Genomic DNA, 52,046 nt, shown 5'->3' on the forward strand with positions numbered 1-52,046 from the left:
GCTCCGATCGTATGCGCGAAGGTGTTAAGGGTAAGGATAGCTGCCAGCGGCCTGTCGATGTTTTGCTTGAAGTCCTCCAGGTCCTCTCCCAGAGAAGGGTTGTGTTTCCCCACCACACTCGCATGGGAAGGGGTAATGCTCAGTAGCGACGCCTCCAGCAGCGAGCAAAGGAAGGAAAAGAACAAGGCGATTGCCAGGTAAAGTATCAGTAAGCCCATTTGTATCAGTGTCGAAGGCCTTTCAGTTGCAAGGCTCTCATTTTACATCATGCGTTTACCTTTTTCTTACGTGCTAAAACAAGCGGAGGGTTTTGAGCTATGGTTTAGTCCCCTTAGAATTCCTTTTTGTAGGTCCTGACAATCTAAGGTTTTGCCGAAAGTATAGAAAACCAGGAACTACCGTATAGGGTTACAGTTGCCCTGCCACAGGAAGAAAAACTCAGCGAGGCACAGCCCCCCTTACAGGATGGGAAGCAAGACAAAAAGGCACTACTTATAATACATGGGGATACAAGCAAAGATGAAGACAGAGAACAGTATGAAACATTTACGGACAGGGCAATTTATCTTATACTTCCCCGATAACAAGAGAATACGACACTCCACTCAGTTGCTACTGGGTCTGTGGCGAGCCGGTAAGCAAACCCTTAACCAAAGCCTGCTGTCCCTATCCCGTTATTTCCGAAATCAGGGTGTGCCTGGCCAGGCCATGGTGATCGTTCTGGTTCTTGCATCCGTCACGCCAGCTTTTTCGCAAAAGGAAATAGCAGCGGCAAGTCGGGTCGAAGATAAGAAGAAAGGGAACACTCCTTTCCTGCAGGCGAACAGTGTCGGGGATGTGCTATGGACCTCCTCGCCAAACCCCGGTCCATTCCACCTGGATGGTGTCTTATCCTTGTGGACCTCAGACTATTTCCGCGCCCGCTATGGTGGTGTCCCGGCTGACCTGGATTACCTGTCTTACCGCCTGTCTCTTGGGGTAACCTATGAGTTGCTGAGGAACAATACAGACCAGGCCTCACTTAAAGCACTCGCGGTGAGCGTTGGTATTAACAACTACTTCACTGACAGTCCGGTACCGGATGAGGACAGTTGGTATACAAGTGACCGCTATGTGGGTCTTGCAGCAGCATTCAGTAATGCCTTCCATGCAGGCCTGACCTATACGGCCTACAAGAACCCTTACAGCCAGCCGGGCACACTGCAGGACATTGCCCTCCTCTTACTTTATGCGCCCAATAACCGCCTTGGCTCCATACAACCGCAGATCAAGCTGGTAAAGGCGGTCGGGCAGAGCACGGGCTCCCTCATTCAAACCCAGATTACGCCTGTCTTTAAGTTAGTTGACTCACTTTCCCTTACGCTTTCAGTACCGATTTCTCTTGGCGTGGGATTCAATGGGTATCACGGCAGCGGTGCCGCGGAAGGTTATTACGCTGAATTGGGCATACTCGGAAGCCTTCCGCTCGATCTTAAATTGCCTGGCCGATGGATACTGACGGCAGGTACCTTCGTCACATTGCGGGATGATTCAATTGTTAGTGCAACAGAGAAATATGATGATGCCGGACACATCGTCCCAACGGGTCTCGTTACGCTCTCCTTCGCCTATTAGCCAGACTAACCGATCATGCTGGGACGGTAATACCAGCACCTAACAGCGGAATAAGTACGGCGGGTATCTACAGTTTAGGTATTTAGGGAAGTAGTGTACTATAAGGGCACAGGCAGTACAGTTAAAGAAATTTTCAACTGTAGTGCCTGTGCAAATGAGTTCTTATACAAAAAGAGCCCTTACAGTTTAAGACTGTAAAGGCTCTTTTACAAGCAGTAACACGCTACCTGCTTTACAAGCTACTATGGAAATTTGTTATCTCCTATACTGCAATTTGCCCAGCTGCAATCACCAAAAAAGATGAGTAATAACGACACAAGCCCTTCCAGGCAAACCTTTTCATTTGGCTCTCACTCCTCCAGGATGCCTCGCTGCGTCACTTCAGACTTCTTCTGATAAGACCGGCGCTGTTGTTTGCTTTAATTGAGCAAGCTCTTCCGCTCACCTTGTCCTGGGTGAGCAGCAGTTTCGCCCTGTGCCTCTTCAGAGCTGTAATAACGTTCGCTTACCTTACCGTAATTAAAGTTCATGTAGGTATAGTAAGCATTGTTCTCCTCTGAGCGGTCTTTTTGGTCTTCCAGAAGCTCCACGTCTTTGTTCTTTGTATATATTCTTTTCTTTTTCATCACTTTCCCAATATAGCACAACAACTTGTTTTTTAAAAATATAAATCAACTTATTTGCGCTTGTACGCTTCGTACTAGTCTTGATTGTTGTGCGCTATTCCTGGCACCAGTGCCAGCTCACCATCTCCATTACCGCTTTAAAAGAAAGGGCCAGCGTACCAACTTTGCATTGTCAGTTCAACCGGCCCTCTTTTAAGGACAGATAGCCTATCCTCAGCACCCAAATTAGGTATAGGCTATCTTTGTCCTCACCTTTTCAACAGCAAAACACTTTGAGACAAAAATTTATCTTTCAGTAGATGCTCTGTCTTATTTTATACGTCTTCTGATGTCGTAAGAATGCTGCCATGTAGCACATTACGTACTTTTTCTGCTGATATACCACTTTATCACAAGCCCCTGCCGAGGCACCTCCGCCGGGCTACCTGACAAGCTCCTACCCTACAGCTACTTAGGCCAAGCCTTCTGCGCCTTCTCTTGTTACTTGTAGTGCCTGCTTCAAAAGGCAGCCATGCGCAAGCGATAAATACGTAGCACCCCGTATTTACACCCATTTTATCCTTATTTATTACTGCTATTATACCAATGAACAGACAGTTTGGAAAGAAGCACGTATACTGTAGCATAACAGCTTTAGCAACCCGGTTAATTTTGGTTGGTTATCTTCGGGTTATTCTACTTCAGGATCGCCTAAAGCAGGGAGTGAGTTAATTAAAAGGGTACCTCACGTCCCACTCAAGAGCGTGTCTTACTTCATAAGAGGTAAGACACGCTCTTTTTGGTAGTACACAAAAATGCCTTTCTACTGAACATAACGTACCTGGTTTACCAGGCAATCCCTACTGCCTTTCCCTGTTACACCCACCCTCCTAAAACATGAATACGTTCCTGATCCCTTTGGGCGAGGCTTTTAGGTACAGGGAAGGCCGAACCGGTACAAAAGAAAAATCCCTGCACCAGAAAGGAACAGGGGTTCAGCAGAAGATTTACGTTCTAAGTTTGCCTATTCGATGAGGCCCGTCTTTACGGCCATTTTTATTAAGCTGGCCGTGTTCTTGGCTTTGGTTTTCTCCAGGATGTTCTGGCGGTGCGTTTCGATTGTACGTTTGCTTGTAAAAAGCTTGTCGGCAATCTCGGCATTCGTAAAGCCTTCTGCTATCAGTCCGAGTACCTCCATCTCGCGTTTCGACAACACCACCTGGTTTTCGTTTGCTTCCTCCTGCTGTCCTGTAGGGCCAGCTGAGGCAGTGGCTTTGTGCAGCATGTTCATGGCGAGGTTAGAGCAGATATAGGGAGTACCCTGCATAACGAGCCGTATAGCGGACCGCAACTCTTCTTTGCCTGAATTTTTCAGCACATAGCCGTCGGCCCCACTAGCCAGCATCTTCTGCACGTGGGGTTCGCTATCCAGCATCGACAGGGCCACTACCTTCACATCCGGATAATGCTCCCGGATGTGCCGGGTTGTTTCAAACCCGTCTTTGCCCGGCATGTTGATATCCATCAGTACGATGTCTACCTCTGTCTGTGCTTCATCAAGAAGTTTAATCAGCTCATCACCACTGGCAGCCTCCCCAACAATGCTAATGTCGTCGCTGCCCTGCAGCAGCGATTTTATCCCTTGCCTGATCAGCGTGTGATCATCTGTTAAAACTAATTTTATCATATTCTTATGAATTTCGGACAGTCGTGCAGGCCTTTGCTACGTTAAAGTAGCTGACCTCAGTCTTAGAGGTAAAAAAACTACTTGCTTACCTCCAGGCACTAACTATGCTAAAAAAAGTACTTATACTTACATTCTTACGTGTTATCCGCAACAGTAACTGAGAAAGCACCCTTTATTTTTAGGTCTTCACTCTAAAGTTCGCAGTAGTTCATGTAAAACCAGCCAAAGCCGGTCTTATTTAAGTGTTTTACACTTGTTTTTACGTACTTTTTTTCACTCTTTTTAAAATACAATTCTATACATTTGTTTTACGGACATGTAGGAGAAGTTTCTTTTACAACGGAGAGAAAAAGAAACATGAAGGCCATTCAACAACAAATCTTACAGGGGAACTACATTATTGTTCCTCGTGGTGTTTTAGACGCAGCTGCCAGCGCAGAGTTGAAGCAGGCTGTAGAAACGGCCATTGCACAAAACGTGAAGCAAATATGGGTAGACTGTGAGTACCTGGAGCGGGTATCGGTAGAGGCTTTACGCACGATCCTTTACCTGAGCAGTATAACACAGGACGCAGGCACCAAAATGCTTCTCTACAACATCAATCCGGCTATAGAAGCTGCTATCAAAGCAGCAGGGCTGGATAAAATTCTCCACGTGGTACCTACCATGAAAGAAGCCTACCTTTATGGCAGGCGGCATTCCTAGTTCTTTTTCAGAATTAGGGCTAAAAGAAACAGGAAACCATAAGCAGCAGGACCGTTCTCGTGTTTGCACTCCGTGTTTTTAAAGAAGCAGAACGTCTGATTATTCGGCTTAGCGGCGACCTGGATGAAAGTAATGCGGACCTGATACTAAAGAAGCTGGAGGACCTGGCTAGTTCGGGGACAAAAGCGCTCCTGTTAGATTGTCAGGAGTTAGACTATGTTTCTGCTGCAGGCTTAGAAGCCTTAGAAAGGCTGTACCAGCACTGCGTTAGGGAAAAGATTCCCCTGGTGCTCTACCACCTGCAAGCCCGTATCCGAAACATTATAGAACTGGCCGGCCTGAGCCCCCACCTGCCCATAGCCAGGTCTAAGAAAGACGCCTGGGCATTTGCTGCTCTTCCTTAGCCTATCCATGCTGCCGCAGCTTACAATCAGCTATAAGCAGCGGCACAGCCTCCTGCACGTAAAGCTGTGCGGCCAGCGCAATGCGCCAGCATGGGAACACTGGAACAGGGGCTGCAAAAGCACAGGCAGCCGAGGTGCGCCAGGTATGGCTCAAGGCTTCCGATCTAAGTTCCATCACCCCAAAGCGATGGAACGACTGGTACGCTACTCCTACTGGCTACAACAAAAGGCCTTAACCTCCTCCTGCTAGCGCTTAACGCGCAGCCATCAGCCTGAGCTGTGCAGGGCTAATATAGGCACTTTCATCCTCCTGTGGGCACAAAAGCGTTTGCTTAGGAGTACAATAATTAACAATCAATACAAGGCTTTAAAGCTAGCAGACCCGCTACGCTCGCAGCGCTACAAAACAAAATACACCTCACCAACCCAGGGCCCGTGAGGTGTATTATAAGGATAGTTTTGCTATCTACTTATTCTTAAACTGCTTGATGAAGTTGCGGGTAAAGTCGGACAGTACCAGGGTACCACTGATCCCCGCCCGTTCTACCAGGAGTTGGTCCCAGTGCTCCGTGCCCTCCCAGAAGACCTGTTTCATGGCCTGCAGGGCCTCCGGATTGTACGTTGCCAGCTTAGCGGCAAATGCCTGCACAGCAGCGTCCAGTTCTTCTGTTGTTTCAAACACCGCTGCATACAGGCCCTTCTCCTTCGCCCACGCTGCCGACCGGAATTCCCCGGCGTCCAGCGAGAGCTGTGAAAAGGCGGAGAGCCCTATCTTCCGCTCCACGGCCGGCCCTACCACAAAAGGCCCAATGCCGATGGCCAGCTCGCTTAGCTTCACGGCGGCGTGCTTTGTGGCAAAACAATAGTCTGTAGCGGCGGCTACCCCTACGCCCCCTCCTACGGCTTTGCCCTGTACCCTTCCCAGGATAATTTTAGGGCTCTTGCGGCAGGCATTGATCACCTTGGCAAAGCCGGAGAAAAATGTCAGCCCCTGCTCTTTGTTCTCGATGGCCAGCAGTTCATCAAAGCTGGCGCCGGCACAGAAGGTCCGGTCACCCTCGCTCTGCAGTACCACCACCTTTACCTGCGCATCTTCCCCGACTTTTGTGATAGTATTGGCCAGGTCATTTAAAACAGCCCCGGGCAGGGAGTTGTGGTGCGGGTGAAAAAAGGTAATGGTGGCAATGCCCTGCTCGTCTTTAGTTACATCCACCTTACCGGCTTGTACTGTATTTGAAGTGCTCATAGTTTTTGTGTGATAGAAGCAAAAGGGCAGCTCTGTCTTATGCCTGGTTTCGCTTCGGTGTTTTATCGGTATCTTATTATTCAGGTTGTCTTATACCACTTTGCCTTAAAGTCTAGCTGCTAGAACCCACCCCTACCCCTCCCAGGAGGGGATTTTTTCCTGTGCGTAATTCCCCGCTTGGAAGGGCTAAGAGTGGATATAACTCCAATCTGGCTGGCAAGCTGCTTGCTAACTTTACTCCTGGTTCTTTTTCTTTACCATGGTCAGAATGGTCGCGATGGCAACGGTTTCGCCGGTTTCGTCAAACACGTCCACCAGCCACTTTACGATGCCTTTGGCTACGTCTTCCTCGCTGCGCTTCTCCTGGCCTATCTTTTCTTTGGCGGTCAGTTTCACGCCGATGGTCATGCCCGGGTACACAGGTTTGGTGAAGCGGCACTCTTCCAGGCCATAGTTGAGCAGCACCGGTCCCTTGCGCGGGTCCACGAACATGCCAGCCGCCTTGGATAAGATATAATAGCCGTGCGCTACCCGGCCCTCAAACAGGGTACCATCCAGCGAAGTGGCATCTACGTGGGCATAGAAATGATCACCCGACACATTGGCGAAATTGGCGATGTCTGCTTCGGTAACGGTGTGCTTGTGCGTGGTGTAGGTCTCCCCAATTTCAAGCTCCTCGAAGTATTTCTGGAAAGGATGCTTATCGTACTCTACCTGCTTCGCGCCTTTCTGGTATACGCCTGTGATGGCGGTGACCATGGTAGGGGATCCCTGGATCGCTACCCGCTGCATGAAGTGCTTTACGCCGCGGATACCGCCCATTTCCTCGCCGCCACCGGCTCTGCCCGGACCGCCGTGGATGAGCAGCGGCATTGGGGAACCGTGGCCGGTGCTTTCCTTGGCGCACTCCTGGTTCAGCACCAGGATACGGCCATGATGTGTGGCCGCCCCATACGTAAACTCCTGGGCTATACGCGCGTCGGCGGTGGCAATAGAGGACACCAGGGACCCTTTGCCCATCTTGGTAATTTCTACCGCCTCGTCCAGCGTTTTATAAGGCATAATGGTCGCCACCGGCCCGAAAGCCTCCACTTCGTGGGTATCGGTGCAGCGGAAAGGGTCCTGGTTAAGCATCACGATCGGTGAGATGAAAGCGCCTTTTTGCGGGTCTGCCCCAATCAGGTCTACCTTCTCCAGGTCACCGTACACGATGGGCGTTTGCTTGGCCAGCTCGCTTACCTGTTGCCGCAGTTTCTGGAGCTGTTCCCTTCCGACTATGGCCCCCATGCGCACACCTTCTGCCTGGGGGTCGCCGATCGCGGTCTTCGCAAGTTCACGCCCCAAGGCGATCTGCACGTCCTCGACCAGTTTCTCCGGTACTAGGGCCCGTCGGATAGCCGTACATTTTTGTCCTGCCTTCGAGGTAATTTCCTTGCGGATCTCTTTGATGAACAGGTCGAATTCAGGTGTACCTGGCACTGCGTCCTCGCCCAACACGGCGCTGTTCAAAGAGTCTGCTTCCATGGTAAAAGGCACAGCCTCTTGTATCAGCCTTGGATGCGCCTTCAGCATGCGGCCTGTTTTGGCGGAGCCCGTAAAGGTCACCACATCCTGCGAGGTCACATGGTCCAGGATGCCTTCGCCGGTGCCTGTTACCAATTGCAGGGCGCCTTCGGGCAGTATGCCGGAGGCGATTATCTCCCGCACCACCGCCTCCGTCAGGAAAGCCGTAATGGGAGCCGGTTTTACGATAGCCGGCACACCCGCCAGCAGATTCACCGCGATCTTCTCCAGCATACCCCATACCGGGAAGTTGTAGGCGTTGATGTGCACCGCCACCCCCTCTTTCGGTACCAGGATATGATGCCCTATAAAGGTCCCTCCCCTGGACAAGCCAATCGGTTCATCCTCTACAAAAAAAGGCTTGTCCGGAAACTTACGGCGCAGGGAAGCATAGGCAAACAGGTTCCCGATCCCCCCTTCGATATCTACCCAACTGTCGGCTCTGGTAGCCCCGGTGCGGTAGCTCAGCTTGTAGAATTCTTCCTTCTTCGAGGTCAGGTGCAGCGCCAGGGCCTTCAGCATCCGGCCCCGCTCCTGGAAGGTCATTTTACGCAGCGCCGGATTTCCCTTGCTACGACCGTACTGTAGCATCGCCTCAAAGTCCAGCCCTCCGCTAAAGGCCGTACAGATCAGTTCGCCTGTCACCGCATCCACGATTTCGGTCTCCTGCCCGGAGCCCGGCGTCCACTGGCCCAGGGCATAGTTTTGTAGTATCGTTGCCATAAGTTTCGTTGTCTGTTGTCTTTGTTTTGGTGTTAGTTTGTGTTGTTAGCGTTGTACATAATTAGCGTAGTGCATAAAAGGAACTTATCTACAGCCCCGGAGGGGCGAAAGGTTTGTAGAAAAAAGAATTACTTGCCATTAAGCTCCAGCGGAGCGACATGTTCCTCCTATTTAAACAGATACCTCTCATCATAGTCCACCTCATACTTCTGCAGAAATGCGAGATACTCTTCCTGAAACGACCGCTGCCTGTGATGTTCCTCCTGATTTTGTATGTACCTCCTGACCTCTGCTAGCTGTGATTGGGCATAGGAGAAAGCACCGAAGCCTTCCTGCCATTGAAAGCTCCCTTTAGTCCAGCTCTTTTCCTTTATGAACTTTGTGGAGTTGGCTTTCACATCTCTTATTAAATCTGATAGTGCTATGTCAGGTTTCAAACCAATCAGGATGTGACAATGGTCCGGCATATAATAAATGGCAAGCAGCTTACATCCTTTTTGCTGTACGATGCCTGCCATGTACTTCTGCAGCTCTTCCCTGTGTTGTTTGGCAATCAGGTTTTCTCTACCCCTTACTGCAAAACGACCTGAATATAAAGCTGCGTGTACGTGTTCGCCATAAGTACTCAGACATATCACTCCTACGGAGCTTAGTGCTTCTTTGGATTTTATGCTACAAACATTTCGCCCCTCCGGGGCTTATCAAACTTGTTCTTCAGAGAGCAGCCAAAAGGCTGCTCTCTTTCCATCTGTTTATGTATAATTCAACAGCCCTTAGAATACCTTACGAAGGTGCTCCATATAGCTACTCTCATTTTAATGCCCCTATCACTGCAGCCTCAGTGTAGTAGTAGTTTTGCAGATACATAAGCGCCATTATATTGCTATAGCTTTGCAGGCTTTTCAGGCATTTTTTATAAGCTCGTTACCTCAACGGTAGCCATAGGATCTCACTAACACATACACCCTACACCCGCTCAATGATGGCCGCGTAGCCCTGGCCTACGCCGACGCACATGGTTACGAGGGCGTAGCGTTTGTTTTGTTTCTGCAGTTCCAGGGCGGCGGTATTCAGAATACGGGCGCCGCTCATGCCGAGGGGGTGGCCCAGGGCGATGGCACCGCCATTCGGGTTAATGCGCGGATCCTGGTCCTCCAGGCCGAACGCGCGGATGCAGGCCAGGCTCTGGGCCGCGAAGGCTTCGTTCAGCTCAATGATGTCCATGTCGTCCAGCGTGAGGCCTGCTTTCTTTAGGGCGATCTGGCTGGCGGGGACAGGGCCGATGCCCATGACGCGGGGCTCTACACCTGCAACGCCCATGGAAACGATGCGGGCCCGGGGGCTGAGGCCATTCTTCTTGAGGCCCTCTTCAGAAGCGAAAAGTAAAGCTGCTGCCCCATCATTTAAGCCGGAAGCGTTTCCGGCTGTCACCGTCCCGTTCTTTTTAAAGGCCGGGCGTAACTTGCCTAGCACCTCTAAGCTAGTATTCGGGCGTACAAACTCATCTTCTTTGAAAAGGATCGGGTCGGCTTTGCGCTGCGGGATCTCCACCGGCACGATCTCTTCCGCCAGGCGGCCGTTCTGTTGCGCGGCCGTGGCTTTCTGCTGCGACCAAAGGGCAAAGGCGTCCTGGTCTTCCCGGCTGATGTTATCGCGCTCGGCCAGGTTCTCGGCGGTCTCACCCATCCCCTCTGTGCCGAACAACTCCTCCATTTTAGGATTTACGAAGCGCCAGCCAAAACTAGAGTCAAACATTTGGGCATCCCGTCCAAAGGCCGTGCTGGTCTTGGAGATCACCCAGGGGCCACGGGTCATATTCTCCACGCCACCGGCCACAAAGATGTCCCCGTCTCCGCACTGTATGGCACGGCTGGCTGCAATGGCCGCCGAAAGGCCAGAGGCGCACAGCCGGTTGATTGTCTCGCCAGGCACCGACCAGGGCAGACCGGCTAACAAGGCCGACATGCGAGCTACATTCCGGTTGTCTTCCCCTGCCTGGTTTGCACAACCCAGTATCACATCGGCAATGGCCTCGGGCTCTACCGAAGGATTACGCCTGAGCAGTTCTTTGATCACCAGGGCGGCCAGATCATCCGGTCTGACGGCAGCCAAAGTGCCCCCAAAATTACCAATGGGCGTCCGGATGCCATCTACTAAATATGCGTCTTTCATTTCTCTCTTTTCTCTGCTAAATCTCTTTGCTTGTTCGGTACGAAGTGCCTTTGAACAGGGCCACCAGTTTCTCCTCCTGGTTTGTGATTCGGATCAGGTAGACCCCCACTTTGTGCTTCAGGCTCTCTTCCTGTGCCTCTACGGTAAGGAGATCTCCGGTTTTACCCGCCTCCAGATATTCCATCGTTGTGCTCAGAGCCACACTTAATCGGCCATGGCTGTTGCAGGCGAAGGCAAAAGCACTGTCAGCGGCGGAGTACGTAACGCCCCCGTGCAAAATGCCGAAGCCATTGAGCATGTCTTCCCGCACACGAAAATGCAGCCGGCAATAGCCTTCCCGCACCTCCTCTACCTCCAGGCCCAGTAGCTTGCTAAAGGCATCGCGCGCCAGCATGCGCTGCGTAACCGCCTCGGCTCTACTTAACTCTTCTTCAGGCTTGTGCATGGGCAAAAAAGGTTTTACCGGACCTTACCATCTTGCGAAGCAGTGGGCTTGCCCGGTAACGGTCCTCGTGGTACTCTTCATAAAGGCCGTCCAGTGTCTGCAGCACACTTTTCAATCCCCACGCATCTGCCCAGGCTAGCAGGCCTTGAGGGTAATTCACTCCTTTGGTCATGGCCAATTCCAGGTCTTCTTTGGAAGCCACATTCAGGGCTAGTGCATCTACGGCCTCGTTGATCAGCATCGCCAGGATGCGGTGCAGGATGTACCTACCCAGCTCCTCATCCTGCTTAGGCGCTGGTTGTGCGATTCCTTCCCGGTAGTTATAAAATCCCCTCCCTGACTTACGGCCATAGTAACCGGCCTCGAACAGGCGCTTTTGCGTAAAGGAAGGCTTATAGCGCGGGTCGTAAAAGAAGGCCGCGAACACGGACTCCGTTACCCGGTAGTTCACGTCATGGCCAATGAAGTCCATCAAGGTAAAGGGGCCCATTTTAAAACCTCCTAGCTCCGTCATGGCCCAATCAATGGTGGCAGCATCGGCAATCCCCTCCTCCAGCAGGCGAATAGCCTCCCCATAAAAAGGACGCGCCACCCGGTTCACGATAAAGCCAGGAGTATCTTTGGCAATAACCGGGATTTTTCCCCAGGAGGTTGCTAAGGCTTTAATCTCTTCAGCCAGCCCTTCCCTGGTTTGTACAGCCGGAATAACCTCGACCAGTTTCATGATAGGAGCCGGGTTAAAAAAATGAATACCGATAAAACGCTCCGGTTTCTGGCAGGCTGCGGCAATAGAGGCAATGGAAAGGGAGGACGTATTGCTGGCCAGAATGCAGGTATCTGACACGATCATCTCCAGCTCCCGGAAAAGGTTCTGCTTTACCTCCAGGTCCTCAATCACGGCCTCCAGCACGAGTCCACAGGCGGCGAAGTCCTGGTGCTCTTCAGTGAAATTGATACGCCCATACGTTTCTGCTGCTTCTGCCTCCGTGATCTTTCCTTTTGCGGTGAGTTTATCCAGCGAGCCTTTGATGCTTTGCCTCGCACGCTCCAAGGCCTTTGCGTTTTTATCCAGTACATAAACCGAATGACCTGCCGAGGCCACTACTTGTGCTATGCCCGCGCCCATGGCCCCGCTGCCGATGATCCCGATCTTCATTGTCCTTTGAAGTTTGGTTTACGCTTTTCGATGAATGCCTGCACGCCCTCCTTAAAGTCTTCGGTCTGCCCGGCCTTGTGCTGGTGGGTCGCCTCGTTGTCCAGCTGACCTTTTAAGTCAAAGCTGAAGGTGCAGTTGAGTAACTGCTTCGTGTAGGCCAATCCTTTGGTAGGCATTTTCGCCATCCGCTGCACCAGCTCCGACACTTCCGCTTCAAAGCTTTCATCCGGGAAAGTCTTGTAGATCATCCCCATCTCCAAAGCCTCTTTCGCACTTACCTTGTCTCCTGTCATCATCAGGGCACTGGCACGCTGCAGCCCCACCAAACGTGGGAGAAAGAACGTACCGGCACTATCCGGGATAAGGCCGATCTTACTGAATGCCTGAATAAACGAAGCTGATTCTTTCGCCACTACGATATCGCAAGCGAGGGCAATATTAGCCCCCGCCCCCGCCGCTACGCCGTTCACGGCAGCAATTACGGGCTTTTCAAGCCCCCGGATCAGAGTGATAATCGGGTTGTAGTGCTTGACCACGATCTCCGAGATCTCCGGCCCATTTTCGTCAGTTGCCTCTGCCAGGTCCTGCCCCGCACAGAAGGCCTTGCCTTCCCCGGTTAATAGCACTGCCCTGACTTCCTCCTTTTGCTGGCAGGCCCGTAGGTGCTCCTGCAGGGCCATGGCCATCTCCCGGTTAAAACTATTAAAAACATCGGGACGGTTCAGGGTTAGCGTGGCAACGCCACCCTCCAGAGAAAATTTAATGTAAGTGCTTTCTTTCATGTTTTATTTCAGGCATTTGAAATAGTCGAAAGGCTCCAGACACTCCTGGCACTGGTACAGCGCCTTACAAGAGGTGGAGCCAAACTGACTGATTAGTTTTGTGTTTTCTGATTTACAGAGCGGACAGCGGACAGTAACATCTTTGCCAAACAGGGCATTTACATTACCGGTAGGCTCTACAGGAGGGGCAATACCATAGGCTTCCAGCTTCTCTTTTCCCGCTTCCGAAAGCCAGTCGGTCGTCCAGGCCGGGCTAAGCTGGGTATCTACCGCAACCTCTTTGAAGCCTTCACCCAGTAGTTTTAACCTGATCTCTGTAGCAATGGTGTTCATGGCAGGGCAGCCGGAGTAAGTCGGGGTAATGGTTACCAGCACCTTATCGTCCTGTAGCTGCACATTACGCACCACGCCCAGGTCCACGACACTCAGTACCGGTATCTCAGGATCGTACACATCCTCCAGGTATTGCCAGATCTTTTCTTCTTTGTTCAAGTTTCTGTTTAAAGGTACTATACTTACTACAGGTGCTTTACCCATCCCTACCCCTCCGAGGAGGGGAGTTAAAATTTCTTGTGCCGGAGCGCCATTTCTCCTTAGCCCCAGCGGGGCGATATGTTTGTAGCACCCGGTTTCAGTGCATTTCCAGCTCCGTAGGAGCGGCATGTAGTTTCATTTACAACATACCGCTCCTACGGAGCTTAGGGACGGTTTTTGATCTAACGCTACAACCATATCGCCCCGCTGGGGCTCTTTTAGAATATTTAAAAGCGCCCTTTTTTACCACTCCAAGCCGGGGTAGGCCCTTTGCAGGTACTGCAGTTCTGCGAGAACATAGCCCAGGTGCTCGGTGTGCCGCCCTTCTTTGCCTCCTTTTTGCATCCACACGTTTTGCGGCACGGTGAGCGTTGCCTCGTCGAATACTTTCGTTACATGCTCGTCCCACTGCTGCTTTATCGGTGCGTAGTCCGGAATGATCCCCTGTTCCAAAAGACGTTTTTCTGTTTCCGTTATTTGGAAGAACTCACCGGAGAAAGGCCAGAGGTTGTCGACTGCCTTCTCCATACGGCGTTTGCTCTCTTCGGTACCATCCCCCAGACGTATCACCCACTCGGAGCTCCACTTGATGTGGTAACTGGCTTCCTTCAGCGACTTCGCCGCTATGGCCGCCAGTCGCAGGTCGGAGCTATGTTGGAGCTGCTGCAGGAAGAAGTAGTGAAAGGTATCGAAGATGAACTGACGCAGTATCGTATCGGCAAAGTCTCCATTAGGTTGCTCCACCAGCAAAGGGTTCTTATACTCCACCGCATCGCGCAGGTAAGCCAGATCGTCTTCCGTGCGCCCCTTCCCTTCCAGTTCAGCGGCATACTGGTACAAGCTGCGGGTTTCCCCGATCAGGTCCAGGGCGATGTTGGATATGGCCAGGTCCTGCTCCAGGATAGGCCCGTGCCCACACCACTCTGACAGGCGATGCCCCAGTATAAAACTCGTGTCCGCCAGTTGCAGGGTATAGTCCAGCACCAACTGGCGCACTTCCGGGGCATAGTCCTGAAGCGGCGTGTTAAAATGTGGCTCCTGCAGGTGGTGCGTGTTCTCTGTGTTGTGCATCATCTTGCTTACATGTTCTTTATTTCCGCCGGCACCTCGTAGAAGGTCGGGTGGCGGTATACCTTGTCATTGGCCGGCTCAAAAAAGGAAGCCGCCTCATCAGGGTTGGAAGCATGGATGTGCTTCGACTCCACGACCCAGATACTCACACCTTCCATACGACGGGTGTACACGTCGCGGGCGTTCTGCACGGCCATCTCGGCGTCGGCCGCGTGCAGGCTGCCTACGTGTTTATGGTCGAGGCCCTGCTTGCTGCGGATAAAGACTTCCCAAAGGGGCCATTCTTTCTGATTCATATTTTACCTTGTTAATAGAGAACTCTACTTTTCTGCCAGTTTGTTTAAGCCTGTACTCAATTACTTGTTGCCAGCTTTCGCCTCGCCGGCTAGGCCCTACTTTTCTCCTTGATGAGAAAAAGAGAGGGCCCCTACCCCCGTAAGCAAAAGAATCAAGACGATTTTGAATCGAGGGCCCCTTCCCCCACTCGCTAAACGCTCAAACAAAAAATCGTCGTTTGTGCACCTAGACAAGCTTGCCTGAAAATCCTTTTGCGAAGATTTTCCTTTTTCTGCCGGACAGGGGCGAATCTCTTGCACACTACATAAAAGTCTAAGCTGCTTTTTCGCGCTGTGCTCTTTTCTCGGCGTGGGCCAGGGCGGCTTCCCGTACCCAGGCGCCTTCTTCATGCGCTTGCACACGGGTCTGGATGCGCTGCTTGTTGCAGGGGCCATTGCCTTTTACCACGTTCCAGAACTCCTCCCAGTCCACTTCGCCATAGTCGTAGCCCTGCTTTTCCTCGTTCCACTTCAGGTCTTTGTCCGGCACCGTCAGGCCCAGGAACTCGGCTTGTGGCACCATCATGTCTACGAAGCGCTGCCGCAGTTCGTCGTTGGTAAAGCGTTTGATCTTCCAGCGCATAGACTGCGCAGTGTTCGGCGACTCGTCGTCCTTCGGGCCGAACATCATCAGCGTGGGCCACCACCAGCGGTTAAAGGCCTCCTGCGCCATCTTCTTCTGCTCTGGTGCTCCATTGCACAGCGTCATCATGATCTCAAAGCCCTGGCGCTGGTGAAAGCTTTCCTCCTTACACACCCGCACCATGGCACGGGCGTACGGGCCGTAAGAGGTACGGCAGAGCGGCACCTGGTTCATGATGGCAGCCCCATCTACTAACCAGCCAATTGCCCCAATATCGGCCCAGGAAAGGGTTGGGTAATTAAAAATGCTCGAGTACTTGGCCTTCCCAGAATGAAGGTCCGCAATCATCTGATCACGTGAAGCACCCAGCGTTTCGGCAGCGCTGTACAGATACAGGCCATGGCCTGCCTCGTCCTGCACTTTGGCCAATAAAATGGCCTTCCGCTTGAGAGAAGGAGCCCGTGTGATCCAGTTGCCCTCCGGCAGCATGCCCACGATCTCGGAATGGGCGTGCTGCGAGATCTGGCGGATCAGGGTTTTGCGGTAAGCGTCCGGCATCCAATCCTTTGGCTCTATGCGTACCTCCCGCGCTATCTTCTCCTCAAACTGTTCCTCTAAATTTATGTCTACTGTATCCATGGTTTCTTCAAATAAAAAGTCTGTTTGTTTTCGAGAGGGATTACTGGTCAAAGTCCACCACCACCTTTTCGGTGAGTGGCCGCGACTGGCAGGTTAGCACGTAGCCCGCCTGCACTTCGTCCGGCTCCAGGGAATAGTTTACGTCCATTTCCACCTCACCCTCCGTCACCCGGGCACGGCAAGTACTGCACACCCCGCCTTTGCAGGAATAAGGGAGATCAGCCCCCCGGTCAATCGCCGCATCCAGGATGGTTTTACCATAGTAGGACATCTCCATGTTCAGCACAGCCCCATCCAGTTTTACGGTTACCTGGCTCATTTTGTCATCCTCCCCGGCCGGTCGCTCCTTCGCTGCTTTATTCTTCTGGCCGCTTTCGCCTGTCGTGAAAAGCTCGTAGTGGATCTTTCTGGTAGCTACCCCTGCTTCTGTCAGGGCGTCTTTCACCCCGAAAATCATTTCTTCCGGACCGCAGATAAAGCACTCATCTATTTCCTCCGGTTTGATAAGCTTTTGCAGGAAAAGCTGTGCTTTCTGCTTGTCGATACGGCCAAACAGGAGCTCTGCCTCCCCTTGTTCCCGGCTCAGCACGTGATACACGCTCAACCGGTCGAGGTACTTGTTCTTCAACCCCTCAATGGCCTCTTTAAAGATGATAGAATTGCGGCCCCGGTTGCCATAGATCAGGCTTACCTGGCTGTGGGGCTCCGTCATCAGAATGGTTTTGATGATAGAGAAAACAGGGGTAATACCGCTTCCTGCCGCAAAAGCAACGTACTGCTTCTGGTTAGCAGGGTTCAGTTCGGTGAAGAAGCGCCCCATCGGAGGCATTACTTCCAGCTCCTCCCCTACCTGAAGGCTTTCATTGGCATAGCCGGAAAAACGCCCTGCAGGTACCTTCTTAATAGCTACCCGCCACTCGTTTTCCAAAGGGCTCGAGCAAATGGAATAGGAACGCCTTAGTTCTTCTCCGTTAATATCTCTCCGGAAGGTCAGGTATTGCCCCTGGGTATAACGGAACGTGTCTTTCAGCTCCTCAGGCACATCGAGTGCCACCGTCACACAATCGTGCGTCTCTTTGTTAATGCTCTTGATCCTGACTTTATGAAACCTGCTCATGTATGATATTCTGCTTTTGCCTTTGGTGTGATGTTTTACCTGCTTTCTGCAGCGGAGAGGGTTATACACAGGTACGCTGACCTGCGTTTAAAGAACTTCCACTCCATCATAAAGCAAAGGCAACACCTTCCAACCTTCTACCAATATAAGAAATCCTAGTCTTACTAACAAACGTTAGGTAGGAAGAATTAATACAGCAGTTCGGGTGCAGGGGTTACAGGAGAGAGGGGAAGGCAAAAAATGCGACTACCGCTCCGAACTGCCCCGCTTTTAAGAGGCAGGCATTAAAGACGACACAAAAACCAGATCAAGCACGGGCGCTCCCGCATCGCCAAGGCCTCGAAAAGAAGCTTCCTTTTCTGGTTTGCTTTGGGAGGGACAAAGATTTTTTGGTGGGGATGTAAAAAACTTCCTACTCCTTGCCCTGTGGGCAACGTACATACCCTTGTTTCAGGTTGACCTCTTGGGATTTAACACAAGCGGAAACCCGTTTTTGGGCAGCAGAAACCAGCAAAAGAAGACTTCAGCAGCGGGAGTTTTACAGCGGCTCACTTTTATAAATTTGATAAAAATAAAGGAAAAACGAAGAAAATGTAGTATCTATAGGGTGAAACCCATGTTATAAATACACAAAAGAAGTAAAAATACAGCAAACACTATGGACGGTTCTGCGAACAGCATCCTACAAGTCTACGACAAACAGGTCGGTCTTAAATTCCAGTTATATAATAGCCTTTTCACGGCGCTTCCCTTCCACCGGGTGGAGCGGACAGGGGTACTCCTCTCTATCTTTCTCTTGCATTGCGAAGAGGGTTATGCCAAGAAGCAGAGCCCGGCCGAGATCATTGATTCCTTTATAAAACAATATACCTCCTACACCACTGAGCAGGAGAAAATGGACCTTTTGTTCCGCTTCGTACAGTATGCCGAGCGGCAGGTCGTATTGTTCGATGCGCTGGAAGACGCCGCCTACCGCGATATCAACGATATGCAGGGCCCTGGAACACTGAAGCACCTGCAGTCAGAAGTAGTACAGACGCAGAGCCAGGAGCAACTGGCGGAAAAACTGAAGGACTTCTCGGTTCGATTGGTATTAACAGCCCACCCTACCCAGTTCTACCCGGCCGAGGTACTGGGCATTATCAACGACTTATCCAAGGCGCTGTTAAAAGACAACGTAACGCAGATCAACAGCTACTTGCGGCAGCTGGGCAAGACCCCTTTCTTCCGGAATGAGAAACCAACGCCTTATGACGAAGCGGTGAACCTGATCTGGTACCTGGAGAACGTATTTTACCATGCCGCAGGGCAGATCCTGTCGTACCTCAAAACACAGTTCCCGGAGGAAGTAAGTCCTGAAAACCCTGTGATCCGTTTTGGTTTCTGGCCAGGCGGCGACAGAGACGGCAACCCCTTCGTGAATGCCAAAACAACAATAAAGGTGGCAGAGGCACTTCGGGGCGGCGCTCTCAAGTCCTATTACCTGGACGTACGGAAGCTAAGAAGACGCCTTACCTTTAAGGGCGTAGCCAACGTGGTGGTGGAACTGGAGCGAAAGCTTTACAACAACATTTTTGTGCCGGGGCACGGGCTCGACATTACGAAGGAGGAAATCCTCAGTACCCTTCAGCAGATGAGGCAGACCCTCATCGAGCAGCACAACGGCCTGTTCCAAAACCTGGTAGAGAACCTGCTGCGCAAAGTAGAACTGTTCGGGCTCTTTTTTGCCAGTCTCGACATCCGGCAGGACAGCTCCGCCCATGCCGAACTGTTGGAAACCATCGTAGAGACAACCTCTGCCCTGCCGAAAGACTTTTTAGAGCTTTCGGAAGCCGACAAGATAAAGGCCCTGGTACAGGTAAGCGAAGTGCTAGACCCTGCCCTTTTTGACAACGAGCTGCACCGGGACACCTTGGAGAGCATGGCGGCGATCCGGGAGATACAAAGAACGAACGGCGAGGAAGGCTGTAACCGCTACATCATCAGCCATAGCACCAGCGCCCTGGATGTGATGCAGGTGTATGGCCTGTTCCTGATGAGCGGCTGGCAAAAGGAAAACCTGACAGTAGACATTGTACCGCTCTTCGAAACCGTAGATGACCTGCGAAACGCAAGGGGCGTCATGCAGTCACTATACGAAAACGAGACTTACCGACAGCACCTCCTCCAGCGCGGCAATATCCAGACCATTATGCTGGGTTTCTCAGACGGCACCAAGGACGGGGGCTATTTGATGGCAAACTGGAGCATCTACAAAGCCAAGGAGGAGTTAACGGCGATCTCCAGGCAGTACGACATAGAAGTGATCTTCTTCGACGGCAGAGGCGGCCCACCGGCAAGAGGAGGTGGCAGAACACACCAGTTCTATGCTTCCATGGGGCCGAACATTTCCAACAAGGAAATACAGCTCACGATCCAGGGGCAAACGATCAGCTCTAACTTTGGCACTGAGGATGCTGCCAAGTACAACATAGAGCAGCTCATGCACGCAGGCATACGCAACACGCTTTTTGCCACCAAAGACGCTGCCCCTACCTCTCAGCAGGAAGAGCTGATGCAACAGTTATCAAACGAGAGCTTTGAGAAGTACACGGCCTTAAAGAACCACCCGAACTTTTTGGAGTACCTCAACAACGTAAGCCCGTTGCGCTATTACGGGGAGGCTAACATTGGCAGCCGCCCCTCAAAGCGAAAGCCCGGCAAGCTGAATCTGAACGATCTGCGCGCCGTGCCTTATGTGGGCTCCTGGAGCCAGCTGAAGCAGAACCTTCCCGGGTATTATGGTGTGGGTACGGCCCTGCAACGCCTGGATGAAGCCGGCAAATGGGAGGAGATCAGGCAGCTGTACAAGAACTCCCTGTTCTTTAAGACTCTGATGGACAACTGTGAGATGGCCATGACTAAGAGCTTCTTCCCGCTAACCGCGTTCCTGGCAGAGCACCCCAACTATGCGGAGCTGTGGAACATGATCCACGACGAGTTTGAGCTATCCAAGAGTTATATGCTGAAGCTGACCGGCGCTGAGGAGCTAATGGCCGACAAGCCTGTTAACAGACTTTCGATCCAGATGCGCCAGCGTATAGAGTTGCCGCTGCTCACAGTACAGCAGTACGGGCTCATCAAGCTACGCGAGATGGAAGAGAAGAACCAGCCGACGGATAACAAGTCTAAGTACGAGAAGCTCGTGGTACGCTGCTCGTTCGGCATCATCAACGCAGAGCGCAACTCAGCTTAAACGACCCAGCCACTTTTAAAGAAGAAAGCTGCCTCCAGAGAAGGGCAGCTTTCTTCTTTTTTAGGCAATTCTCCCTCTCCTGCATCTGCCCAGCCAATGCTATGCATTAGCTACCCTTAAAACGAAAGCGGTTGTTCTCTATGGTAAAACAGGGAAGCCGGAGAGGGTGCTGGGCATAGACCTGGATTTTTCTGAAAGAAAACACTTGGAAAAGGAAAACCTGCAGATGCGCCTGTACCAGCAGATAGCCTTGTTGCTGGCTATCCTGGATGCCCAGGAGGGAAAGTACGCGACGATGGCCGGGGCATTGGCCACAGTCCGCTTCCAACAAGAGGGATTGGAGTGCTATTATTTCCGCCCGGGTTAAGCTCCTCAGCGGCACGTTTGCCATCGCCACGGCCCCAACACTGGCGGTGGTTAAAATACCGCTCCAGCATGAACAGCTTTCTTAGCTTTTGCATTGGGGCCACGAAACCCAGTGCAGTACGTGTATTTACGGAGGCCGGTACTTAATGGTATTCTAGCCCATAAAGTACGTATTATGTCCCCAACAGGCATTCCAAAGAGACCGGAAAGCGTATATATGCACAAGTCTTAAGAGTTAAGACCGAGGTAGCCAGGAACAGACTTTGTTTTGTTGCATCGCTCTACCCTTTAAGACACTGGAAGGACCGCCTTTATTTTTTTGGGTGCTGAATTTAGGCAAAACTTCCTTTACAGAAGGGCCAGTGAGACTAACATGATCATGTTGGTACATTGGCCCTTTTTAATCCTAACCTGTTCTATGGAAGAGCGCGTTAGCTAGTGTACTAAATTATGTTGGAATACGTAAAGACCATCCTGCTGAAAGTAAGCTTCGACAAGATGCTGTTTGAGAAAGAGCTGCGAAAAGCCTTTAATTACTTAAAAAGAGAAGAACAGCAGCAGCTAAAGCAATGGTGCTACCAGAAGTTTTCAGGAGTTTACCTGTACATTGTGAAAAAAGCCTTTCTGAACGTGCAGGCATAAGCTGTCTCTCCCAGTTGCGTTACCTCTGTTTTTCTTTAAAAGTCTGCCCCTTTAGGTGCAGCCAGTGGCTAAGTACGCCCGCTGCTCCTGTAGCGGGCTCGGACTCACAACTAGCCTCCGTATAGCTGAAAGCAAAAAAGGGCGCTTGCCAGTTGAAGCGGCCGGAGCGGGCTCCGCTTTAGAAGCGCCTCCCTCCTGAGGTTTAATCCACCGAAGCTGACCTTACCTGTGGCAAGATCTTTTATCGGCCTTCAGCCTTTCTCCAGCTCTTCTTAACATAACATAAGCAATAAAAGCTACAACCAAACACCCTAAGGATAAGTTAAAGAAGCATTTAAAAGCGTACCCGGTATGAGGACAGCCAAAGTAAAGTACTCTTTAAAAAAAATGTTTGAACAGGTTACCACGAGTGTGGCTTTTTACCCTGCCATCACAGCCTTGGGGATGCTGGCAATTGCCTGGGGGGTTACTTACCTGGATAAGATTTCGATGGGGAAGTCTCTACTGGATGAGGCACCTTTTCTAAAAGTAGAAGACGCCAGTACAGCCCGTAGCCTGCTGTCCTCGCTTCTCACCGGTCTGATCAGCCTCGTGACCTTTACCTTTGCCATGATCATGATCGTGCTGACGCAGATTACCTCCAGTTTTTCACCCCGGCTCTTGCCGGACCTGCTCAGAAAAAAGCCGAATCAAGTGGTGATCGGGATTATTATTGGGACCATTCTCTTTACCATTGTGGCACTCAGCAACATTGGCACGCTGCCCGCTGGTCCAAAAGTCCCTTTGCTTTCCACAATACTGGCTACCTTTTTTGGCGTGGTCAGCCTCCTCACCTTTATCTACTTCATCCATAGAATTTCAAATGAAGTACAGATCGGGAACATCCTCAACAGCATTTACCGGGCCGCCAGAAACGTGATCGACACTGAGTTGAACAGTGGCAGCTACCACGAGAAGTGGGAAGAGCAGGAAGAATTCCACGTGGTAAAGTCCTGGGACTCGGGCTACTTCGATAAGATCACACACAACGAGATCATGAGCGCCTCCAGGAAAAGCGGCCTGAAGGTAAGGGTACTGAAAGACCAGGGTACTTACCTGCTGAAAGGAGAACCTTTTCTGGAGATAAACAGGCCCCTGGACGAGAAGACGCTGCAACTGCTACAAGAAAACGTACTGCTCCGGCATCAGGAGATGGTGCAGGAGAACTTCTTGTACGGCTTTAAGCACCTGACCGAGGTAGCCGTGAGGGGCCTAAGCCCCGGTGTTAACGACCCGGGCACGGCTATACAAGCCATCAATTACCTCATGGACCTGCTGTGCAGGCTACAACAGCTAAAGGGCCAGAAAGTGGTGAAGCACCGAGACGGCACCGCCTGTATCATTTACGCGCCGGTACCTTTTGAAACAATATTTTATATGTGCACCGCCAGCATCCGGGCCTACTCGTCGAAGGATGTAACGGTGCAGACAACGCTCGTAAACATGATCAGCAAAATAAAAGCGCGCGATGAGGAGAAAAAGCATACCTGCCTCCTGAAAAAAGAGCTGGCCTCTATCGAAGAGGCCTCGAAGCAGGAAATGAAAACCCAGGAAGACGTAGATTACATTCAGGCCTTGCTACAGCATGCCCGGGAAGAGCACCAGGGCTAACAACCTGTAGCGCAAAGACAGGGCTACTGCTCCGGCCATCTGCTTCTGTCCCATGCTCCCACAAACGCCGCTACCTCCCCTGGTGTTTTTTGAAGCTCGCCCCCTCCTACCCGCCCTGGTCCTGTGCCCGGGCTGCGTACATCTTTGTACTCCTTCCCGTCTTTATGCCTTACGTTTTCTAAAAAAAGTCACAAAACCTGATAATTGTGAAGCTTGCAAGATTGCTGGTACTCAATAAGTTTAAATTTACATTCCGTTAGTCTTACAGGAACTTTTTTACCGATTTATCAGCTTTAAATGGTCAACTAATACAATATCTGCAACACTTAATTTGTTTTTTAGCGATTTCAGTAGTAATTTATGGATTCCTTTACTCGGAAGAGTATCTCTTTAACCTCAGTTTCCATTCGATGAATCAAGTTAATACAATAAAAAATGGGCTCTACCGACCGGAGTTTGAGCATGATGCGTGTGGCGTAGGATGTGTGGTAAACCTGGATGGCAAGAAGTCTCACAGCGTAGTGAAAGACGCGCTTACCATGCTAACCAACATGGAACACCGTGGCGCAACAGGCAGCGACCCCGAAACTGGCGACGGTGCCGGGATTTTGGTGCAACTTCCCCACGATTTTTTCAAGAAGCAGCTAAAAGAGTTTGGCGTTACCCTGCCTGCCACCGGCAGCTACGGGGTGGGCATGATCTTTTTCCCGTCTGTTTACGAGGTACGGGACAAGTGCCGCCAAACCATCAACCAGTGCATCCGGAAGATGGGCTTTCGCCTGCTGGGCTATCGCCTGGTTCCGGTGAACGGCCGCGTGCCCGGGCACGAGTCCAAAGCCGTAGAGCCCTACATTGAACAAGTGTTCGTACAGCCGGTAGACGAGAACATTAAAGAGGATGAGCTGGAGCGTAAGCTATTTGTATTGCGCAGCCTGCTCACACACGAGGTAAAGAAAACAGTAAGCGGCGAGAATGGCACCTTCTATATGGCCAGCCTCTCTTCCCGCACCATTATCTATAAAGGACAGCTTAAAACAGATCAGGTAGAGAAGTATTACCACGACCTGCGCCATGCCGATTTCAAGTCGGCCCTGGCCGTGGTGCACTCCCGCTTCTCCACCAACACTTTCCCGAACTGGAAACTGGCCCAGCCTTTCCGTTTTATCGCCCACAACGGGGAGATCAATACCATCCGCGGTAACGTGAACAAGATGAAGTCGAAAGAGGCGCTCATGCACTCGGCCCTGTTCACGGAAGAGGAGATGAAGTGGTTGCTGCCGGTAACCAACCCGGAGAACTCAGACTCTGCCAACCTCGATGCCATGGTAGAGCTCCTGACCCTGGCAGGGCGCCCTCTCCCCCACGTGATGATGATGCTGGTGCCGGAGGCCTGGCAGGACAACCCGTTTATGGACCCTTACCGCAAGGCTTTCTATAAGTACCATGCCGCGCTGATGGAGCCATGGGATGGCCCTGCTGCCCTGTTCTTTACAGACGGCAAGCAGATAGGCGCTACGCTCGACCGTAACGGCCTGCGCCCTGTGCGCTTCTGCGTTACCCGCCAGGGACGGTTGGTAATGGCCTCTGAGGCCGGCGCACTGCCGGTAAACCCGAAAGACGTGGTACGTCGCGGACGCCTGCAGCCAGGCAAAATGCTTTTGGCTAACCTGGAAGAGAACAAGATCTACGAGGATGAGGAGATCAAGCAGCTTGTATGCAACGACAAGCCTTACTTTGACTGGATCAGCCAGAACCGCATTAAACTGCACCAGCGCCCGGAGCCAAACTACTGCCTGAACCCTGTTTCTGCTGCGGACCTGCGGCAAAAGCAGAAGGCCTATGGCTATACCGCCGAGGACCTGAAGCTGATCATCAAGCCAATGGCGGCCACAGGCAAAGAGCCCTTGGGCAGTATGGGTTCTGATGCTCCGCTGGCTGTGCTTTCGCGCCAGAGCCAGCATGTAGCCAATTATTTTAAGCAGCACTTCGCGCAGGTAAGTAACCCTCCAATCGATCCGATCCGGGAGCGCCTGGTGATGTCGCTTTTCACGCGCCTGGGAGAATCACTCAACGTACTGGACGAGACTCCTGCCCACACCCGGCAGATCCATATCTCCCATCCGGTGCTGAGCCATGGGGATTTTAACAAGATCATCAACCTGAAGTCGGAAGGCTTTGAGCACCATGTGGTGGACGCCACTTTCCCGACGACAGAAAAAGGTGGCCTGCAAAAGGCCCTGGATATCATTTGTGCGGATGCCGAAGCGGCAGTACGGTCCGGAAAGAAGATCCTGATCATCTCTAACCGTGCCGTTCAGCCTACCCGTGCGGCTATTCCTTCGTTGCTGGCCGTCGGCGCTGTGCATCACCACCTGATCGATAAGCGCATCCGAACCAAGACAGGCCTTGTAGTGGAAGCCGGAGACGCCTGGGAAACACACCATTTCGCCACTATCATTGGCTATGGCGCCAGCTGCGTGTACCCATACATGGTGTACGATACTATCCAGAACATGCTGGATGAGGCTAAGCTGGACAACAGCTTAGCCCTGAACTATTACGCAGAGAAGTTTATACAGGCGGTGGGCAACGGCTTGCTCAAGATCCTGTCGAAAATGGGTATCAGCACGCTGCAGTCTTACCAAAGCGCCCAGATCTTTGAGTGCCTGGGCTTTGGACAGGAAGTAATTCAAAAGTGCTTTAAGGGCACGATCAGCCGTCTGGAGGGTCTTAACTTCGAAGACCTGGAGCAGGAAGCCCTGATCAAGCACCAGGCCGCTTACCTCGACGAAACCAGGCTGCTGGAGACAGGAGGCTTCTATCAGTGGAGAAGAAGAGGCGAAGAGCACCTGCTGCGCCCGGAGGTGATCCACCTGTTGCAGAAGTCAACGAAGCTGAACGACTACCGCCTGTACCAGCAGTATTCCCAGTTTGTGCGGGAGCACCAGGAGTCTACCATCACGCTGCGTAGCCTGTTCGAGTTCCGTAAGCGCCAGTCGGTGCCATTGGAAGAGGTAGAGCCTGTAGAAAGCATTTTCAAGCGCTTTGCCACCGGGGCGATGTCCTTCGGTTCCCTGTCGCACGAGGCGCACAGCACGCTGGCCATTGCCATGAACCGCATTGGCGGCAAGAGCAACAGCGGCGAAGGCGGTGAGGACGAGGCCCGTTATATTGTAAAAGAAAACGGCGATTCGGAGCGCTCTGCCATCAAGCAGGTAGCCTCGGGCCGCTTCGGGGTAACCAGCCATTACCTGGCGAATGCCGACGAAATACAGATTAAAATAGCGCAGGGAGCCAAGCCGGGTGAAGGCGGCCAATTGCCTGGCCATAAAGTAGACAAGTGGATCGCCCGCGTGCGCCACTCTACCCCTGGTGTAGGTTTGATTTCCCCGCCTCCGCACCACGATATTTACTCCATCGAGGACCTAAAGCAGCTGATCTACGACCTGAAGAACGCCAACCCGAATGCCCGCATCAACGTGAAGCTGGTATCGGAAGCCGGGGTTGGTACGATCGCCGCCGGCGTGGCCAAGGCAAAAGCGGATGCTATCATGATCTCTGGTGCAGATGGCGGAACAGGTGCCAGTCCGCTGAGCTCTATCCGTCATGCCGGTTTGCCATGGGAGATCGGTCTGGCCGAGGCACACCAGACATTGGTGAAGAATAACCTGCGCAGCCGCGTAGTGCTGCAGACTGATGGAAAGCTGATGACAGGCTATGACCTGGCGGTAGCCACTTTGTTAGGAGCAGAAGAATTTGGCGTGGCCACCGCTGCCCTGATCGTGGAAGGCTGTATCATGATGCGTAAGTGCCACCTCAACACCTGCCCGGTAGGTATTGCTACCCAGAACCCGGAACTGCGCCAGCTCTTTACAGGCGAGCCCGAGCACGTGGTCAACCTCTTCCGCTTTATGGCTGAGGAACTGCGCGAGATCATGGCATCGCTGGGTTTCCGCACCATCAACGAGATGGTAGGCCAGCCACAGGTACTGAAGGTAAGAAACGACCTGAACCACTGGAAACTGAAGAACCTGAACTTCGACCCGATCCTGCACAAGGAGGAGGCACCGGTAAACGTGGGTATCTACAACCAGATCCACCAGGTACATGACATCGACAACGTGCTGGACAGAAAACTGATCCGCGACTTCAAGAAAGGCACGAAAGAAGGCTTGCAGTACCGCATCATCAATGTGGACCGCTCTGTAGGCGCCATGCTCTCTTATGAGGTATCTACCAAGCACGGGAAAGCAGGCTTGCCGGAAGACAGCTTCAACGCCACCTTCCGCGGCTCGGCTGGCCAGACCTTCGGTGGCTTCCTTGCCCCGGGCCTTACTTTCCGATTGATCGGGGAAGCCAACGACTACCTGGGCAAGGGCCTGTCAGGCGGCAAGCTGATCCTGCAGCCATTTGAGGGTACCAGCTACTTGCCGCATGAGCATATCATTACCGGTAACGTGGCCCTTTACGGTGCTACCTCTGGCACGGCCTATATCAACGGGATGGCCGGCGAGCGCTTCTGCGTGCGTAACTCTGGTGCAGAGGCTGTAGTGGAAGGCGTAGGCGACCATGGCTGCGAATACATGACAGGCGGGAAAGTGCTGATCCTGGGTACTGTAGGAAAGAACTTTGCAGCCGGTATGAGCGGCGGCATGGCCTTTATCTACGACCCGGTAAACGGATTCCCGGACCAGTGTAACCTGGACATGGTAGACATGGAGCAGCCAAGCGAGGAAGACCTGGCCTGGATAGAGCAAAAGCTAAGGGAGCATGTGGCTTATACCGGCAGCGTACTGGCGCAGGAGCTCCTAAACGGCTGGCATGCACACCAGAAGTTCTTCCACAAAGTGATGCCGCATGACCTGAAGAAGGCCATGCAAGTAAAAGAAAGTGAAACCACGCTAAACGTAGTAGCCTGAGATGGGAAAAGTAGATGGATTTTTAACGTACGACCGTGAGCTGCCCCAAGCCCGCGATCCGAAGGAAAGAATAAACGACTCAAACGAAATATACACGGCCTTCCCCGAAGAGAAGACTAAAATACAGGCAAGCCGCTGCATGGACTGTGGCGTTCCTTTCTGCCACAACGGTTGCCCGCTGGGCAACATGATACCGGACTTTAACGATGCGGTATACGACGGTGAGTGGGAACAGGCAGCACAGATCCTGTACAGCACCAATAACTTTCCGGAGTTTACAGGCCGCATCTGTCCTGCTCCCTGCGAGTCGAGCTGTGTGCTGTCTATCAACAAGCCGGCGGTGGCCATCGAGCACATCGAAAAGGCCATTGCCGAGAAGTCCTTCGAGCTGGGCCTGGTAAAGCCACGCCCGCCCAAGCACCGGACAGGTAAGAAAGTAGCGGTTATTGGTTCTGGCCCTGCCGGGCTGGCCGCCGCTGCCCAGCTGAACCAGGCGGGCCACAAAGTGGACGTGTACGACAAAGCCGACAAAGCCGGCGGTTTGCTGCGCTACGGTATTCCGGACTTTAAGCTGGAGAAGTGGACCATAGACCGTCGCCTGGACATCCTGAAAGAGGAGGGCATCCGCTTCCATTTAGGGGTAGAAATCGGGAAAGACGTAACCCTGAAAAAGCTGCACAGAAAGTACGACGCCGTTCTTTTAGCGATTGGCTCTACCAAGCCGCGCGTACTCGATATTCCGGGTAACCACCTGAAGGGGATCCATTTTGCGATGGATTACCTGACCCTGCAAAACCAAAAAGTGGCAGGCGAAACAATCCCGGCAGAAGAAGACCTGGATGCACGCGACAAGCATGTACTGGTGATTGGTGGTGGTGACACCGGCTCTGACTGCGTCGGTACGGCTAACCGCCAGTTCGCGAAGTCCATCACGCAGTTACAGTACCGCAACATGCCGTCTACGGCCCGTACGCCGGAGAACCCCTGGCCAGAGTGGCCTATGACCTACACCTCCTCCAGCTCGCACGAGGAAGGTTGCGAGCGCAGCTGGGGTTGGCTGACGAAGGAATTTGTGGCTGATGAGAATGGCAACGTAAAGGGCCTGAAAGTAGTGGAACTGGAGTGGAAGAACGGCAGGGAGTATACCGAGAAGCCTGACAGCGAAAAGGTGTTGCCTTGCGACCTGGCCATGATCGCCATCGGTTACGAACGCCCGGAGCACGATGCCTTCCAGGCGAGCTTTGACTTTAAAACAGACAAGCGGGGTAACTTTAAGCTGGACGACTGGCAGACAAACGTGCCGGGCATTTTTGCAGCTGGTGACGCCTGCCGTGGTCAGTCTCTGGTAGTGTGGGCCATTTCTGACGGCCGCGAGGCTGCCCGCGCTATCGATCTTTACTTAATGAAAGCCTCTGACCTCCCTTCTAAAGAGTTGTCTAAGTTCGTTCTGAATAAAGGATAGTGCTTTAGAAGCATAAATAAAAAGCCCTTGCTACCCGGTTGTAGCAAGGGCTTTTTGTTGTAAAGCTGGTTCTGTTTACCATACAAAGGTAGCCACTGCCCCGGGTTTCAGCGTAGCTGCCGCAGCTTTGTCTCCATCGGCAATGTCAAAAGCCTGCGGCGCTCCGCTGGTGTTCAGCACGATCAGCACCTTTTGCCCCTCCGGCGTCCTGTAAGCTACGTTTGGCAACCCTTCTACCAGGTTAGAGGCAATCCGAACAGAACCGGGCCGGACAAATTTGGAAGCATGCGCAATGATGTAGTAGGCAGGGTTCCGCACAACCATGTCCCCATCAATCGTTAGGGCACCCAGGCACTGCGTACACCCACCTTCGGTATGGGGCTCTAGCTGCGAATTTGCCGCCAGGTTCCACTCCAGCACGGTGCGGCTCCAGTGACGTGGCGCCCCAATGATCAGGTTCTCCATGTGCCAGGCCAGGTCACCGGCAAAATTACCCGGCGCCCCGATCCACTGCTCTGTGAAGTACAGGTTCTTATCCGGGTGTGCCTCGTGTACCTGCTCCAGAGCATCAATCGAGCCACCGTATAAGTGGAAAGCAGCCCCGTCGATGTACTTGTTCGCCTCCGGGTCGTTCATCACCGTAATCGGATAATCAGGCCTGTCGGCGTTGTGGTCGTACACCACGATTTTCGTTTTAATGCCTGCCTCCCTGAATGCAGGTCCCAGATGATTTTTGATAAACTCCGCCTGCTGCTCGGGCAACATGAGCAGGCTGGGGTTGTTCCCCGGGTGCAGGGGCTCATTCTGAATCGTGATCGCGTCAATGGAAATTCCCTCTTGCTCCATGCCCTGTATGTACTTCACAAAGTACTGCGCATAGGCGTCATAGTACTCCGGTTTCAGGCTCCCCCCTATCGTACTTTGGTTATCCTTCATCCAGGTGGGGGGCGACCAGGGCGAGCCCATTATTTTGATGTCGGGGTTCAATGCCAGGATTTGTTTCAGAATCGGGATCAGGTGCTTTCGGTCTGGTGCCAGGCTAAATTTTTCGAGCTTTGGATCTGCCTGGCCGGACGGCAGGTCGTTGTAAGAAAAAGGCTTCTCATCCAGGTCAGAAGCACCAATGCTAACGCGCAGGTAACTCACCCCAATGTTGTTGTCCTTGGTGGTGAAAAGCTCCTCCAGCAGGGCTTTCCGCCGGGCTGGGCTCATGTTGTTGATCAGCGCTGTACTGCCGCCTGTCAGCGTATAGCCAAAACCATCCATCTCCTGGTAAGTCTGGCTGGGGTCCAGCGTTATGGTCGTGGCGCCCGCCACCATATCAGAAAAAGCGAGCGGAGGCTGTTTCCGGAACAAAACAGATTTATCCGGATTGGTAAGCCAGTAGGACACCTGCTCCAGGTCCTGGCTCGGCGCTGTGCCGGTGTGGCTGTTGTCCTGATCGGGTACCCTACAGGAAAGACCCACGCAACAGGTCAAGGCAAACAACAGGGATTGGCTTACTCTTTTGGAGATAAAAAAAGAATGGGTCATAAAGGAAATCTTATTAGGTCCCGATAGCTCCCGCTACTCAATCATTTTGTATACCCTCACATAGTCCACCTCCATCGACTGCGGGAAAATATCCGGATCCACGCCCTGTGCCCCTCCCCAGTTGCCACCAACCGCAATGTTCAGGAGCAGGTGAAAGCGCTTGTCGAAAGGCCATACCGCATAGCCCTTTCCTTCGTTGGTGAAGTCGAATACCTGCTGGTCATCAATGTAGCCTCTGACGGCGTAAGGCGACCAGTCCACCCGGTACACATGAAACTCCGTGCTGGCGTTGGGTACCACTTTGCTGCGCCCGCGCTGCGTGCCGATGCCATGGTTATAGGCCTCTGTATGAACCGTCACATGTACTTTGTCCTGGTCATAGCCTACATGCTCCATAATGTCTATTTCGCCGGACTTTGGCCAGGTACCATAAGCCCAATCGGTGGGCAGCATCCAGATCGCTGGCCAGGTGCCTCTACCAGTCGGTAGTTTGGCCTTTACCTCGAACCGCCCGTACAGAAAGTCCCCTTTGTCCTTGGTCACCAGCCTGGCAGAGCTATACTCCCTGTTTCCTGATTTTTCTTTCCGGGCAGTAATGATGAGTTTACCCTCCGCTACCCGGGCATTCTCCGGCAGGTTGGTGTAGTTCTGCAACTCATTGTTTCCCCAACCTGTTCCGCCCAGGTCATAGCCCCATTTCGTCTGGTCTGGCTGCCCCGTGTAATCAAATTCATCAGCCCACACAGGAGTACTCTCAAAGGTCCATCCTTTATCTGTTGGCCCCTGAGGTATGGTGATGATAGGAGCTGGCTCCTCAGATTTAGAAGAACAGGAAAGAATACCTGCCAGAACGAAGGGATATACAAAGCTCAGCATTTTCATACGCTTACTAATTCGGTTTTAAATACACTAAAATTCAATCTGTAATCCAAGCAATGAATTCAAATTCAACATAAAAAAGCCGACCGGCATGTTGTCGGTCGGCTTTCAAGGTTATATCCTAAGATAAATTTACTTTGCTGTGAAAGTGAAAACCCACTGGCCCCAGTCGTAGGCCTTCTTCACAACCAATCTGGTGTCAGTCAGTTCCACGATATCATACGTGATCGACTCCTCCGGACCGGCTGTCGTGCCGGCGTTCCCGGCCTTGTACATGCCCAGGAACGCGCCTGTACCCTTCACCGTCAGCTTGTTGCCTTTGATCTCGAAAGAGTGCGTACCGGCACCCCAGGCAGCATATTTAGAAGGTAACTCCTCCTCCGCGTGGCAGCCCACGCTCAGGCCAATGTCTGCCGGATGGGCGGCTCCGCCTTCATCCTCTATCCACAGGTCCCCTTTGTTGTCATAGGTGTAGGTGCCATCTTTATGGAAGATGAACTCATCGTTGAATGTGCAGGGTCTGCCCGTCACGTCTCCCGCCCCGCTGGCCCACCAGGTATCACCGGCTGGGCTTCCAATCCACAAGGCACCTGCAGCCGGGTTTAACACCCAGGTCTTCGTGTCACAACCCGTAAGCTTGGCTTTGGCACCCGTACACCCGTTAGGGTCATTACTGGCTACCGAGATGGTTTTCTCAGCCGTGTCGTGTCCACCAGCCGAAAGGGCCATCAGCTTCACTGTATAGTCCCCTTTGCGCTCAAAATAAGCAGTATCCGTTTGGGCCCCACTCTCAAACCCGTCTCCTTTGTCCCACTTGTACAAAAAGGCATTCTCTGTGGTACTGCTCAACAGGTAAGTGTTTGTCTTTCCCTGGATTGGCGTCACGGTAAAAGCGGCTTCAGCCTTTGGACCCAGCTCTTCCTCAGCGGCATCAGGCGTACAGGCCACCATGGTGCCCCCTAAAAGTACTGCTGCCAGGTAAGTGTATAGGCGTGTATTGTATTTGAATTTCATGATTCCGTTTGATTAAGATTAATACCCTGGGTTCTGCACAAGCTTGGTGTTGTTTAACTCGGCCTGCGGGATAGGCAGGATTTCGTGCTTCCCGGCTTTAAACCCTTTCGAGGCCAACACGGTAGCAGCTCTGCCGGTGCGCACCAAGTCATACCAGCGGTGTCCTTCAGTAGCCAGCTCCAGGCGTCTCTCTTTGTAGATGTTCTCGAGGGTAGCAGCTACTGGGGCCAATCCTACACGGGCACGCACAGCATTTAACAGCGCAGCCGCACGGCTGGCATCTCCCCCACCCTGCACGATCGCCTCCGCTTCCATCAGGTAAGTGTCTGCCAGGCGAATCTCGATGTAATCATTTGGCCAGTTCAGCAAAGGCTCTCCACCACCTGTTGTTTTCCACTCCACTTTAGGGGCATACTTCTCTACAAAATAACCGGTGTTATGGTAGCCTTTCTCGTAGGAGGCGGCACCCGCCTGCGCCAGGCTATCGATGTTTGCCACAGTGTACTTGTAACGAGGGTCTCCTTTCAGGTTATCCACCAGGTCCTGCGTGAGCGGGTTAAAACCCCAGCCTGCCATATAAGTATCACCAGAATAACCACGCGGTCCGAACATGGTAACGGCTACGTTACCTTCAAAACCCGGCCAGTTACCCCAGCCAGAGTTTGCAACCGAAGTATGCACGATCTCCAGGATAGACTCGCTGTTGAACTTGTTGTCCGGGCGGAAGATATCCCCGAAGTTGTCCAGCAGTTCGTAACCATACTTGCTCTTGCCTCCGGGAGTACCGTTCACTTCTGCCAGTTGGGTGGCCGCCTCAGACCACTTCTGCTGATACAGGTAAACTTTTCCTAAGAGTGCACGTCCGGTTCCCTGGCTGGCACGCCCCCCCTCCGTAAGCGGAACAGTTACCGGCAGATTAGGAATAGCCTCGGTCAGGTCCTTTTCAATCTGGGCATACACCTCCTCTGGGCTAGCCTGCGTTACGTTGTAAATTTCCTGCGTGGATACAGGAGCCGTGAACAACGGCACGTTCTTGAACAGGCGCACCAGGTCAAAATAATAGTAAGCGCGCAGGAACTTGGCCTCGGCAATAAAGCGGGCCTGGGTGGTCTCATCAAGCCCTGGCACACCAGCCTGTACTTTCTCCAGAATAGTGTTTGCGCGGGAAACCCCCGTAAAGTTCCTGTTCCAAAACTCCCCCTGCGGGCCTAAGGCCGGGTCCAGGGAGTAGTTGTTCCACACCTGCCAGGTGTTCATATCAGCGGAACCACCGCCACCGGCATAGGCATCATCAGAGGCAGCGTTAATAGCCCCGATGTTATGGTACGTGCCTCCGGCTTCCCACCCTAGCGGGTCATAGGCCGCAACAATACCGGCAAAGGCCTCATCCGGGTTATTGTAGTAGTTAGACTCTAACACAACTCCCTTCGGGTCAACCTCTAAAAACTCCTTTTCACAAGCACTGAGCACTGGTAAGCCAAGTGCCACAGCGGCAACATATTTTAAATATTTACTTTTCATTTCGTTTCTGATTTAGACAATTAAAACCCAAGATTTACACCTACCATAAATGTGCGCGCTTGTGGGTAGAAAGCACGGTCGATGCCAAAGCTGCTGCCACCAATCTCAGGATCGTAGCCAGAATATTTTGTAAAGGTCACTAAGTTATTGCTGCTCACGTACACACGCGCCTTTTGGATAGACACTTTGCTAGTGATAGCGCTAGGAAGCGAGTAACCGATCTGCAGGGTTTTGATTCTGAAGTAGTCTCCGTCTTCCAGGTGGAATTCCGAAGGGTTCGTAAAGTTGCGGTTCGAATCGTTGGTTGTCAGTCTAGGGAAGGAGTTAGAAGTACCCTCTCCTGTCCATCTGCCAAGTGCCGCAGCCTGCCAGTTCGCCGTTGGGATATCCAGACGACGAAGGCCCTGGAAGATTTGGTTGCCAGTCACCCCTTGGCCGAACACCAGCAGGTCGAAGCCTTTCCAGGCAGCGTTAAGGGTTAAGCCAAAGGTCCAGTCTGGCGTTGGGTCACCAATAAAGGTACGGTCATCCGCGTCGATCGTGCCGTCGTTGTTCAGGTCTGCCCAACGGAAGTCACCCGGCTTGGCATTTGGCTGAATAAGCTGCCCTTCTTCGTTCGTGTAGCTGTCGATTTCGGCCTGATTCTGGAAAATGCCGTTCGTCTTGTAGCCGTAGAAAGAGCCGTACGCGTGGCCAACGGCCATACGGGTAATCGGGTGCGCGATGTTCTGCACGGTGGCCCCGCCTTCGAGGAACGCTTTACCGTCTCCCAGGTAAGTGATCCTGTTCTGCAGGTAAGACACGTTACCGTTTACCCCGAAGTTCACTTCCCCGATCTGCTTGCTGTAGCCTAGCTCCACTTCAACGCCTTTGTTTTCCATGTCGGCTACGTTACCCCATGGTCTTCCAGTGGCCCCTACGTAACCAGGCAGGTCAATTTGCTGCAGGATACCAGTGGTTTTCTTTTTGTACCAGTCAAAGGTCAAGGTCCAGTCCTGGAACAATACCGTCTCGAAGCCCAGGTTCGTCTGGCTTGTTTCCTCCCATCTCAGGTCTGGATTAGCCGGAGCATCCGGGCTGTAGCCGATGTAATAGTTGTCGTATCCGAAGGTGTAGTTTCTGCCGCTGCCTACCGTAGAGATGTATCGGAAGTCGCCCAGGGCATCATTACCTACCACTCCGTAAGAACCACGGATTTTCAGGAAGTCCACCACATCGTTCACAGGCCAGAAATTCTCACGAGAGGCCACCCAGCCTAAGGAAGCTGAGGGGAAGTACCCGTACTTGTTGTTAATACCGAAACGGGAAGAACCGTCGCGACGCACGATACCGGTGAATAGGTACTTCTCGTCGTAGTTATAAACAACACGGCCGAAGAGAGAGCTAACCGTGTGGTCTACGCCTTCATACGCATCAGACGTTCTGCTAGCGGTTGGCACTTTCAGGTTGAAGGAAGCCTCATCAAAAGAACTTGCTGGAATGTTGTTGAAAGCGATGTAAACACCGCTGGTGTGGTTGTCTCTGTATGCACCCTGGCCTAACAAGGCCGTAAAGTTATGTTTGCCAATGGTACGGGTATAAGACAGGACGTTCTCAATGTTATAGTCGAACGTCATGTCGCGGTTACGGCTGAAAGCCGTTTGCGTGCTGATCGTGGCAGCATTGAGATAATAAATCGGTCTGAAGCTTTCAGATCCCCAGAAAGCCAGCTTGGTACCCAGGGTAGAGCGGAACTTAAGGCCGGCGATCGGCTCCAGCTCGGCGTAAACGTTTCCTACTATGTTGTCTGACCAGCCATAGTTGCCCAGCTGCGTCTGAATGTAGGCTAACGGGTTAGTCATTTCCTGCTGTACGGTAGTAGAGATGCCGTACGGGTACCCTTGTCCGTTTCGGATAGTCCGCTGTGTATTGTAAATACTGTTCGGGTCGTTCAGAATGGCAGGATCCGTAATCAGGAAAGGTGTTGTAGGGTCCAGGTTAATAGCAGAGCTAAGCGGCCCGCCAAACTCACTGTTCGTGTTCAAGCCACCCTGGCTCTTAATGTGAGAGTAGCCCAGGTTCTGCCCAACTGTTGCCCATTTCGTTATCTTGTGCGTCGAGTTCAGGCGAACGTTGTGCCGCTTGTAATTGGAAATCGCGCTGGCTACGATACCCGTCTGATCCAGGTAACCGTAGGAAGCGTAGAAGGTAGACCTGTCGTTGCCGCCGCTTACACTGAACTCGTGGTTCTGAATACGGGCATCATCGTTAAAGACAAGGTCCTGCCAATCGGTTCCTTCGCCGAGTGCCTGCGGGTTATCGTACACGATGTCTCCCCCACCGGCCACAGAAGCTTCGTTTCTTAGAGTAGCATATTCTGTCGCATTCAACAGGTCTACCTTGCGGGCAGGCCCCTGTGTACCGAAATAACCGTTATAGCTTACGCGGATGCTTCCTTCTTTCCCTTTTTTCGTGGTAACGAGGATAACACCACTAGCCGCCCGGGCACCATAGATCGCCGCTGATGCCGCGTCTTTCAGTACTTCGATCGACTCGATGTCAGCCTGGTTCAGGTAGTCGATGCCACCGTTCACTACAACTCCGTCCACTACATACAAGGGGTCATTGCTGTTCAGGGAAGTGATACCCCTCACTCTTACAGTAGAACTGGCACCAGGGGCTCCGGAGCTGGACGCAATCGTTACACCAGAGGTTCTGCCCTGTAAGGCCTGCTCTACGCGGGTAATCTGCTGGTTCTCCAGGTCGCTGGCCTTCACGCTGGAAATGGCACCGGTTACAACGCTCTTCTTCTGTTCGCCATAACCAACTACCACCACCTCTTCCAGCTGCCGTGTATCAGGCGCCAGTGTTACATTCAGGGTAGCTTGGTTGTTTACCGGTACTTCCTGCGTGGTGTAACCAATAAAAGAAAACACCAGCGTCCCGTTTCCATCCGGCACAGCGAGTGAGAAAGACCCGTCTATTCCGGTTGCGGTACCTTTCGTGGTTCCTTTCAGCACCACCGTAACGCCGGGCAGGCCAACGCCATTCTCATCCACTACTTTACCGGTAACGGTTACGGCTTGCCGTGCTTTCTCAAACACTGGCAGTGGGCTTAGGTGGCTGTCAGCATAAGCCCCTGGACTAAGGCAGGCAGCCAATGCATAACATCCAATTGCATAGTAAAAAGCTCTCTTCATAAAAGACTTTAAAGTGTAAGTTTAATTTTCAGCAGTCCTGTGCCTGCTGTTCTCTATAAATGATTAATCACTGTACCGTTTATTCAAAACAATATATATTCAGGTAATGAGTGGCATGTGTTTAACTCCGTTTACCCTTCCCGTGACCTGACTGTGGTAGTCAACCACAACTCTGTGTTGCAACATCTTGCCTCAGATAAACAAACGCTGTTTTTTTGTTGCAACCGGTCTCTCTGCTCCGCTAGCAGGGCCTCCTCTTGCCCCTATCAGTAAACACTCACTCTTTGCTTAGTAATTACGCCGTAAATATATAGCCATATTCTGTACACCTACAAACTTAAAGTCATAACTTTAAACTATTCTGTGTTAAGTACAATATGAGTAATCGCTCATTCCTGCAAGTCGTGTTATGAGCATAAAGCCCTTACAGGATAAACAGAGGAGGCTTTCGTATATTTAGGATCGGAAAACACCTGCCGGCACTAAGACCAGAAGAGCAGGAGTAACAGGAGTCAATTATGATTGGACTGAAGAAGATACACCATATAGCGGTGATTTGCGCGGACTACCAGCTGTCGAAGCGCTTTTACACCGAAGTACTAGGCTTAGAAGTACTACAGGAAGTGTACCGGGAGGAACGCCAGTCTTACAAGCTGGACCTGGCCCTGAAAGGGGAATACGTGCTGGAGCTCTTTTCCTTTCCCAACCCGCCTGCTCGTCCTTCCCGCCCGGAAGCCGCAGGTCTCCGGCACCTGGCGTTTGCCGTAGCAGACCTGGACCTGGCCGTGCAGCACTTACAGGAACAGGGCGTAGAAGTAGAGCCAATTCGGGTAGACACGTACACCGGCAAGCGCTTCACTTTTTTTGCAGACCCCGATAAACTGCCGTTGGAGCTGTACGAAGCATAGAGTCGCTGGCAAGGGATATACTTTACCTGCTCATGGACAAGGCAGGACCCTTTTATATTTTACCTGCGTAAGAGCCTATAACATGGCAAAACAAGAATTTACGGATAACTCTATCTATACCACCCTTACCATTACTGAGATCAGGGAAGAAGCCCAGGGGGTAAAAAGAATTGTGTTTGGGGGCCAGGATGCAAAGGCTATTCAGTACAAGCCAGGGCAGTACCTTACCTTCTCAAAGAAGACACACCACCACGAAGAGCGCCGCTCCTACTCCATCACCTCCACGCCTGTACTGAACGAGCCCCTGGCCATTGGCGTGAAAAGAGTTGAAAACGGCCTGTTTTCCAGGATGCTGGTAGACGAGGTTCGGGTGGGGGACAAACTGTCGACCTTGGGTGCCACCGGACTGTTCACCTTGCCGGAAGACATCCAGGCGTACAAGCAAGTTTTCTTTTTAGCAGCGGGTAGCGGCATCACTCCCATCTTCTCGCTTCTCAAAACAGTGCTGCATGCTAGCCCGGACCTGCAGGTGGTTTTGATTTACAGCAACAAGACACCGGCGCATGCCATCTTCCGGGAAGAACTGGAGGAGTTGGCAGCTGAGTTTCCGGAACGCCTCCGCATCGAGTTCCTGTTCAGCAACTCCCCCGACCTCTCGAGGGCCCGCCTGTACAAAGACCTGATGCAGGCTTTCCTGCGCCAGTACGCTGTGGCGCCTTATGAGCAGATCCTGTTCTACCTCTGCGGCCCCACCAACTACATGCGCATGTGCTTCTATGCCCTACGGCAGGAAGAAGTGCCGGACGATAACATCCGCCGGGAGAGCTTTAGCAGGGTTAAAGTGCCGCAGAAGGTAAGCCCTCCTGATACTGATGCCCATCAGGTAACGCTTCATTTCCGGAACAGGACTTTCCAGTTACAGGTACAGTACCCTGACAACATTCTTCGGGCCGCCAAAAAGGAGAACATTCCCCTGCCCTACAGCTGCGAGGCAGGCAAGTGCGGCAGCTGCGCCGCCAAGTGCCTCAAAGGGGATGTGTGGATGTCGTATAACGAGGTGCTAACAGACAAGGACCTGAAAAAGGGGCTGACGCTTACCTGTGTCGGCTACCCCGTTGGGGGGGATGTGGAACTGGATATTGGCTAAAGGACATCACCTGTTCCTGTGCGAACCGGCAAGTGCCAGGCCTACAGGTATCACAACTTAGAGCCAGAAGCTGTAGAAGAACTTCCTTTTCACTCCCCATAGCGCAGGCTAAAAGTGATTTTAGAAGAAAGTTCTTTTAACAGTACATGGCCTTACTGCAGGATAGCCTCTACTTGCTCCAACTCTTCAGACGAGAAGACTTTGTTTTGCAGGCTCTGCAGCGAATCCGCCAGCTGTGCCGGTGAGCTAACCCCGATTAGCACCGATGTTACCCGCTCATCTTTCAGCAACCAGGCCAGGGCCATCTGTGCCAGCGACTGATTTCGCTGCTGAGCCAGGGCGTTCAAGCGGCGGATCTTATCGATCTTGTCCTCCGTTACATCGCCCTGCTGCAGGTGCCCGTGTGCCTTGGCGGCCCGGGACCCCTCCGGTATGCCCTTCAGGTATTTATTTGTCAGAAGCCCCTGCGCCAAAGGCGAGAAGGGGATGCACCCAACGCCTTCCTGCTCCAGCAGGTCGAGCAAGCCCTCCCGCTCTACCCATCGCTCAAACATGGAGTATTTGGGCTGGTGAATGAGGCACGGGGTTCCCATTTCCTTTAACAGTTGAAAGGCTTTTGCAGCCTCTGCAGGCCTGTAATTGGAAATACCCACATACAGCGCTTTGCCTTGCCGCACGATCAGGTCCAGTGCTGCCATTGTTTCCTCCAGGGGTGTTTCGGGGTCGGGCCTGTGGTGGTAAAAAATATCAATATAATCCAGCCCCATGCGCTTCAGGCTCTGGTCCAGGCTCGCTACCAGGTACTTTTTGGAGCCCCAATCCCCATAGGGTCCCTCCCACATGGTATAACCGGCTTTGGTCGAAATGATCAGCTCATCCCGATAGCCCTGAAAGTCCTCCCCTAAAATTTTGCCGAAATTCTCTTCTGCAGACCCAGCGGGTGGACCGTAATTATTGGCCAGGTCGAAGTGCGTAATGCCAGCATCAAAGGCATCCTGCAGGATCTGCCGGGAATTTTCCAGCACATCCACATGGCCGAAGTTATGCCAGAGGCCCAATGACAAAGCAGGTAACTTAATACCGCTTTTACCACAGCGCCGGTATTCCATTGTACTGTATCGTTCAGGATTTGGAGTATAGGTCATCGTTCTTTTTAAAGGTTAAAGAGGTAAAATAAGACGAATATCGCTCTTTGCCAAAGCCCCATATCCCCCTGCACTAAGGCCTTTTTGCTATCCTTCTGCTGTTCTGCTGCTTAACCCAAACCTTAGTTTGCGTATACAGCACTGGCTACCGGATTGGTACTGGCAGCCACCAAAGAGCAGCCGAACTCAGAAATCGGACACAAGCAAATGAACAAAAAGTATATAAAGTGGGGGCTGGGAGCCCTGGCAGTCGCAGCGGCCGGTGTGCTATTAGATGCCCTGGTCCTGGAGAAGTATTTCTTCGAAGTAAAGACTTTTGATATAGGAGACAAGAGCAGCCGAAAAAAGCTGAAGCTTGTCTTGTTGGCCGACCTGCACTTTAAGCACAACATGCTGCCCCAGTACAGCAAACTAGCCCAAACGCTCAACCAGATGCAGCCAGACCTGGTTCTGATTGCTGGTGACACCCTTGATTCTTCCGGAGGCATGCTGCCAATGGAGCAGTTCTTCAGTCTGCTTCGCCAGGACATGCCCAAAGTGGCCATCCCCGGCAACAACGACTACAAAGCCGACCCGAGCATACAGCGCCTGAAGGAGGCCTATGCGAAGCACGGTTGCGACTTTCTGCTGAACGAGACAAAAGCATATACCTTAAAAGGGGAAAGAGTGGTGGTGACTGGCCTGGACGACTTTATTCAGGGAGAGAGCCATTTCAAGGATGCTGTGGAAGGTATAGGCAAAGAGGCACACCACCTCCTCTTAATCCACAGTCCGCTGCAACTGGAACTAGTCCAAAAAGAAGTGGAGCAGCTAAACAGCGAACGCAGCCCCTCCGATCAGTTGAACATCCGCTATGCCTTTGCAGGGCACAACCACGGCGGGCAGGTAAGGCTTCCCAGCTACGTCCCTAAACTGCCCCGCAAGTCTGGCGACTATATCAACGGCTGGTACAAGGACCGCTCCCCCTACCTGTATGTGTCCAAAGGCTTCGGTACCTCGGCGGTTCCGTTCCGTTTCTTTGCCAGAGCAGAACTTACCTTTTTCCACTATCACGTGTAAGGCTTGCTCCTTGTGGCTATAGCCTTTGGGCTGCACTTCGCTTTCCTCTGTTAGCCCGCTCAGTTTCTCTGACGCTTAGCCTATCAGAAGCGCGTATTTCTGTCCAGAGGCATCTAAACGTATTAGCATATAGTGGAAATAGTATACTTTTAAACTAATATTTTTAGTAGACAAAGAAATTTCTTTTACTATCTTCGCAGCCCGCAAACGATAAAGCAAGATCATAAATGTTCGTTTGTGGCTCTTGAACTAAGCAAGTTAGTTTACAGGAGATGTAAACCGGGAAGCCTTTAACCGAATGTTCCTTCTACAGAGGAAGCTAAAAGCATTAATTCTAATATGACTGCCACAGTATCGAACGACTTTTTTCTAAAGGAACGAACGCTCCCGGAAACAAAGTCAGAGTTACTCGGCAAGTGCTTTGAGGTTTGGTGCACGAGCAGGCTCACAGGTGCCCCTCAACCTGCGCCCGCTCTTTTTATGGACCTGTGCGCCACATTGGATGCGGGGCAAGAGACAGAAAGCTCCACGCCTGCCAGCCTGTTAAGGGCGATCCAGCGCGGCACAGCGAATTTACACGACCTGAACAGGCGCCTGTTAGCTGTTTTCGGAGACCCCGACCAGGAGGCAATGGATGGTTTGCAGCAACAGCTTGAAAGACTCCCATATTATGAGAAGTTGGAGCATCGGCCCCTCTACCTACGCGAAGCGGCAGACAAGACGCTCGTGTCTGAACTACTTGCTTTAGAGGCCCCAGTGTTTGCCTTGCTGGACCTATTCGACCGGGCAAGCCCCGCACAATACCTGCCTGAGCTTATTGCCCGGGAGAATACAGACCTCCTTCTGCTCCTGTGCCCGGAGAAGATAAGCCTGGGGCTGAGCGGAAAGCAAGGGAAGTTATTGACAGAGGTGCTTGGTCCGGGGCTCCTCCGGCTAAAGGGCTATTTTAAAAGAGAGAAGGACCTTGTCCGGCGGGAAAAGTACACCCTCAGCGTACTCCGTGAGGCGCTTCGTGAGAAAGGGTACCTGGCAGTGCAGTTCAGTGTTTATCCCCCGGAAAATGAAGGCTTAGGGCATACGCTACTGCTCGCCTCCAAAGAAAGCTCGGCTTACCGCGGCTTTAAAGAAGCACTACTCCCCTACACTACATTTCAGGAGGATGGGATACCGCTGTTCTATTCAAACAAGAGGAAGCAAAGCCAGCTTGCCCTGTTCTCTGAACAAGCCCGGTATACCCTCGAAAACCTTGCAGTGGAATTAGAGCAGCAGAGCGGTGCCTATAAGTACAAGATGATTGAAAAAGTGTATGAGGAACACAGCCTGGGCACTGACTACATCCGGGAAAACTACGTGGAGGCCTTTAAGCTTCTCCGAAACCGCGGCAAGGTAGAGTTCCTGAACCCTAAGACCATGCAACCCATCAAGATAGCTACCGCTACCTCTGTAGTGAAGTATAGAAGCGTGTAAGGCGAGTCCCCCCGGCATAACCAGCCTCCTAACATAGGAGGTCTTAAGTCCGTGGTTTGTGTGAAGAATGGTACTGTATTTGCACTTTATGTTAAAACATGCACCCTGACGGTCCTATTCCAATAGGTAGCGTCCGGTTTAGCCTAGGCCGGACCCTGGTCTTGATTGCATAAAAATTAAAAACACTGAACTTTTCGTATTAATTATTACTTTTAGCGGTCTAAAAAGCCTTTAATTGGAAGTTTAGTACAAAACGAACTTTTACAACACTCAACTCACTCAAAAGACAGAGCCAAATTCAAAAAACTCTATGACTAAGCAAAAATCAACTAAAAGCACCTCCAACTGGAAGAACTACCTTGGTGCCCTTCTGTTTGGCGCTGCTTCGCTTACCGCCCTCGATGCCACCGCGCAGTACAAGCCTGAATCTGGTGTAAAGACGCCTTTTATCGACAAGGCGAACATGGACCTGACTGTGAAGCCAGGCGATGACTTTTACACTTACGCCAGCGGTGCCTGGATCAGAAACAACCCGGTGCCGGCAAAGGAAACCCGCTGGGGTAGCTTCAACCTGCTGCGCGAGTTTAACATCAACGCGGTAAAAGAGATCCTGAACGAGGCCGCCGCCAACACTAGCGCGAAGCCCGGTTCTGTAGAGAAGCGCGTGGGTGATTTCTATGCGGCAGCTATGGATAGCGCTGCCATCGAAAAGCTCGGTTATACGCCTATCAAAGCAGATCTGAAGCGCGTAAAGAAGGTAAAAGACGTTAAAGGCTTACTGAACGAAGTAGCTTACCTGCGAACTACTGGTGCTGCATCTCCTATGTTCGGCTTTTATGTGGGTCAGGACCGCAAGGACGTAAACACCATGATCCCTCAGTTCAGCCAGGGCGGTACTACCCTGCCTGACCGTGATTACTACCTGAAGGATGATGCCCGCAGCCAAAAGATTCAGGAGGCTTACAAAACCTATATCACCACGCTGTTTACCTTAATCGGTACACCGGAGGCCACTGCACAGAAAAATGCAGAGACCATCTTCAACCTGGAGAAGAAGCTGGCTGCTGCGCAGATGAGCCGCGTAGAAATGCGTGACCCTTACAAGACCTACAATAAATTATCTGTTGCCGATTTCAGCAAGTCAACCCCGAACGTGGACTGGAAGTCGCTGATGGCAAAGATGAAAGTAACGGGCGAAGACACCGTACTGGTGAACAACCCGAAGTTCTTCACGGAACTGAACGGCTTGCTGACAAGCGTGCCTACTGCTGACTGGAATACCTACCTGCAGTGGAACGTGCTGAAGTCTTCGGCTCCTTACCTGAGCTCTAAGTTTGTAGACGCTAACTTCGCTTACTCACAGGCACTGTCCGGACAGAAAGTGCAGACGCCGCGCTGGCAGCGCATGTCGCAGCTGACTGATGGTACCATTGGTGAACTGCTGGGCCAGCTGTACGTGCAGAAACACTTTAAGCCAGAGGCGAAAGAGAGAATGAACGAGCTGATCAGCAACCTGATCAAGGCTTACGAGATCCGCATCAACAACCTGGATTGGATGAGCGCCACCACGAAGGAAAAGGCACTGGCCAAGTTGCATGCCTTTACGCCGAAAGTAGGCTACCCAGACAAGTGGAAGAACTACGACGGGCTGGAGATCAACCGTAAAACTTTCTTCCAGAACGTGCGCAACGCCGGCCAGTGGGGCTATAACGACATGGTAAGCCAGCTAGGCAAGCCGGTAGACAGAAGCAAGTGGGGCATGACACCTCCGACCGTTAACGCCTACTACAGCCCGGTTATGAACGAGATCGTGTTCCCGGCTGGTATCCTGCAGTTCCCGTTCTTTGACCCGAATGCGGATGACGCGGTAAACTACGGCGGTATCGGTGCAGTAATCGGCCATGAAATTTCCCACGGCTTCGACGACTCCGGTAGCCAGTACGACAAAGACGGTACCCTGCGCAACTGGTGGACAGAAGAGGACCGCGCCCGTTTTGAGGAGAAAGCCAAAGCCCTGCAGGAGCAGTATGACGCTTACACGGTGTTGGACACGGTACACGTAAACGGTAAATTGACACTAGGCGAGAATATCGGTGACCTGGGTGGCCTGAGCGCTGCTTACGAAGCCTTCAAGATGACCAAGCAGGGGCAGTCGAATGAAATGATCGACGGCTTCACACCGGATCAGCGCTTCTTCCTATCCTGGGCACAGGTTTGGAGAGGTAACATCCTGCCTGAGGCTGCCGCACAGCAGATTGTAACAGACCCACACTCTCCGGGCCAGTACAGAACGATTGGCGCCCCGGTAAACATGGATGCCTGGTACGAGGCCTTCAATGTGAAGCCTGGCGACAAGCTGTACAAAGCACCGGAAGACAGAATCAGACTCTGGTAAGTAACCGGGCTGCTGTCACACAGCAGCCCTACATTTTCTTGCTAAACAGAAAAGCCGCTCCAGAGTTGGAGCGGCTTTTCTGTTTATAGAAGGCAAAATACAGCGATACCTCCCTGGCTTGTTCCATCTTTCATTGCTACTACTGCTTCAGCGCCTGATGCAGCAAAAGCCTGATACTAATGCTGCTCTCGTTAATCCTCCTATAACGACAGTTCCTGCAACCGAACATACCTGTTCGATGCCGGACCCTGGAGTAAAACAAAAAAGCCCGCTTGAGGAGCGGGCTTTTAGTAAGTACTAAACTATACTATGAAATCCAGGGAATGTCCTTGAAGTTTGGCTTACGCTTCTCCAGGAAGGCATTTCTACCTTCTTTGGCTTCGTCGGTCATGTAAGCTAAGCGCGTAGCTTCGCCAGCAAATACCTGCTGGCCTACCATACCATCGTCGGTCAGGTTAAAGGCGAACTTCAGCATCTTGATAGAAGTAGGTGATTTCTGTAGTATCTCCTGTGCCCATTGGTAGGCAGTGTCTTCCAATTCGTCGTGCGGGATAACAGCGTTTACCATGCCCATGTCATAAGCTTCCTGCGCCGAGTAACTACGGCCAAGGAAGAAGATCTCGCGGGCACGTTTCTGGCCTACCATTTTGGCCAGGTACGCAGAACCATAACCACCGTCGAAGCTGGTCACGTCGGCATCGGTTTGCTTAAAGATCCCGTGCTCTTTGCTGGCCAGTGTCAGGTCGCAGACTACGTGCAGGCTATGGCCACCGCCTACCGCCCAACCCGGTACTACCGCAATGACTACTTTTGGCATAAAGCGGATCAGGCGCTGTACTTCCAATATGTTCAGGCGCGGTATACCAGACTCATCTACGTACCCTTGGTGGCCGCGCGCATTCTGGTCGCCGCCGCTGCAGAAAGAATAAACGCCATCTTTGGTAGACGGGCCTTCGGCAGAAAGCAGCACGACGCCAATGCTTGTATCCTCACGCGCATCCAAAAACGCATCGAATAACTCGAACACTGTTTTTGGTCGGAAAGCATTGCGTACATTGGGTCTGTTGAAAGCAATACGGGCTACGCCGTCTGCCTTTTTATAGGTTATATCTTCGTATTCCTTTACGGTTGTCCAGTTAGCTTTGCTCATAACATTACTTTTGCTGCAAGTTAGCTTTTTATATTTCCAGGCTCAACTGGTTTTGCCAGGGCGAAGTACCGGTTTACGTGTATGTGGCCTCATCTTCATCACTTTTCTTTCTGTTTCGCCCCTGTTATTTTTAATGACAGGCTTTTCCGTCGCCACTCCACCCGCTGTTATACACAGGCGTTGGGCAGCAAATACATGATGCCTTTCTCACAAAGGCAGATTTATGTGCCACTGAGCCAACACCATCCATTTTGCAGTCAATGTTATGATCTCCGTTTGTCAGGCTTATACTTTTACCTTTATTATATCGCGATATCAAACTTGCTTGACAGCAAACGATTGAGCTGCTTGAGGTCAGCTAATAACTCCAGATGGTTTTGCGTTAATGCTAATTCAGGCTTGTTTATCCGAAACAACTTTTTCAATTCGACCATTTTAAAGTAAAACGATTGAGACTGTAGTTCTAACTGTAGTATCGCTAACTTTTTTTCTATGGCGATCTTTTTTTGTTTAACCGCAAGAATAGTTTCAACAGCCGAATCAAAGTCCAATTCCTCTTGTTCGAGGGACCTTAAAAGTCCGCACTTAAAATCGGCACATTGTTTCGGTCTTTTAGAATAAATATTACAACCATTACAATAGCTGTCACAGGGTTGAAGAAAAAAACCTGCACCATTTGCATCCTCTATATCCATTAATTCTCTCACCACAGGCACCTCTTCACGACTCAGCTGTACAAAGCCAATGAGGGTACCGTCACAACATAATCCGCAGGACAAACAAATATTTTTGGAATCATTCATGTTTTCTGGATTTAAGCATTCCTTTCATATGCTTTATTAAAGGGCATCATCATGTGTTGTTAACGGTTAGATTAGAAAACGGAAAGCGTTTTAAAGCTATTTCACCTCAACGCGTGAACATACGGGTTATAACGCAGATAAACAGAATAACAGTCCCTAAAGCACGTATTCCAGAAGTAGCAAGCCTATAGTGCTTATGTTACAATAGGCTAGAAACCGCATAAAAGTAAAGCTATTAATCCAATCCGCTATCAGGAAGCAGCGCCACAAATGTATGTCCGGGGCAAGTTGAACAAAATTCCGGCTTAGCTGTAGTCTTTATCATAACCATTTCAACGCGTATGTCTGAACTGTTTCGTCCATTAACAATAAGAGAGATCACGTTTAAGAACCGGATTGCGGTGTCACCCATGTGTCAGTATTCCAGCGTAGATGGCTTTGCCAATGACTGGCACCTGGTACACCTGGGCAGCAGAGCCACAGGTGGGGCCGGACTTGTTATTTCAGAAGCCACGGCAGTATCTCCTGAAGGCCGTATTACCCCAGACGACCTGGGTATCTGGAAAGCAGAGCATGTGCCGGAGCTGCAGCGCATCACCGCTTTTTTAGAAGCACAGGGAGCAGTACCTGGTATACAGCTGGCACATGCGGGCCGGAAGGCAAGCCACCAGAGCCCCTGGAAGGGCAGAAAGGCCATACCCGCGAATGAGGAAGGCTGGCAAACGGTACCCCCCAGCGCCATGCCCTTTTTACCTTCTGAGCCGGCACCTATCGAACTGGATGCAGTTGGTATTGTCCAGGTGATTGCAGACTTTAAAGCCGCAGCCCAACGGGCACTAGAGGCAGGCTTTAAAGTAGCGGAGGTGCATGCGGCCCACGGCTATCTGTTGCACGAATTCTACTCCCCGCTTAGCAACAAGCGAACAGACAGGTACGGAGGAAGCTTTGAGAACCGCATCCGCCTGTCGTTAGAAGTAACAGAAGCCGTGCGGGAAGTATGGCCGAAGGAATATCCGCTTTTTGTGCGCATCTCTGCCACCGACTGGACCGAAGGTGGGTGGACAGGGGAAGATGCTGTGGAATTGGCAAAAGCATTGCGTACCAAAGGAGCCGACCTGATCGATTGCTCTACAGGCGGTAACGTCCCGAAGGCAGACATTCCTGTTGGCCCCTGCTACCAGACCCGTTTTGCGACCCGCATTAAAAAAGAAGCGGACATCTTAACAGGAGCCGTTGGCATGATCACTACCGCACAGGAAGCCGAGTCCATTATAGCGGAGGGCCGCGCCGACTTGGTACTGCTGGCACGGAAACTCCTGCGCGACCCGCACTTCCCGCTACATGTCGCCCAGGAGTTGGGGGCAGATGTAACCTGGCCGCTACAGTACGAACGGGCTAAGCCCCGCCCCTAACAGCTGTCCCTGTTGCTATACTTGAGCCGGTTACCCTGTGTAAACCGGCTCTTTCCTTTTAAAAGCCGGGAATTTATTTTACTCTATCTTCGTAACCCGTATAAGTCTTTACACCCTTCCGATATGATGCTTATGCTCAAACTCTCTTTTCTGTTACTTATGGCCACAACTACCGCCCTTTTTTCAGGTAAAGACAGGCATTACCACAAGAATTATGATGCTTATCCTACTGCTCCGGATGCCAGTCTCTGGCTGGCGTACAGCCCCCAGCAGACGACCTTTAGCCTGTGGTCGCCGGTAGCAGAAGAGGTGAAAGTAAACCTCTATGAGCAAGGGGAAGGCGGAAAGCAACTGGGACAACACCCGCTCCTGAAAGAAAACAACGGACTTCGGAAGCTGTCCCTGGATCAAGACCTGCAGGGTACCTATTACACTTACCAGGTAAAAGTAAATGGCCATTGGCTACAGGAAACACCGGGCATTTACGCTACTGCCGTGGGGGTGAATGGCAAGAGGGCTATGGTACTGGACTTAGCCACTACCGATCCCGAAGGCTGGCAGCAAGACAAAGGCCCTGCCGTAGACAAGCCCAACGAGGTGATCATCTACGAAGCGCACGTCCGGGACATCACCAGCAGCCCGAGCTCGGGTAGCAGCAAGCCAGGTAAGTTCTTAGGCCTGGTAGAAAACGGCACGACCACAAAAGAGGGGCTTACCACCGGGATTGATCACATGAAGGAACTCGGTATTACCCACGTACACCTGCTCCCCTCTTTCGACTTCCGGTCAGTGGATGAGGCAGCGCTGGACAAGCCGCAGTTTAACTGGGGCTACGATCCGCAGAACTACAACGTGCCGGAAGGCTCTTATTCCTCTGACCCCTATCAGGCAGAGGTACGCATCAAAGAGTTCAAGCAGATGGTACAGGGCTTCCACCAGAATGGGATAGGCGTGGTACTGGACGTGGTGTACAACCACACGGGCGAAACCGAGCACTCGAACTTTAACCTGGAGGTGCCGGGGTATTATTACCGCCACACCCCTGAAGGGAAGTGGTCGGACGCTTCGGCCTGCGGAAACGAGACAGCCAGCGAACGGGCCATGATGCGCAAGTACATCATCGAGTCCTGCAAGTTTTGGGCAAAGGAATACCACATCGACGGTTTCCGCTTCGACCTGATGGGCATACACGACGTGGAAACCATGAACCAGCTGACAGAGGAACTTAAAAAGATAAACCCGAACATCTTCGTGTATGGCGAAGGCTGGACTGCCGGAAAAAGCCCCTTGCCGGACAAGGAGAAGGCCCTGAAAGCAAACACCTACAAGTTAAAAAGTGTGGCTGCTTTCAGCGATGACATCCGCGACGGCCTGAAAGGCTCTGTGTTTGAGGAGAAGTCCAGAGGTTTTGTCAGCGGCGCGAAAGACACAGAGGAGTCTGTCAAGTTTGGAGTGGTCGGCAGCATCAAGCATCCACAGGTCAACTACACGAAAATTAATTACTCCAAAGCTCCCTGGGCCAATGAACCCTGGCAGTCGGTATCTTATGTCTCGTGCCACGACAACCACACGCTTTTCGACAAGTTAAAGATCTCCTGTAAAGGCGCTTCCAAAGAAGAACTGAAGAAGATGCACATGCTCTCGAACGCGGTCGTGCTTACCTCCCAGGGCATCCCTTTCCTGCATGCCGGTGTGGAGCTGCTACGGACCAAGAACGGGGAACACAACAGCTACAACCTCCCCGACTCCGTGAACCAGATTAACTGGGCCTGGAAAGCGGAAAACAAGGAGGTGTTTGACTATTACAAAGGCCTGATTACGCTCCGGAAAGCACACCCCGCTTTCCGGATGCCTTCTGCCGATATGGTGAACAAGCACCTGCACTTCACTGTGTCTGAGCCAGGGCTGATCGGCTACCAGATACGAGACCATGCGCACAACGACAAATGGAAAAACATCCGGGTGTATTACAACGCCCGTAAAAGCCCTGCTGCGATTAAGCTGGATGGAGCCTGGCAGGTCTCTGTTTCGGGGCAGGACATCGATCTAAAGGGGAGTAGGACAGTAAAGGACAAAGTGGTAGTGCCGCCCGTGTCGATGCTGGTTTTGTTCCAGGAGTAAGTAAGGTAAATTGATTAAGGTATTTTGTCTACGCATTTAGATCAGCAAGCGGTCCTTTTCTCTTATCACCATCTCCAGTGTCATCTCGCACTTCGGGAGAGATGACAGGATAATATAAGCTTCTAAGCAACCTTACTTAGAAGCTGCTGGAAAAGCTGTTGCGTACGTTTATCGGTGAGATACACTACAACGGCATAATCCGTAAAGGCTTTGCTGGCTACAGGAGCACCTTATCACCCTCCTGCTAAACAGCCTGTACCCACCCCTACCCCCTCCGAGGCTAGGCTGTGTCTGATGAATACTTTTTCAGGTAAAATCTAATGAAAGCCAGCTTCACCATAGCCATGAAGCTGACGGCTAGCTTTTCATATCGAGTAGCAATTCTGCGATACTCTTTAAGCCAGCCGATAGCCTGCTCAACGCCTGCTCTTTTCTTATAGGTCTCTCTATCGAAGCGATGATGAGGCCCCCTTCTTCTTCTTTTGGTTCCAGCACGCAACTGCCTTTCAGGAATCATTCCCTTGATGCCTCTGCGGGCCAGCTCCTTTCTTAAGTAGCCTGCGTCGTATGCCTTATCTGCAACTACTTCCTCTGGCCTGGTTCTTTTACGGCCCCTTTTCAGAGGAATCTTTACCTGTTTCAACACTGGGTGAAAAAA

At 51.9% G+C, this 52,046-nt stretch carries 40 protein-coding genes and 2 pseudogenes; 16 read left to right on the top strand and 26 right to left on the bottom strand.

What is annotated here, in order from left to right; translation table 11 throughout:
• Positions 1–218, bottom strand: a pseudogene (locus tag CHB92_RS22920) (hemolysin); the annotation flags it as partial.
• A 319-nt stretch (positions 219–537) separates the two neighbouring features.
• On the opposite strand from CHB92_RS22920, the gene CHB92_RS22925 reads away from it, so the two are divergent.
• Positions 538–1,614, top strand: coding sequence for a hypothetical protein (locus tag CHB92_RS22925; RefSeq protein ID WP_144266374.1), 1,077 nt, complete (start codon positions 538–540; stop codon positions 1,612–1,614).
• Positions 1,615–2,033: 419 nt separating this feature from the next.
• Here the strand turns inward: CHB92_RS22925 and CHB92_RS22930 are convergent, their stop codons facing one another.
• Positions 2,034–2,240 carry a hypothetical protein gene (locus CHB92_RS22930; protein WP_089321578.1) on the bottom strand — a complete coding sequence of 69 codons (207 nt, stop codon included), beginning with the start codon at positions 2,238–2,240 and terminating at the stop codon, positions 2,034–2,036.
• Between the two features lie 1,003 nt (positions 2,241–3,243).
• Positions 3,244–3,906, bottom strand: a complete 663-nt coding sequence (locus CHB92_RS22935; protein WP_089321579.1) for a response regulator — start codon at positions 3,904–3,906, stop codon at positions 3,244–3,246.
• 357 nt (positions 3,907–4,263) lie between these two features.
• Between CHB92_RS22935 and CHB92_RS22940 the strand changes: the two genes are divergently transcribed.
• Positions 4,264–4,611, top strand: a complete 348-nt coding sequence (locus CHB92_RS22940) for an STAS domain-containing protein (protein ID WP_089321580.1) — start codon at positions 4,264–4,266, stop codon at positions 4,609–4,611.
• Positions 4,612–4,670: 59 nt separating this feature from the next.
• Positions 4,671–5,015 carry an STAS domain-containing protein gene (locus tag CHB92_RS22945; protein WP_179223138.1) on the top strand — a complete coding sequence of 115 codons (345 nt, stop codon included), beginning with the start codon at positions 4,671–4,673 and terminating at the stop codon, positions 5,013–5,015.
• 1 nt (position 5,016) lies between these two features.
• Here the strand turns inward: CHB92_RS22945 and CHB92_RS25935 are convergent, their stop codons facing one another.
• The 13 genes and pseudogenes from CHB92_RS25935 to paaE form a co-directional block, all read right to left on the bottom strand.
• Positions 5,017–5,190 (bottom strand): hypothetical protein, encoded by a 174-nt coding sequence (locus CHB92_RS25935; protein WP_179223139.1) that lies wholly within the window; start codon positions 5,188–5,190, stop codon positions 5,017–5,019.
• A 291-nt stretch (positions 5,191–5,481) separates the two neighbouring features.
• Entirely contained in the window at positions 5,482–6,261 is a 780-nt protein-coding gene (locus tag CHB92_RS22955; protein WP_089321583.1) for an enoyl-CoA hydratase/isomerase family protein, read from the bottom strand.
• 234 nt (positions 6,262–6,495) lie between these two features.
• The gene (paaZ, locus tag CHB92_RS22960) at positions 6,496–8,547 is read right to left on the bottom strand and encodes a phenylacetic acid degradation bifunctional protein PaaZ (RefSeq protein WP_089321584.1); all 2,052 of its coding nucleotides are present in this window, start codon (positions 8,545–8,547) and stop codon (positions 6,496–6,498) included.
• Positions 8,548–8,714: 167 nt separating this feature from the next.
• Positions 8,715–9,166, bottom strand: a pseudogene (tnpA, locus tag CHB92_RS22965) (IS200/IS605 family transposase).
• A gap of 347 nt (positions 9,167–9,513) precedes the next feature.
• Positions 9,514–10,719: a 3-oxoadipyl-CoA thiolase gene (gene pcaF / locus CHB92_RS22970; RefSeq protein WP_089321585.1), complete on the bottom strand. Its 1,206-nt coding sequence runs from the start codon at positions 10,717–10,719 to the stop codon at positions 9,514–9,516.
• 16 nt (positions 10,720–10,735) lie between these two features.
• Positions 10,736–11,164 (bottom strand): hydroxyphenylacetyl-CoA thioesterase PaaI, encoded by a 429-nt coding sequence (paaI, locus tag CHB92_RS22975; protein WP_089321586.1) that lies wholly within the window; start codon positions 11,162–11,164, stop codon positions 10,736–10,738.
• Positions 11,151–12,320: a 3-hydroxyacyl-CoA dehydrogenase NAD-binding domain-containing protein gene (locus CHB92_RS22980; RefSeq protein ID WP_089321587.1), complete on the bottom strand. Its 1,170-nt coding sequence runs from the start codon at positions 12,318–12,320 to the stop codon at positions 11,151–11,153. The genes paaI and CHB92_RS22980 overlap by 14 nt, the downstream gene beginning before the upstream one ends.
• Positions 12,317–13,102, bottom strand: coding sequence for an enoyl-CoA hydratase-related protein (locus CHB92_RS22985; protein ID WP_089321588.1), 786 nt, complete (start codon positions 13,100–13,102; stop codon positions 12,317–12,319). Before CHB92_RS22985 ends, CHB92_RS22980 begins: the two co-directional genes overlap by 4 nt.
• 3 nt (positions 13,103–13,105) lie before the next feature.
• On the bottom strand, positions 13,106–13,594 hold the full coding sequence (gene paaD, locus CHB92_RS22990; RefSeq protein WP_245842846.1) for a 1,2-phenylacetyl-CoA epoxidase subunit PaaD: 489 nt from the start codon (positions 13,592–13,594) through the stop codon (positions 13,106–13,108).
• 285 nt (positions 13,595–13,879) lie between these two features.
• The gene (gene paaC / locus CHB92_RS22995) at positions 13,880–14,710 is read right to left on the bottom strand and encodes a 1,2-phenylacetyl-CoA epoxidase subunit PaaC (protein ID WP_218824300.1); all 831 of its coding nucleotides are present in this window, start codon (positions 14,708–14,710) and stop codon (positions 13,880–13,882) included.
• Positions 14,711–14,715: 5 nt separating this feature from the next.
• Positions 14,716–15,003: a 1,2-phenylacetyl-CoA epoxidase subunit PaaB gene (gene paaB, locus CHB92_RS23000; protein ID WP_089321590.1), complete on the bottom strand. Its 288-nt coding sequence runs from the start codon at positions 15,001–15,003 to the stop codon at positions 14,716–14,718.
• A gap of 313 nt (positions 15,004–15,316) precedes the next feature.
• Entirely contained in the window at positions 15,317–16,264 is a 948-nt protein-coding gene (gene paaA, locus CHB92_RS23005) for a 1,2-phenylacetyl-CoA epoxidase subunit PaaA (RefSeq protein ID WP_089321591.1), read from the bottom strand.
• 40 nt (positions 16,265–16,304) lie between these two features.
• Positions 16,305–17,381, bottom strand: coding sequence for a 1,2-phenylacetyl-CoA epoxidase subunit PaaE (gene paaE / locus CHB92_RS23010; RefSeq protein ID WP_089321592.1), 1,077 nt, complete (start codon positions 17,379–17,381; stop codon positions 16,305–16,307).
• A gap of 658 nt (positions 17,382–18,039) precedes the next feature.
• Between paaE and CHB92_RS23020 the strand changes: the two genes are divergently transcribed.
• From CHB92_RS23020 to CHB92_RS23045, 6 genes are all read left to right on the top strand, one after another.
• The gene (locus tag CHB92_RS23020) at positions 18,040–20,616 is read left to right on the top strand and encodes a phosphoenolpyruvate carboxylase (RefSeq protein ID WP_089321594.1); all 2,577 of its coding nucleotides are present in this window, start codon (positions 18,040–18,042) and stop codon (positions 20,614–20,616) included.
• 205 nt (positions 20,617–20,821) lie between these two features.
• A complete protein-coding gene (locus tag CHB92_RS25940; RefSeq protein ID WP_179223140.1) occupies positions 20,822–20,983 on the top strand; it encodes a hypothetical protein in 162 nt (53 codons plus the stop codon).
• A gap of 449 nt (positions 20,984–21,432) precedes the next feature.
• Entirely contained in the window at positions 21,433–21,624 is a 192-nt protein-coding gene (locus CHB92_RS23030) for a hypothetical protein (protein WP_089321596.1), read from the top strand.
• 387 nt (positions 21,625–22,011) lie between these two features.
• A complete protein-coding gene (locus CHB92_RS23035; RefSeq protein ID WP_179223141.1) occupies positions 22,012–23,274 on the top strand; it encodes a DUF2254 domain-containing protein in 1,263 nt (420 codons plus the stop codon).
• Positions 23,275–23,684: 410 nt separating this feature from the next.
• Positions 23,685–28,193 carry a glutamate synthase large subunit gene (gltB, locus tag CHB92_RS23040; protein ID WP_089321598.1) on the top strand — a complete coding sequence of 1,503 codons (4,509 nt, stop codon included), beginning with the start codon at positions 23,685–23,687 and terminating at the stop codon, positions 28,191–28,193.
• A gap of 1 nt (position 28,194) precedes the next feature.
• On the top strand, positions 28,195–29,655 hold the full coding sequence (locus CHB92_RS23045; RefSeq protein WP_089321599.1) for a glutamate synthase subunit beta: 1,461 nt from the start codon (positions 28,195–28,197) through the stop codon (positions 29,653–29,655).
• A gap of 75 nt (positions 29,656–29,730) precedes the next feature.
• On the opposite strand, the gene CHB92_RS23050 is transcribed toward CHB92_RS23045, so the two are convergent.
• The 5 genes from CHB92_RS23050 to CHB92_RS23070 form a co-directional block, all read right to left on the bottom strand.
• Positions 29,731–31,188 (bottom strand): glycoside hydrolase family 30 protein, encoded by a 1,458-nt coding sequence (locus CHB92_RS23050; RefSeq protein ID WP_089321600.1) that lies wholly within the window; start codon positions 31,186–31,188, stop codon positions 29,731–29,733.
• Between the two features lie 33 nt (positions 31,189–31,221).
• The gene (locus CHB92_RS23055; RefSeq protein ID WP_218824303.1) at positions 31,222–32,064 is read right to left on the bottom strand and encodes a glycoside hydrolase family 16 protein; all 843 of its coding nucleotides are present in this window, start codon (positions 32,062–32,064) and stop codon (positions 31,222–31,224) included.
• Positions 32,065–32,199: 135 nt separating this feature from the next.
• Positions 32,200–33,081 (bottom strand): PKD domain-containing protein, encoded by an 882-nt coding sequence (locus tag CHB92_RS23060; protein WP_089321602.1) that lies wholly within the window; start codon positions 33,079–33,081, stop codon positions 32,200–32,202.
• Between the two features lie 18 nt (positions 33,082–33,099).
• A complete protein-coding gene (locus tag CHB92_RS23065; protein ID WP_089321603.1) occupies positions 33,100–34,602 on the bottom strand; it encodes a RagB/SusD family nutrient uptake outer membrane protein in 1,503 nt (500 codons plus the stop codon).
• A gap of 20 nt (positions 34,603–34,622) precedes the next feature.
• Positions 34,623–37,781 carry a SusC/RagA family TonB-linked outer membrane protein gene (locus CHB92_RS23070; protein ID WP_089321604.1) on the bottom strand — a complete coding sequence of 1,053 codons (3,159 nt, stop codon included), beginning with the start codon at positions 37,779–37,781 and terminating at the stop codon, positions 34,623–34,625.
• A gap of 518 nt (positions 37,782–38,299) precedes the next feature.
• Between CHB92_RS23070 and gloA2 the strand changes: the two genes are divergently transcribed.
• Positions 38,300–38,689 carry an SMU1112c/YaeR family gloxylase I-like metalloprotein gene (gene gloA2 / locus CHB92_RS23075; RefSeq protein ID WP_089321605.1) on the top strand — a complete coding sequence of 130 codons (390 nt, stop codon included), beginning with the start codon at positions 38,300–38,302 and terminating at the stop codon, positions 38,687–38,689.
• An 82-nt stretch (positions 38,690–38,771) separates the two neighbouring features.
• Complete coding sequence (locus tag CHB92_RS23080) at positions 38,772–39,836, top strand: ferredoxin--NADP reductase (RefSeq protein ID WP_089321606.1); 1,065 nt, start codon at positions 38,772–38,774, stop codon at positions 39,834–39,836.
• Between the two features lie 152 nt (positions 39,837–39,988).
• On the opposite strand, the gene mgrA is transcribed toward CHB92_RS23080, so the two are convergent.
• Positions 39,989–40,981 (bottom strand): L-glyceraldehyde 3-phosphate reductase, encoded by a 993-nt coding sequence (gene mgrA / locus CHB92_RS23085; protein WP_089321607.1) that lies wholly within the window; start codon positions 40,979–40,981, stop codon positions 39,989–39,991.
• Positions 40,982–41,188: 207 nt separating this feature from the next.
• Here mgrA and CHB92_RS23090 point away from each other — a divergent pair, with 207 nt between their 5' ends.
• The 3 genes from CHB92_RS23090 (at position 41,189) to CHB92_RS23100 (ending at position 45,902) form a co-directional block, all read left to right on the top strand.
• Positions 41,189–42,040, top strand: coding sequence for a metallophosphoesterase (locus CHB92_RS23090; protein WP_089321614.1), 852 nt, complete (start codon positions 41,189–41,191; stop codon positions 42,038–42,040).
• 339 nt (positions 42,041–42,379) lie between these two features.
• A complete protein-coding gene (locus tag CHB92_RS23095; protein ID WP_144266375.1) occupies positions 42,380–43,507 on the top strand; it encodes a class I SAM-dependent methyltransferase in 1,128 nt (375 codons plus the stop codon).
• A 463-nt stretch (positions 43,508–43,970) separates the two neighbouring features.
• Positions 43,971–45,902 (top strand): M13 family metallopeptidase, encoded by a 1,932-nt coding sequence (locus tag CHB92_RS23100; RefSeq protein WP_089321615.1) that lies wholly within the window; start codon positions 43,971–43,973, stop codon positions 45,900–45,902.
• 307 nt (positions 45,903–46,209) lie between these two features.
• Here the strand turns inward: CHB92_RS23100 and CHB92_RS23105 are convergent, their stop codons facing one another.
• The 3 genes from CHB92_RS23105 to CHB92_RS23115 form a co-directional block, all read right to left on the bottom strand.
• Positions 46,210–47,052 carry a 1,4-dihydroxy-2-naphthoyl-CoA synthase gene (locus CHB92_RS23105; RefSeq protein WP_089321609.1) on the bottom strand — a complete coding sequence of 281 codons (843 nt, stop codon included), beginning with the start codon at positions 47,050–47,052 and terminating at the stop codon, positions 46,210–46,212.
• A 130-nt stretch (positions 47,053–47,182) separates the two neighbouring features.
• Positions 47,183–47,371 (bottom strand): PhnA domain-containing protein, encoded by a 189-nt coding sequence (locus CHB92_RS26525; RefSeq protein ID WP_373422681.1) that lies wholly within the window; start codon positions 47,369–47,371, stop codon positions 47,183–47,185.
• The gene (locus CHB92_RS23115; RefSeq protein ID WP_089321611.1) at positions 47,355–47,855 is read right to left on the bottom strand and encodes a YkgJ family cysteine cluster protein; all 501 of its coding nucleotides are present in this window, start codon (positions 47,853–47,855) and stop codon (positions 47,355–47,357) included. Before CHB92_RS23115 ends, CHB92_RS26525 begins: the two co-directional genes overlap by 17 nt.
• Positions 47,856–48,196: 341 nt before the next feature.
• Here CHB92_RS23115 and CHB92_RS23120 point away from each other — a divergent pair, with 341 nt between their 5' ends.
• The gene (locus tag CHB92_RS23120) at positions 48,197–49,267 is read left to right on the top strand and encodes an NADH:flavin oxidoreductase/NADH oxidase (protein WP_089321612.1); all 1,071 of its coding nucleotides are present in this window, start codon (positions 48,197–48,199) and stop codon (positions 49,265–49,267) included.
• Positions 49,268–49,390: 123 nt separating this feature from the next.
• Positions 49,391–51,388 (top strand): type I pullulanase, encoded by a 1,998-nt coding sequence (gene pulA / locus CHB92_RS23125; RefSeq protein WP_218824302.1) that lies wholly within the window; start codon positions 49,391–49,393, stop codon positions 51,386–51,388.
• 280 nt (positions 51,389–51,668) lie between these two features.
• Here pulA and CHB92_RS23130 read toward each other — a convergent pair.
• A partial coding sequence (locus CHB92_RS23130) for a transposase (RefSeq protein WP_144266369.1) occupies positions 51,669–52,046 on the bottom strand: 378 nt, incomplete at its 5' end.

This window comes from Pontibacter ummariensis, assembly GCF_900188175.1.
In the GTDB taxonomy this organism is placed as follows: Bacteria; Bacteroidota; Bacteroidia; order Cytophagales; family Hymenobacteraceae; genus Pontibacter; species Pontibacter ummariensis.

Coding starts and splice junctions, on each gene's coding strand:
- mgrA (WP_089321607.1), bottom strand. CDS start 40,981: ATGACCTATACTCCAAATCCTGAACGATACAGTACAATGGAATACCGG.
- CHB92_RS22940 (WP_089321580.1), top strand. CDS start 4,264: ATGAAGGCCATTCAACAACAAATCTTACAGGGGAACTACATTATTGTT.
- CHB92_RS23045 (WP_089321599.1), top strand. CDS start 28,195: ATGGGAAAAGTAGATGGATTTTTAACGTACGACCGTGAGCTGCCCCAA.
- CHB92_RS22925 (WP_144266374.1), top strand. CDS start 538: ATGAAACATTTACGGACAGGGCAATTTATCTTATACTTCCCCGATAAC.
- CHB92_RS23095 (WP_144266375.1), top strand. CDS start 42,380: ATGACTGCCACAGTATCGAACGACTTTTTTCTAAAGGAACGAACGCTC.
- CHB92_RS23080 (WP_089321606.1), top strand. CDS start 38,772: ATGGCAAAACAAGAATTTACGGATAACTCTATCTATACCACCCTTACC.
- gltB (WP_089321598.1), top strand. CDS start 23,685: ATGAATCAAGTTAATACAATAAAAAATGGGCTCTACCGACCGGAGTTT.
- CHB92_RS22955 (WP_089321583.1), bottom strand. CDS start 6,261: ATGAGCACTTCAAATACAGTACAAGCCGGTAAGGTGGATGTAACTAAA.
- CHB92_RS23090 (WP_089321614.1), top strand. CDS start 41,189: ATGAACAAAAAGTATATAAAGTGGGGGCTGGGAGCCCTGGCAGTCGCA.
- CHB92_RS25935 (WP_179223139.1), bottom strand. CDS start 5,190: ATGGAACTTAGATCGGAAGCCTTGAGCCATACCTGGCGCACCTCGGCT.
- paaE (WP_089321592.1), bottom strand. CDS start 17,381: ATGAGCAGGTTTCATAAAGTCAGGATCAAGAGCATTAACAAAGAGACG.
- paaA (WP_089321591.1), bottom strand. CDS start 16,264: ATGGATACAGTAGACATAAATTTAGAGGAACAGTTTGAGGAGAAGATA.
- pulA (WP_218824302.1), top strand. CDS start 49,391: ATGATGCTTATGCTCAAACTCTCTTTTCTGTTACTTATGGCCACAACT.
- paaI (WP_089321586.1), bottom strand. CDS start 11,164: ATGCACAAGCCTGAAGAAGAGTTAAGTAGAGCCGAGGCGGTTACGCAG.
- CHB92_RS22980 (WP_089321587.1), bottom strand. CDS start 12,320: ATGAAGATCGGGATCATCGGCAGCGGGGCCATGGGCGCGGGCATAGCA.
- CHB92_RS23105 (WP_089321609.1), bottom strand. CDS start 47,052: ATGAGCAAAGCTAACTGGACAACCGTAAAGGAATACGAAGATATAACC.
- CHB92_RS23030 (WP_089321596.1), top strand. CDS start 21,433: ATGTTGGAATACGTAAAGACCATCCTGCTGAAAGTAAGCTTCGACAAG.
- pcaF (WP_089321585.1), bottom strand. CDS start 10,719: ATGAAAGACGCATATTTAGTAGATGGCATCCGGACGCCCATTGGTAAT.
- paaC (WP_218824300.1), bottom strand. CDS start 14,710: ATGATGCACAACACAGAGAACACGCACCACCTGCAGGAGCCACATTTT.
- CHB92_RS23115 (WP_089321611.1), bottom strand. CDS start 47,855: ATGAATGATTCCAAAAATATTTGTTTGTCCTGCGGATTATGTTGTGAC.
- CHB92_RS23070 (WP_089321604.1), bottom strand. CDS start 37,781: ATGAAGAGAGCTTTTTACTATGCAATTGGATGTTATGCATTGGCTGCC.
- paaZ (WP_089321584.1), bottom strand. CDS start 8,547: ATGGCAACGATACTACAAAACTATGCCCTGGGCCAGTGGACGCCGGGC.
- CHB92_RS22935 (WP_089321579.1), bottom strand. CDS start 3,906: ATGATAAAATTAGTTTTAACAGATGATCACACGCTGATCAGGCAAGGG.
- CHB92_RS22985 (WP_089321588.1), bottom strand. CDS start 13,102: ATGAAAGAAAGCACTTACATTAAATTTTCTCTGGAGGGTGGCGTTGCC.
- CHB92_RS23050 (WP_089321600.1), bottom strand. CDS start 31,188: ATGACCCATTCTTTTTTTATCTCCAAAAGAGTAAGCCAATCCCTGTTG.
- CHB92_RS22930 (WP_089321578.1), bottom strand. CDS start 2,240: ATGAAAAAGAAAAGAATATATACAAAGAACAAAGACGTGGAGCTTCTG.
- CHB92_RS23020 (WP_089321594.1), top strand. CDS start 18,040: ATGGACGGTTCTGCGAACAGCATCCTACAAGTCTACGACAAACAGGTC.
- CHB92_RS23055 (WP_218824303.1), bottom strand. CDS start 32,064: ATGCTGAGCTTTGTATATCCCTTCGTTCTGGCAGGTATTCTTTCCTGT.
- CHB92_RS23100 (WP_089321615.1), top strand. CDS start 43,971: ATGGACCTGACTGTGAAGCCAGGCGATGACTTTTACACTTACGCCAGC.
- CHB92_RS23120 (WP_089321612.1), top strand. CDS start 48,197: ATGTCTGAACTGTTTCGTCCATTAACAATAAGAGAGATCACGTTTAAG.
- CHB92_RS23065 (WP_089321603.1), bottom strand. CDS start 34,602: ATGAAAAGTAAATATTTAAAATATGTTGCCGCTGTGGCACTTGGCTTA.
- CHB92_RS23035 (WP_179223141.1), top strand. CDS start 22,012: ATGTTTGAACAGGTTACCACGAGTGTGGCTTTTTACCCTGCCATCACA.
- paaB (WP_089321590.1), bottom strand. CDS start 15,003: ATGAATCAGAAAGAATGGCCCCTTTGGGAAGTCTTTATCCGCAGCAAG.
- gloA2 (WP_089321605.1), top strand. CDS start 38,300: ATGATTGGACTGAAGAAGATACACCATATAGCGGTGATTTGCGCGGAC.
- CHB92_RS23060 (WP_089321602.1), bottom strand. CDS start 33,081: ATGAAATTCAAATACAATACACGCCTATACACTTACCTGGCAGCAGTA.